This is a genomic window from Bacteroides sp. AM37-9 (genome assembly GCF_003603455.1).
In the GTDB taxonomy this organism is placed as follows: Bacteria; Bacteroidota; Bacteroidia; order Bacteroidales; family Bacteroidaceae; genus Bacteroides; species Bacteroides xylanisolvens.
In genome coordinates this window covers 1-57,671 of the sequence record NZ_QTNF01000020.1, presented here as the reverse complement: position 1 = coordinate 57,671, position 57,671 = coordinate 1, and the positions used below count along the sequence as shown (strand labels likewise).

The window sequence follows — 57,671 nt, the reverse complement described above, 5'->3', positions numbered from 1 at the left end:
CCTTCCTGATAGAAATATCCCATACCTATATAATATTGGGTTCTTTCATTTCCTCCTGAGATGCTGATATCGTGTTGAGTTTGAGGAGAGTGATCTGAAAATATTAATGAATTCCAATCTGTAGCTCGGCGGGAACCATTGCGGAAAGCTTCGAACTGATCTTCACCGTATATAATATTCCCACCATCTACTTTATTCATCGCCTTTTCATTATATAAAGTCATTGTTCCATACGGATCGGCCAGTTTAGGCATGTCAGATGGCTGTTGGATGGTAAAGGAACCATTGTATGAGACTTTTGTTTTTCCCTCTTTTGAGCCTTTTTTAGTAGTTACTAATATAACACCATTGGCAGAACGTACCCCATAAATAGCAGCCGAGGCATCTTTCAGTACAGATATATCATCAATGTCATTAGCATTCAAACGCTGGAAGTCTTGCACGTCACGAGGAACACCGTCAATGATGACCAATGGAGCATCATATCCACGAATATCAAAGTTATTACTATAAGACCCGGGTTCGGCACTTTTTTGCCATACGCGTACTCCGGAGATTTTACCGGTAAGCATATTCTGCGGATTCTCATTTTTTGTTTTCAATAGGTCGGTACTTCTCACTCCTGCTATTGCACCAGTAAGGCTTACTTTTTTTTGTACACCATATCCCACAACCACTACATCACTAAGAGTGATGTCATTGGATTTCATAGAAACATTGATTTGTGTACGCCCATTCACTTTTTCTTCTATAGAATTATAACCTATAAAAGAGAATACTAAAGTAGCATTATCTGGAGCTTCAATACGATATTGACCATCTATACCGGTTATCGTACCTACGGTTGTGTTCTTGATTACAACATTAGCCCCGATTACAGGTTCATTGGTTTCATCTGTAACAATACCTGATATGGTTCTTTTCTGCGCCCATGATGGTGAGCTCAAAGTCAGAAGAAACACCATAAGAATGCAAGAATACAGATATTGCATTTTTTTTGCACGTTGTGTTTTCATCATAATGATAATTATTAAAATTTAGTTATGTTTTTATTCAGTATGAACTGGTTGCTACTCGAATCTTTAGCCTGAATAGGCAAACAAGCAAAAGATTCGAGTAAGAACAGTGTCTTTTTTAGTTTAATTCGACGCTGTGGAATACCAGCTTATTTTCATTGCTGCTCTTTTCTCCATTAAATACACCTATGGCTAACACTACATTACTGCCGTTAAATTGAGCTAGGTCGTATACGAATGTAGCATAGGTATTCGGGTTGTCCGGACCTCCTGCATCATGTTTGAACTTCCAACAACCATTTTCTGCAGCAGCTGCTTCTTTGGCCGTATTAGATATTGGATTTAGATTGACGAATGTTCCGTCTTCTTTGATAGCAGTAAGTTTAAAGAATGTCCATTGATCACCAAACGTGCGGGTTTTCAACGTTAATTTATTATTTCCTTCTGCAATTGCAAATTTAGCATAGAAGTAGGCCTCGGGTTTATTGGTATTAGCGGCTCCGTTCCCTGTTGTTTTTATCAGATAACCTTCACTGGGGAATACTTCTGGGTCTTTTACTGTCGGCATAAATGCCCAACAATAGGCTATATGATTTACATTTCGCCACTCACGGTATGCTGCATAATAATCGCCGCTACCACCGCGAATGGGGCTTATTCCAGTGAATGATTTAGTTGTTTGAACCATTGTTGAACGGACCATTTCTGCAGTTAACTTCCATTCTTCCAAACCTGTGATAGCGGTGCCGGGCAACCAGTTCCATCCTTCAACTTTTTGTGGAGCGAAGCGTATAGCGCGAAGAACCAATTGTTTCCAATAATCACCTGTTGCGGTACGATAGATTCCGATAGCTATAATAACTTCTTTTCCAACATAGTCACTTAAGTCAAAATCATAATCTGTATAACTTTGCGAACCACAGGTTTTGGTTTCTCCCACTTTCACAGCTACAGGTTCTGCAGCAGAAAGATCTACTACTTGCACTCCAAAATACGCCGGTGCTTTGTCATCTGCATTATGGGTGCGGATTCTTAATGACAAAATCTTATTATCTTCCGTGATTTTCTTGCTACCATAAGTATAAGAATCAAATGCGTCCAGATTAGCCGGATTTTTTTGTTCGTCACCTGTATTTCTGATCCTTAAAGTGCTTCCTTCATTCTGTTCTTCCATATTACCCCAGAAACTCAAAGTACACATATAATCGGTTGACCAATCCCAATGAGGATAGCTATCAGCATTTTTTCCGCCTCTGTATTCATTATAAAGCCATTTATCAGCCTCTTTCAAATCATCAGCTGTTAAACCTGGTAATACTTCTACTCCACCCAGACGAATATCGAGAGTGGTTATCTTATCTATAAACTGGGCTTTCTTGATATCCCTTGAAACTGCTACATAACCGGTTTTACTAAATGTAATAGAATAATCATCAATAATGAGACTTTCAAATAAGTATGTACCATCATTGGCGGTAGTTGTAGTCAATGAACCCAGTTTTACTGTTACCCCTGCAAGAGGAGCATTGTTGTTCTTAGCATCAGTTACAGTACCCATCACCTTTGCTGCTGCACTTAGCATCTGAATACTTATAGATGCTACTTTATTAGCATCGAACTTGCTGGCTAAAACAGTTGCGCTGGTAGTCAGATAATCTTTTTTGGTGAATGTAATGGTACGTTTATCCATAGGTGCATTGGAGAAAGAGTACTTTCCATCGGCACCAGTAGCTGTAGAACCTTCGACATCAGAAATAGTAACTGCAACACCACTGATAGGCGTGTTGTTTTCGTCAGTTACCATACCTGTTACAGTACCATAGTCAGACTTGGTCGAATCATCGTCATCGCTACACGAACTAGTTGTGAAAGCGATAGCTCCCACTAACATAAAGAACGTAAACGTTCGTAAGTTTTTCATTAGTTTCATACGCAATTCAAAATAAAGTTTTTTGTTTTTCATAATTAAATATCTATGTATTGTAAGTTTACCGGAATTGTCAAATGTGTTTTTCTTTTTTTCGATTTTTATATGCATTATAATTCGTTGTGTAATTTTTGGCAAAAAAAGAGTATGACGGTTAATTTATAGGTTAAAAAGCGGTTATTTATCTAGGAAATACATTAATCTTTGCCATTTAAAGTCAATATTTTGATATATCAATAATGTTGAGAGTTCATTGTTTTTCATTAATGTAAACATATACAGAAGTTTTTTTCTATAAATATGATACCTGGATATATCTCTGTGGAACTAAGCGCTTCTTTAATAGTGGTTTATTTAAAAATAGGAGAGATGCTAGTTATGATTATTTCTTCTTGGAGAATAATTTTGAAAAAAAAATGAATATTAAAGGTGTTAAGCTTATTGTAATTTGATATTTTATTTTAAATTTGCATTCAATTCTTTGATTAGAAACACACAAATAAAATATTATGAAGTTGTCATCTTGCCATATCATAGCTATAATAAGTATACTTTTCTTATCATCGACCTTATACGGGCAAGGATTAGAATTTAAAGGGAATGATTATCCCATTGATGAGCGTACATCTTATAATGTTTTTAATGATACACCTATTCAGTTTTCGGATAAGTTTAATATAAGTTTTGAAATGTCATTAACGCGTCCTTCTCGTTTAGGTTATATCGTTAGGATAAAGAATGAAAATAATAAGATTTATAATTTATCTTATTATAACGATGGTATATTCTCTGTGTTTAAACTAAACGAAGAAGGAAAGAATAGTCTTATTGCTGCCAAGTTTGAGACTAAGGATTTAGTAGCATCTCGTTGGTTTCAAGTATCGATGGAATTTGATTTACAAAAAGATTCTTTATGTCTTGCAATCAAACAACAAAAATTTTTTGTACACAACCTTGAGTTACCTTCTAAATGGACTCCAGACATATATTTTGGAAAGAGTGATTATATGATTGATGTGCCAGTTTTCTCAATAAGACAACTTATAATTTCTGATGATAAACAACAGTACAATTTTCCCTTAGATGAAAGTGAAGGAGAGGAGGTTTACTCTATTGAGGGAAAAGTATTCGGACAAGTTAGTAATCCGAAATGGCTTATAAATGAGTCTTATAATTGGGTACAGAAGTATAAGTTTACATCTTCTAGTGTAGCAGGCTATAATTTTGATGATCTTACGGATAATATCTACATATTTAATAAAGATACTCTTATTACCTATAATTTGTACTCGGGTGACGTAATATGTAATAGTCTTGCAAATAAGTGTCCTATCGATATTTTTCTGGGAACAAATTTTTGGAATAGTGGGGCTAATAAACTTTATGTATATGAAGTTCATGTAGATGATGCTGGCAAACCAACAGTTGCAACTTTGGATTTGCGAGCGAAAGAATGGACTGTAGTGAGTAATGAAAACTTACCCATGCAACTTCATCACCATAGTGTTGCTTATGATCGGGAGAATGAACGGCATTTCATATTTGGCGGTTTTGGAGACATATACTATAGTAAAGAATTGTATGTGTATAATTATAACAAAAACAGACTGGACTCGGTCGTTTTGAAAGGAGACCGGATAGAACCACGCTATTTTTCATCAATGGGATACCGTAAGGATGACAATTCTCTCTATATATATGGAGGTATGGGTAATGAATCAGGCGAACAAATAGTGGGACGTCAATATTTTTATGATTTACATAAAGTAGACTTGAACAATAACACGGTTTCCAAGCTGTGGGAAATACCATGGAATAGAGAAAACATAGTTCCTGTAAGAGAAATGGTTATTCAGGATGATTCTTATTTTTATACGCTTTGTTATCCGGAACATTGTTCTAATACTTATCTCAAATTATATCGTTTTGCATTCAAAGACGGAACTTTCCAAATATTGGGTGACTCTATACCTATACGTTCCGAAAAGATAAAAACGAAAGCTAATTTGTATTATAGTGACAAACTCAATAAACTCTTTGCGGTGGTTCAGGAATTTGACGACGATGATATATCTTCCAGTGTGGGTGTGTATTCATTGGCTTTTCCTCCGATAAGTCATGCGTCATTGAGTGCATACATACCTCACAGTAGAAATAGTGAATTTACTTTCCAAATATTGATAGCATTACTTATATTATTAGTTATAGTAATTATATCTGCTTTGATCTTTTTTATCAGACGTCGTTCCCATGAGAAACAAGGAGCAAATGATAAAAAAACTGTTATAAATCCAGTAAATGTAAAATGTTCCACTTCCTTGGAACAAAATTTAGTAAAAGCTAATAGCGTTTATTTGTTTGGGGAGTTTATGGTACGTGACAGGCAAAATAAGGATATAACCTATATGTTTAGTACCAAATTAAAACAGGTATTCTTATCAATTCTTCAATATAGCCCTAAAGGAGGTATCTCATCACAGAGGTTAAGTGAATTGTTTTGGCCCGGTAAATCTGAAGATAAGGTGAAAAATTCACGTGGGGTTGCCATTAATCATGTAAGAGGAATCTTAAAAGAAATTGATGGAATTGAACTTGTATATGATAAAGGTTTGTTCAGGATTGAATACACGGATGAATTTTATTGTGATTATCTTGCTTGCGTCAAACTTTTGATGATAAATAATACTGGAGGAAATGCGACAGAACTAATTGGAATTGTATCTCGCGGGAAGTTTCTTCGGTCAATTGATATGCCAGAGTTCGATTCTTTCAAAGGAAATCTTGAGCAAAAATTAGAACCGGTATTATTGATTGAGATCGAAAATTGTTTTAAAAAAGAAGCGTATAAGATAGTTGTTGCACTTTGTGAGAGTTTATTTTATATTGATCCTATAAATGATGAGGCTCTTTGTTATGCAATTCAGTCTCTGACAAAAATGAATATGGTAAATGAGGCAAAAGTGCAATATTTAAAATTCAGTGTCGAATATATGAATACGATGAATACAGAATATCCTTACTCATTTACCGATATACAAAAAAGAGTATGATGTTGTCCCCTTCATCTTTTGTTGTAAAGGCTGATAAATAGGTATATACAAGGTGAAGGATAGCTGATTCACCCGCCCTTTCCCCGTGTACTTGTTTGGTGAATATAAAGCTATGCTTTAGAGTATGCAAAGCATAGCTTTAGCCTACTTAAAGCGATGCTTTACAAAAATCAAAGAGTTTGTTTCAATCATTTAGCGTATTTAAAATAAATATCCCAATGTTTGTTTCAACTATCAGGAAGAAAAATAAATGCTATGAGCATACTGCATTTAGCTATAAGCATATTCCGATTTGCTATAATGAAATCGGGAGTGAACTCTTGGTGAAGGGCTGCCCTTCACCCGCAAACACCGATGAACAGGGAAAGGTGAAGGGGTGAAGGGATAAATGGCTTTTGCTTCATATCTCTATTTGTTCTTTATGCACTTTGGGTTTGTTAACTGAAAATATAAACAATAATTCCGGTAATCGCCACATACACCAACGCATAAGGAATAGCTGCTTTCAGTATTTCACCTTCTTTTCCTTGTTGGTTTCCCGCAGAAGTAGCAATGGCAATACTTTGTGGAGAAATAATCTTACCACCTGTAGCACCTACTGTATTTGCAGCGGACAGCCAATCCGGACTGACATGAATTTGCCCTGCAACACTTGCTTGCAACTTTCCGAAAAGAATATTGGAAGAGGTGTCGCTTCCGGTGATAAACGTTCCCAGACAACCGATGACCGGAGCAAACAGTGGATACAAACTTCCCGTAGCCGTAGCCAGTGCCGTGGCAATTACAGCAATCATTCCGGCACTATCCATAATTGTGGATAATCCCACAAGGCAGATCACGGTGATGAATGTTTTCTTTAATTGCTTCACTGTATTCCAAAGAACGATGAACAGGTCTTTTACTTTAGCTCCTTGAATCAATCCACCGATAAAAGTTCCGATGAAAAGCAATACTCCGGCATGAGTCAGCCAGGAAATGGTATAATTGACGGTGGAAGCATTGATGGGCAAACTGATTCGGGTTATCCAGTTATTCTCTAATGTATGACGCAATTCCGGGAAGAGGGGACTGGTCAGAATGATTAAAAATAGAATCAGCAAATAGATGCTCCATGCATTCAGTATATCTTTTGTTTTCAGATGGCTTTTCCGTGCTTTCTCTTTTTTAGAGGCAGTCAGTTTTCCATAAAGAACAATCACGATAATCGAAAGAATACTGCCGATAATGGCCGGAGATTCAGCACCCATATACTTGGCAGCCAGATACTGGCTGACTAAAGAAACTCCGCCTACTAATAAGGCAAGAAATATATTTTTGGGAAGCGATTTAAGTTTGGAGTCAGTAAGGAAAAGCAAAACCAGCGGAATCAGGAACATCAAAACGGATAACTGCAATACGACATTCGTGCTAAGATGCAATACATCCAAATTCGTTTCTTTGGCTAATACCAACACCGGAGTTCCGATCGCTCCGAAAGCGGTGGCTACACTGTTGGCAATCAAACTTACAGTTGCCGAAAAGATAGGCTTAAATCCCAGACTGATAAGAATGGCTGCCGGAATGGCAACTGCTGTCCCGAAGCCGGCCATCGCTTCCAGTAGTCCGCCGAATCCCCAAGTCAGTAATAACACCTGAATACTTTTATCGGTAGAAATGGAAGCGAATTGCTGTTTGATAATCTCCATCTTTTCTGTTTTCAACAATACGTTGTAACTGAAAATAGCCATCAGGATAATGATTAAGATAGGAGAGACGGCTTTTAACGCCCCATATAAAAAGGAGTAAAACAGATTGTCTACTGAAAAAGCGAAGCCGAAAATAGCAATCAGCATCGTCACGATCAGAGAAATGATACTACTTTTGTCACCCGGCATTTTAAAGAATGCCATTAATATAATCAACAGTAACACCGGAATAATAGCAAGGATCAAGGTCATAATTATCAGATTTAAAAAGTGGAACGTCGTTTATTATTGATATAACAAACAAACGTCCCACTTTGGTCGGTTGAATAAAAAGATTTTTCTATTTATTTCATCTTCACGCTAAGAATTTGTTGTAATTGTTTTAAGTTGGCCAGCGCAGCTTCGTTACCTAGCTTTGCTGCCTTTCGGATAGCTGTTGGCTACCTGATACATTTCGTTCAGACTAAGGTATTTCGGATTTTCCCGTATAATGATGCGACCTTGTTCAACATCGAAGTTGACAACGGTATAGGTTTTATTAAAAATGATAAGCGATAAACAGAAAAGCGGGGAAGTTTGTTGTCGCAACCTGCAAAAAAAGCTCCCTAAATAAATGGATAAAGATGTTTTAAGGCATAAATGCTAACATTTTCCACACATGAGGCGTTCATTATATAAAAGTACTTTGTGTAATCAATATGACAATGATTTCATATATTACTGTTTATTTTTACACACACATACAACTTTAATAACTACAGCCTATGAAAGAGCTTATTAACAACCTGGAAGAACTGAACAGGAAAGCAGAAAAAGGCGGCGGAGACGCTCGCATTGAAAAACAACATTCTGTGGGCAAACTGACCGCCCGTGAACGCATCGATTTATTATTGGAGAAAGGTTCGTTTATCGAACTGGATAAGTTGGTAACCCATCGGTGTACCGATTTCGGTATGGAAAAGCAGAAATTTGCCGGAGACGGGGTAGTGACGGGATATGGTATGATTGGCAAGCGCCTGGTTTATGTCTTTGCACAGGATTTCACCGTATTTGGTGGAGCTCTTTCGGAAACGCACGCTAAGAAAATTTGTAAAGTGATGGACATGGCTATGCAAATGGGAGCGCCTATCATCGGACTGAATGATTCGGGAGGTGCACGAATTCAGGAAGGGGTACGTTCTTTGGCCGGATATGCCGAGATATTCTTGCGCAACTCTATGGCATCCGGAGTGATTCCGCAGATTAGCGCGATCATGGGCCCATGTGCCGGAGGTGCGGTTTATTCTCCTGCATTGACAGATTTTATCCTGATGGTGAAAAACTCCGGTTATATGTTTATTACAGGACCGGATGTGGTGAGAAGTGTGACACAGGAAGAAGTCACTAAAGAGGAACTCGGCGGAGTAGGCGTACACATGACAAAGTCCGGTGTAGCCCATCTTTCTGCGGAGAATGATATTGAGTGTATTAATTATATTCGTGAATTGATTTCCTATCTGCCGGGAAATAATATGGAAGAGCCTCCGTTTGTAGCTACAAACGATTCGCCGACCCGCCTGACTCCGGAACTGGCTAATTTGATTCCAACCAATCCGAATCAGCCGTATAATATAAAAGAAATGATTGAAGCAGTGGCTGATGATAATAGTTTCTTCGAACTTCAGGCAGAATATGCAGCGAATATTGTGACCGGCTATATCCGGCTGAATGGAAAAACAGTGGGAGTGGTGGCTAATCAGCCATTGGTACTTGCTGGTACACTGGATATTAACGCATCTGTCAAAGCTGCCCGTTTTGTCCGCTTCTGCGATGCTTTCAATATCCCCTTGTTGACACTGGTAGATGTGCCGGGATTCCTTCCGGGAATCGATCAGGAATATGGCGGAATTATCCGCAATGGGGCAAAATTGCTTTATGCTTATTGTGAGGCTACAGTGCCGAAAGTTACGGTTATTACCCGCAAAGCATACGGTGGCGCTTATGATGTGATGAGCTCCAAGCATATCCGCGGAGATGTCAATCTTGCTTTTCCTACTGCCGAAATAGCTGTGATGGGACCGGATGGAGCTGTGAATATTCTTTTCCGTAAGGATATAGATAAGGCCGGAAACCCCGAAGAAAAACGGAAAGAACTTCAGGATGATTATCGCGGGAAGTTTGCCAATCCTTACCGGGCGGCGGAATTGGGATATGTGGATGAAGTGATTGATCCGGCAGTAACCCGTTTGCGATTGATTCGAAGTTTCGAGATGCTTGCCAACAAACGGCAGTCTAATCCTCCTAAGAAACATTCGAATCTTCCGCTTTAATAAGTTGAGAGTGGAGAGTTGAGAATGGAGAGTGTTCATTAAAAGAATAAAAAGATTATGATAAAGAAAATATTAGTAGCCAACCGCGGTGAAATAGCGATGCGAATCTTCCGTACCTGTCGGGTGATGAATATCTCGACGGTGGCTGTTTATACCCATGTAGACCGCGGAGCTTTGCACGTGCGTTATGCGGAAGAAGCCTATTGCATCTCTGAATCGCCTGAAGATACTTCCTATCTGAAGCCGGAATTGATATTATCCATTGCCAAAAAGACCGGAGCTGCTATTCATCCGGGATATGGTTTCTTGTCGGAGAATGCGGATTTTGCCCGTCGTTGTGAAGAAGAAGGAGTGATTTTTATCGGACCGAGTGCGGACATTATTTCCAAAATGGGAATCAAGACAGAAGCCCGTAAGATTATGCGTGAAGCAGGATTACCCATTGTTCCCGGAACCGAGACACCTGTGCAGGGGATTGATGAAGTGAAGAAAGTGGCCAATGAAGTAGGTTATCCCATTATGCTGAAAGCACTTGCCGGAGGTGGAGGAAAAGGAATGCGCTTGGTACGCACGGAAGAAGAAGTGGAAACGGCTCTTCGTTTGTCGCAATCCGAAGCAGGGACTTCCTTTGGCAATGATGCGGTATATATTGAGAAATACATCGAGAATCCCCATCATATCGAAGTTCAGATCATGGGAGATAAATATGGCAATGTGGTCCATCTTTACGAACGTGAATGTTCCATTCAGCGTCGTAACCAAAAAGTGATAGAGGAAAGTCCTTCTCCTTTTGTGAAAGAAGAGACGAGAAAGAAGATGTTGAAGGTTGCTGTGGAAGCCTGTAAGAAAATAGGATATTACAGTGCCGGGACATTGGAGTTTATGATGGATAAAGACCAAAACTTCTACTTCCTCGAGATGAATACCCGTTTGCAGGTAGAACATCCTGTGACGGAGGAATGTACGGGAGTTGACCTGGTTCGGGATATGATAACAGTTGCTGCCGGAAATCCGTTACCTTATAAACAGGATGATATTCAGTTTAGCGGAGCAGCTATCGAATGTCGTATTTATGCGGAAGATCCGGAGAATAACTTCATGCCTTCTCCCGGGGTGATTACTGTTCGTGAAGCTCCCGAAGGGCGTAACCTGCGTCTTGACAGTGCCGCTTATGCCGGATTTGAAGTCTCTCTGCATTATGACCCGATGATTGCCAAGCTATGTTGTTGGGGACGTACCCGTGCTTCTGCCATTTCCAATATGGCACGTGCTTTGCGCGAGTATAAGATTCTGGGAATTAAAACAACAATTCCTTTCCATCAACGTGTATTGAAGAATGCAGCTTTCCTGAAAGGCGAATATGATACAACGTTTATTGATACGCGCTTTGATAAGGAAGATCTGAAACGCCGTCAGAATACCGATCCGACGGTGGCTGTCATTGCTGCCGCAGTGAGACACTACGAACGGGAGAAAGAAGCGGCTTCCCGTGCCACAACGCTTCCGGTGGTAGGCGAATCGCTCTGGAAGTATTATGGTAAGTTGCAGATGACTGCTAATAATTATTGATGTAAGACTAAAAAATAACAGAACAGATTATGGGTACAACATTAGCTACATATTACGCCAAGCTCCAGGACATGCCGGATAGTGAATATAAGGTGGAAATACTGGAGGACGGACCAATCAAGAAGATTGCAGTCAATGGCAAAATATATGAGGTCGATTATAACATGGGTGGCGACTCTATCCATTCAATTATCATCGATCACCACTCGCATGGAGTGCAGATTTCTCCCTCTTCCAATAATTCATATACAATCATGAATAAAGGGGAGCTTTATCAGATTGAATTGCAGGGAGAAATGGAGAAGATACATAATGCCCGCACTGCTGCCGAGTCTGTGGGACGTCAGGTAGTACAGGCACCGATGCCGGGAGTAATACTGAAGACGTATGTAAAGAAAGGAGACAATGTGAAACGTGGCGATCCGCTTTGCGTATTGGTGGCAATGAAGATGGAGAATGAGATACGTTCGGTGACGGATGGAGTAGTCAAAGAGGTGTTTGTGGAAGATGGCATGAAGGTGGCATTGAACGACCGGATCATGGTAATTGAATGATTTTCAAAAAAAAACTGGCTTTTGCGTACTTATCTTCAAAAAAATATTTACTTTTGGCAGATAAGTACGCATTTATTCTGATATATCATGAACACCGAACAAAACCAAAAAGCACTATTAGAACAGCTGGAAGCGCTAAAGAAAGAAAATGAGCAGCTCAAAAAGGAGCTTTCTATTCTTAGGAATGAGAATATAAGTAATCGTCCCGTTAGTTTCAAAGAAAAATATGCTGTCAGGATTCTGGACTCTTTGCCGGATATGCTGACTGTCTTCAATCAGAACGAAGTAGGCATTGAAGTTGTTTCCAATGAAGAAACCAATCATGTCGGGATATCAAACAAAGATTTTAAGGGAATGTATATGCGGGAAATGGTTCCACCGGAAGCATATCAGAATATTCACTCCAATATGCGTCAGGCTGTCAGCACGGGAGCTGTTTCAACTGCCCATCATGAATTGGATTTTAATGGTGAACATCATCATTACGAAAATCGTATCTTTCCGTTGGATGAGGAGTATGTATTGATTATGTGTCGTGATATAACGGAGCGGGTGACCACGCAAAGGCAACTGGAGGTTTTCAAGAGTGTACTCGATAAAGTGAGTGACAGCATTCTTGCCGTATCGGAAGACGGGACATTGGTTTATGCAAATAAGCAATTTATAGAAGAATACGGAGTTACTCAACAGATGGGTACCCAAAAGATATATGATCTGCCCGTCTCTATGACAACAAAGGAGGCGTGGGAAAGACGTCTTCAGGAAATACGTGACAATGATGGCACTTTTGCTTATCGTGCTGCCTATATGCGGAAAGGTGAAGATAAAGAGCGGATGCATCAAGTATCTACATTTCTGATTCGTGAGAATAATGAAGAACTGACTTGGTTCTTTACACAGGATATTACTGATGTTATAAAGAAACAGGATGAACTTCGCGAACTAAATCTATTGCTGGATGGTATTTTGAATAATATCCCAGTCTATCTGTTTGTGAAAGACCCGGAAAATGATTTTAGGTATTTGTATTGGAACAAAGCATTTGCCGACCATTCAGGTATCTCGGCGTCTAAAGCGATCGGACATACGGACTATGAAGTATTTCCGAGTCATGGAGACGCAGAGAAATTCCGTAAGGATGATTTGGAATTACTTCAGACCCATAAGCGTATTGATATGCAAGAAACATATCTTTCCGCCAACGGGGAAGCGCGTATTGTACAGACGTTAAAGGCGCTTGTGCCGATGGAAGGACGCAAACCGTTGCTGATTGGTATCTCTTGGGATATTACTAATCTTCAGAATATTGAGCAGGAACTGATAAAGGCAAGGATTAAGGCAGAGCAATCCGACCGATTGAAAAGTGCTTTCCTTGCTAATATGAGTCATGAGATCCGGACACCCCTGAATGCAATTGTAGGATTCTCTCAATTATTGCCTGCTGCCGAAACTGCTGAAGAGAAAAAGCTCTATTCGGGTATTATCAATCAGAATTCGGATATTTTGTTGCAACTGATTAATGATATTCTGGATTTATCGAAGATAGAAGCCGGGACACTGGAATATATCAAGCGTCCAATGAATCTGGGAGAAGTTTGCCGGACAATTTATGCTGTTCATAAAGAACGTGTGAAAGAAGGGGTAACTCTTGTTTTTGATAATGAGGATGAGAATTTATTCATTGAGGGAGATCAGAACCGTATCATGCAGGTGATAACGAATTTCCTGACTAATGCGAGTAAATTTACGTATGAAGGAGAGATTCGTTTGGGTTTTGAGCGGACGGATAAAAATATTCGTGTATATGTGAAGGATACAGGAATAGGAATAGAACCGGAAAAGGTAGACCATGTCTTCGAGCGTTTTGTCAAACTGAACTCTTTTGCGCAAGGCACAGGATTAGGGCTATCTATCTGTCAGATGATTATCGAAAAGATTGGTGGAGAAATAGGGGTGACTTCTGAATTGGGTAAAGGCTCTACGTTCTATTTCACGATTCCTTATGAAGAAGCCGGAGAACTCGGCGAAATCTTTAAAATGTCAAAGACGGAATCTAAAGGAAATACTGTAAATCGTGTGCAACAGATCAAAAAGATTTTGGTAGCGGAAGATGTAGAAAGTAATTTCATCCTGCTGAAGAATCTGATCGGCAGGGAATATACATTGCTTTGGGCTAAGGATGGGGTGGAAGCCATTGAAATGTATAAGCAGTATCAACCGGACTTAATTCTGATGGATATAAAAATGCCACGCATGGATGGATTGGAAGCAACGCATATCATTCGTTCTTATTCCAAAGAGGTTCCTATTATTGCTTTGACGGCTTATGCTTTTGAAACGGATAAAGAATTGGCTTTGGAGATGGGATGCAATGATTTTGTGACTAAACCGGTTTCAAAAGAAGCATTGGAAAAAGCATTAGAGAAATTCTCTGTGTGATTGATTCGAATCTAAATATATGATGGAAGCAGTAGAATTTCAGATTTCGAATTCTACTGCTTTTTGTTTATACAGAGATAGGATAAGTTTACTATTTCTCCTCTTTTACAACTTTCCTTCTTCTTTTTCAATGGCTATTATACTCGGTCATCGTTTGGCATTCGTAAACCTTCTGCTTGGTGTAGCTGTTTGCTGGTAATACGTTTAATGCGGAAATAAAAATCAGAGTATTATGGATGAAAAAGAAAAAATTACAGAAGTGACCAAAGTCGTGGAGATGCCTGATTTGGTGTCTTATATGCAGTTGGTAATTGAACAATTGGAAAATGCCAGGAAGCGTCCGGCGGCACATACGTATACCTATGCGCTGCGATCCTTCACGTTGTTTTGGGGTGAGGGTATGCCGATACCGGTGGATAAAGTTTTCACTTCCGGCAAATTGAAGGAGTATGAGGAATGGATGAGGCGGGAAGGGAGGAAAAGGAAAGACGGAGAACCGAAAGGTTTAAGTCTGAACAGCATCTCTACCTACCTGCGGAATCTGAAAGCAGTGTACAACCGCCTTGTTGATGAAAAGCTGCTACCTTATGACTCCAAACTTTTCGATGATGTGTACACGAAAGTAGAATCACAGATCAAACGTGCCCTGGATACGGAGCAGATGAATGTGTTGCTGTATACCGATTTTGAGCAATTGCCGAAAGGGTTACAGAGTCCGTTGGTTCATTTCCGGTTGATGTTCTTGTTCCGTGGAATGCCGTTTATTGACCTCGCTCATCTTCGCAAGCAGGATGTGATAGGAAATTATATTATCTATAGCCGCCATAAAACAGGGCGTCAGATGACAGTTCGCATTCCCCAGGAAGCGGCATGGCTGATGGAAAAGTTTAAAAATACGAATCCTGGTTCCATCTACCTATTCCCGATCCTGGACGGACAAAGCAGCTATCTATCTGCACTTCGCAATTTCAACAGAAAGTTGGAGAAGATAGCAGCATTGTTGCTGCCGGACGTTAAGTTGAGTTCATACACACCACGGCATACGTGGGCTACCCTGGCATTCTACTCCGGTGTAAGTGTCGGCATTATTTGCAAGGCATTGGGGCATTCTTCTATTAAGGTAACAGAAACTTACCTGAAACCTTTTGAGAATGAACGGGTAGACGTAGCAAATGATGAACTGATAACCTCTGTTGCAAAATGTGGAAAGAAGAAAAAAGTAGCATCGAAAATACCTTGTAACAGGTTTGGACAGTGGTTGTTACTTACCAAGTAACGGATTTGTTACGCTGGCAAAGTTCAATATATTTTCTTATAAAACCAAACAAAAGTTATAAAATCTTCGGTTAACCATTAAATTATATCTATTTTCAAACACAATATCCCCATAACTTCATACCATATTATACTTCTGTTCGCTAACGGACACGAAACCTCTTTCCATCTTTGAACTGTCAAAAATGGACTGTACGGCTCTACACAAGAAATATAAAGTGATTTTTATCTGCCACCTGCCACGAAACGGCTGTAACTATCCGGTATAGAGTAAATTGCGCCGTTGCAGATAGCGTTGCAGATAGGTGGCAGATGCGGGTATCTGCCACCTGTCCGGAGCGTATCTTATTATCTGTATCTTCTTCTATGCCACCTTCCTTTCGGTTTCCGGCTTTGAAACTTTGGTTTCCTCGTTGGAAATTGTAGTTTCCACAGTAGGATACTGTAGTTTCCACGGTTGGATACTGGAGTTTCCATGGTAGGATACTAGAGTATCTTCATAGGGATACTGGATTCCCCATAGTAGTGGACCCGGCGTTCAACAGCTCTCCCCTGACTGTTTGCCTTATTGACACACTTCTAAACTCCTGTCGGACGCAAGTGTGGCAGATACCTGCATCTGCCACCTATCTGCCACACTATCTGCAACGCTCCAATTTGTTTTATATCAGATAGTTGCGACCGTTTTGTGGCAGATGGCAGATAAAATACACTTTTTATTTCTTGTGTAGAGAAAATAAATTCCGGAAACAGGCTTTCTGTTACTTGGTAAGTAATAAACTTCTTTTTCAATCCGTTACTTGGTAAGTAACGGTCTAAACAAAACAATTATGGTATTAACACAACTCACACAAACAGCTATCGCCATATTAAATGACATTACTTTACAGTCCGACACGCAATCGGCGAATATCTCTTTATCGTCGGAGGTGTGGAAAGAACTATTCCGAAAACTGGAATCCGGGGGATTAGTTCGTCGGTTACCGGGTAAAGAAGAATTTGTTCTTTCCTCCTACGAGATATGCCGCTCTATTCAGAAACTATCCTTACTTGAACTTCTGGCAATTATTGATGAACCTCTCCATTTTGAACGGCAGGTTTCTGAAACATCTTATTTTCATCACGGAGAGGGAGCCAAGAAACTGGGAATCCTTACCGAGGTGGTGCGTATATTCCTATCCGAAATAAAAATATCCGACTGGTAATTCAGCAAATCTCTTTCTTATGAAATCTTTGTTCTTATGAATAAGTTAATTGTATATATCAAACGTTTTACTGTCTGTTGCGGGCTATTATTCATTTTTCTGCTTAATAGTTACGCCCAACGTGATACCATTGGAGACAAATGTAGTCAGTCGATGGTGCTCTATTTTCGTTTTGACAGGGCGATAGTGGATAAGGGATATATGGGCAACAGCGAAACGCTCCATCATTTGGATGAAGTGCTTTCGGACAGTGCGTTAACCCACCGTATCGATTCTATCCGTATCCTGTCTTTTTCTTCACCGGAAGGTGACAGGAGCTATAACGAACGCCTGACCCGGAAGCGTTCTGTTGCCGTAAAAGGCTATCTGGTGTGGAAGTACCCGCATCTCGATCAACACCGCATCCATCTCCGCCCACAGGGAGAAAACTGGCAGGAACTCCGCCGTATGATAGCGGCTGATGAGAAACTGCCTAATCGGGACAAGGTGCTGCAAATAATGGACCATACCCCTGATGTGGACCGCTGCAAGAAGTTATTGCGGCAATTAGATGGTGGAAACTCTTATCGCTATATCCGCGACCATCTGCTGCGGTATCTGCGTAATGCTGCCGTATGTATGGTGTGGCTGCAACCGGATAGGCCGGATACATTGTCGACATCTGTTACTGAAAAAGACCGGTTGGTAAAGCAGGCCGAACAGGAACAAAGACGGCAGGAACAATTGCGACAGCAAGAGCAGGAACAACAAGAGCAGGAACAGTTACATCGGCAGGAACAGTTACAAGAACAACAAGAACAGTTGCAAGAACAACAAAAACAACAGCAACAGCAGCAATCAAACGCCCCGTTACTTAAAGAAAAACGTCCGTTTTTTGCTTTAAAGACCAACCTGTTGTTCGATGCCGCCCTGATGCCCAACATAGAACTTGAAATACCGATAGGCAAACGCTGGTCAGTGAACGCCGAATATATGTTCCCGTGGTGGCTATTCGACGGTGACAAATATTCCATGCAAATCCTTATGGGAGGTCTGGAAGGCCGCTATTGGTTGGGAAGCCATAAGAAACGCGAAAATAGTGAAGTGCTGACCGGGCATTTTCTCGGACTATATGCCGGAGGTGGCAAGTATGATCTGCAATGGAAGTACAACGGCTATCAAGGTGAATTCTTCATAGCTGCGGGTATCAGCTATGGCTGGGCGACACGCATAGCCCGTAATCTGCATTTGGAACTGAATATCGGTATCGGTTTATTGCGGACCGATTACCGTCATTATCACGTCCGCGACAATTACCAGACCTTGCTTTGGCAGGAGAACGGTAAATATACCTGGTTCGGACCGACCAAAGCGAAAATCTCGTTCGTCTGGTTGCTGAACCGTAAAGTGAAAGCAGGGAAAGGAGGTGTACGATGAACAGTGAACGATTCATACCTGGTGATGAACGGACCTCACTATTATTTGTCCGGATATGCGACAGGATAAATAATGGTATATATAAAAGGCCGGACGATAGGAGATGGATGATGTTTCTATGTTTGGTACTTCTTTGCCTAGTAGTTCTTTTTACGGGTTGCGAACGTCGCGCCCTCACCTATTACGAAGTGACGGAGCTTCATATCCTTGTCGATTGGAGCCAGTCCGGCCTGGCTGCCGAAGAAGAGAACTATGGTTCGACTATCCTCTTTTATCCGCGGGACGGTGGTGCTCCACACATTTTTCAGATGGGGGAACGCACTGGGGAAACCGTACGGTTGCCGATGGGGACTTATGATGCCATCATCTTCAACCGCTCTTTCAATGACTTTAGCAATATCGCCTTCCGTGGAGACAGTTATGAAACGCTGGAAGCGTATGCCCGGAAAGTGGAAACCCGCGTGGACGAAGTGACTCGTGTGGAAACACGTACCATCATCTCCTCGCCCGACGAACTGGCCGTCGCCACCCTCGAAGGCTTCATCGTGACGGAGGATATGCTAGGTAATTATAGCCAGACCACTTACGGGAGAACTGCTGCTTCCCGCACGGTGGAAGAGGAAACGGATGAAATTTATACCCTTCGCTTTGTCCCGAAAAAGTTGACTCGCAAGGTGGCTGCCGTGCTCCATATCGAAGGATTGAACAACATACGTTCGGCAACCTGCCGTTTGAGTGGAGTGGCAGAATCTATTTTCCTTGCCACCGGAAGGACGTCTGCCAACACTGTGACGCAGGAGTTTGAACCGTCGAATCCTGAATTTTATCCCGGTTCCCCTTTCAACGGTACACTAAGCTGTCACTTTGAGGTGTTTGGTCTCAATTACGCAGACAATAACAACCTGTATCTGGAAGCATTGCTCGTGGATGGGAAAACTGAATTCACCGGCGATTGTACCAATGTGAAGATCACAGAAAATGAAGATGGGACAGGAGTTATCACACTTATCCTGAAAGCCGATGCTACCGAAAAAGTACCGGATGTGAAGCCCGAAGGAGGTTCCGACTCCGGCTTCGATGTGGATGTGGACGGATGGGGAGACGACATCCATACCGATATTCCCATCAACTGATAAATGGAACAAATACGCAATAAACTTATATATGTATAATCACTTAAAAAAACAGAGACAATGAAAAGAATGAATGTTATGCTGTCAGCGTTGGTGCTATTGCTGCTGTCAGCCTGTTCGCAGAATGAAGTGACGGAAGTCAGTCCGGACGCCCACCCGCAGGTAGGATTCGGAGTGTATACGGGAGTGCCTACCAGAGGAGTGGACATGACTACGGAAAGTATGAAGGATGATCCGACAGATCCAAACAAGTACGGCGGTTTCGGTATCATGGGGTATTTTACGGGACAGGACGACTTTGAAACCGTAAAAAACAACGTGACCCCCAGCTTCATGCACAACCAGATGGTGGAATATAAGAATGGTGCCTGGACCTATTCTCCGGTGAAATATTGGCCGAACAGGGAACATGATAAGATTTCCTTCTTTGCTTATGCGCCTTACGAGGACGACTGGCGGAACGGTACGAAAGCGGGAGTTACAGTTTCCGAAGCTACTGTTAAGGGGATTCCTTACATCAGTTTCCAGTTAAAGCCGGAAGACAAGCTCGACAGAATGGTGGACCTTGTAGTTGCCGACCAGCGTGACAAGGAATATACTTCCTCAAATGCCGGCAAAGTAAGTTTTACTTTTGAACATACTCTTTCACGTATTTCCTTCAGGGCACAGTTGGGAGCCGGAGATTTCGCAGGTATGGACGGCACGAACAGTTTCGTCTATATCACCCACATGTGGATTGTAGGTACGGACCACAGTGCTGCCGGCAGTAATCTTTCGCTGATAGATCCGGCTTCACCCGCCAATGCAAAATCTAAATTCTACACGAAAGCCAAATGGGCGGAATTGCACTGGAACTACGGTTCGGATGCTGTCATTGCCGGACCTGACTTTAGCCTCGACAAAATGCTGGACGTGGAAAACCCGGGCATCGAAATTTCGAATCCTACTACCGGACATAATGCGGCTACAAAAGGGATCAGAATTTCCAGTAGTTCGCAAGGGACGGTGGACAAGGCCATTCCTCTTTTCAAGGATAAAACTTATCTTTACCTGATTCCGGTGGGAGAGACAAGCGGTACGGACTTGGTCCAGAACAAGGGATGCGCCCAAGGAGATATCAAAATAGGTTTCCATTACGACATTGCTACCAAAGACCAATCGAATCCCGGCAAGTTTATTGTAAGCCATGCAGAAGCTTTCATCAACCTGCCTGCCGGACACATGAAGCGTAAAGAATCTTATTTGTACACGCTGAAAATCAACCTGCGTAAGATTGAAATCAGTGATGCTGTAGTTACTCCGTGGACCGACATCAAGAACGAGGTTACAGTTGAGTAATCAAGTAAGAGATGACGGTTGAGTAACCGGTTCGTCCGGGTTCCACTCAAGGACCGGGCAGAGCTACAAGGCCGGGCGGGGTTGAATGTCCCTTTCCGGTCACTATGGAACAATTGAAAAAAGAAAGTTGAAAATGAATGGAACAAGTATGATGAACGGTATGAAATTTTTTCCGGTTATTGCTTTGAGCCTGTTGTTTGCCGCAGGTTGCGCTCCGGAGGGTGACGAAGTGGAATCGCTTCCCGTACCACTTACATTCTCCACTTCGGTAAGCGCGCAGACTCGCGCAGAAGAAATCACCACGGACAACCTGACCGCTGTGGGAATATTCGCCAGCCTCACACAAGGAGGATTTAATGCAATTACCGCCACACCCAATTTCATGTACAACCAGAAGCTGGAGAAAAGCGGCGGTGCGTGGACGTACTCTCCCATGAAATATTGGCCTGACAATAAAAAGGATTGCGTCAGTTTCTTCGCTTACGCCCCATACGTGGACGAGAAAGTGACAAGCGGCAGAAACCCGACATTTTCGGGCAGTACGGCAAAAGGGTATCCGACACTTACCTACTCTGTTTCCAATTCGACGAAAGACCATAAGGACCTGCTTGCCTCCGTTCCGTTACTGGACCGGACGTATGAAAATACGGCAGGAGGCCGCATCGGGTTCACGATGAAACATGCCTTGAGCAGGGTGAAGATCAGCATTAAAAGTGAGATGGCGATTAAAATAGTTACTTTGGGCATAATCAACGTCCCGATGACGGCAACACTGACATTTAATGACAGTGGCTTCAGTTGGGGAAAGTATACGAATACGACGTCCTGCATGGCAACTCTTAGTGGCAGTGTATCGGTGCCGGCCAATGCCGCCCAGGCGAAGGATTTGGCCACATATTTTCTCTTTCCCAACAAGGCTTCCGCTATCATTTCCCTCACCTACAGGCAGGAGGGGGAATCCAGTAATGTTTCGAGACAGACCGACTTTCCCACCGACCTGGTACAAGGCGAGGGGATGAGTATCCAGCTCAATGTGAAAAAAGGCGGCCTCTCGGTGACTGCTACCGCGGATACGGAATGGGGCAATGGCGGAGAACAGGCGGTGGTAAGTGATGTTGCCATCCCCGGTTATAGAGCCGACGACCTGAAGATAGGCGATTACTATTACAGCGACGGCACCACCTCCGATGGCGGTTACCGCAAATATTACGACGGTACCACCGAACTGCTCGAAGTCACGCCCGTGTTGACAGATGCAAGCGGTACCTCACGTACCGTTGTCGGCATTGTATTCCACGTGGGAAGGCATAAAACGGATACGGACTCCTATCTTAATACGGGACTCAAGTATGGAAGGGTTCGTGGTTATGTGCTGGCATTGAAGGATGCGCCGGGTAAGTATCTATGGGAAGACAAAGGCGGGTCTCCGCAATTTCCGGTCACGGGCATATCGGCTAATGAGAGTGACTGGCAGGGATTTTATAATCAGCAACAGGCGGAAACATTCGTAGCGAAGGCTGAGGAATGGGAAGGCTGGCAGATGAACAATTTTCCCGCATTTTACGCTTGCAAGAACTACACTCCGGCAGCTCCCGCAAGGAGTAGCGGTTGGTTCCTCCCTTCTCAAGGTCAATTGAAAGCTATTGGTGAAATTGCATATACACAGAGTCTGACGAATCAGGCAAATATAGCACCCAATATTTTGAGAGCAGGAGGAGAGGACTATGATAAAGAGGGTGGCTATTACTGGTCGAGTTCCGAGACTGAGAATGGCAATCGTGATTTTGCTTACAGTTATAACGTTTATGCGGCACAACGTCCCGGATTTTTCCACACCAGAGATGTGCCAAACTATGTCAGGCCCATTCTGGCTTTTTAGCAACTAATTTATTTTTAAAGATGAAACAACATATTCCATTCCCATCCTTATTTTTCGGTCTGCTTCTTATAGGTATATGGGGCTGCACCGATGAGACGGACCTGCCTGGCGCAGGCAGTGACAACGACGGACGAGGCACCATCACCGTGAGCGTCACCGACGACGGCTATCTCGCCTCCGCGGAAGAAGATACCCCTGCTACACGTGCCCAGGAGCTAGGTTATAAAACCGTTTTCACCGCAGGCGACCAGATAGGATTGTATGTCGTGAAGAACAATGCTGTCATAACGGGTTATGACAATCTCTGCCTCACTCTGGAGGCTGACGGCACATGGACACCTCCCGCAGACGTCACTCTGACCTACGAAGGCAAGGATATAGCCCGCTACTATGCCTATTATCCCTACCAGGCGGAAATGACAGGCAAAGTGACCGCTACCGCCACCAATGCTGACGGTTTCTTCAAACCGCTGGTGGATGGCTGGACTCCCGCCACCGACCAAGGTAACTATACCAAATATACCTCACAGGACCTCATGACCGGCATGGGCACGATAAGCGGCTATGCTGACAAGAAATGGAAGCTTACCTTCAGTCTCTCGCACCGCATGACACTGGCATTTATCAAAACCTCCTGTACGATCTATGAGTTCACAAATGCCTCATTACCAAACTACATTGTCCCCCCTATGAATTTAGCATTCGACGGATTCGCTCCTTTCCTCTCGGTAGATAAAGGCCTGTACCGCTTTCTCGTAAAGCCGGGTTCCACGACATCACTCGGAGGTGGCTACACGGATGCAACAACAGGCAGAAAAAGAGGATTTACATTTACACCCACTATTCCCGATGCCGGAAATTACAAAATTTATGATGTGGATAATGCAGTGATCACATGGAAAACGCACACGCTGCAAGTAGGGGATTTCTTTATGCAGGACGGTTTGCTAGTGGCAAAAGACCAGACGTTAACCGCTGAAGAACAGGGCAAATGCATTGGTATTGTTTATCGGATAGGAACAGGCAGCGGTGATGCGGTGGAGAATTACGAAGATAAGTTGACGGCCATCCACGGTTATGTGTTGGCGTTGCAGCAGTCATCGCAAAAGTGGGGAGACGCTTCCCGCGTGTTCGGTACAGGTACCAGTGGCGGTGCTGAACTTGGATATAAGAGTACCCGGATGATTATGGCTGTTGCTGCCAGTGAATCGAAGAGTTTTCCAGCATGTTCCTACTGTGTGAATTATACACCCGCGTCTGCCGGAATTACAAGCGGCTGGTATTATCCCACAACAGGGCAGGTACGAAATTTTGCGATTAGTGCCAACAGTAATGGGATTAACACCCAATTGGGTAAAATATCGGGCGCTACAACCTTCTCGGGGACGTACTCCTCAAGTTCCGAGCCTAGTGCAAGTCAATGTTGGGGAGTGCAGGTAGGAAGCAGTTCTTATTACTATGTCGGCAAAAGTTCCAGCAGGTATGCGCGTCCGGTGCTCACCTTTTAGCCTTACACTTTCTACTTTCAGAATATAAAGTAACTCGTTATCCGTCCCAGCGGATTTATAATCCGCTGGTCTTTCGTATCAGGATTTATAATCCACCTGTCTTCTCCGAACGTTTAAAATCTTTTGTCTCTTTCGATTTAAATCGTACATTTATCCTCTCTAATCAAATTAGTATACCAATGGATACTGCGAATCGAGTTTTAGATGAATTATATTTTGTTACTTCTACCGTTGTTGATTGGATAGATATCTTTACCCGTCCTAAATACAAGCATATAATTCTGGAGTCACTAGCCTATTGTCAGGAGAAAAAAGGCTTAAGAATTTATGCCTGGGTATTAATGAGTAACCATTTGCATATGATTGTCAGTTCCGGAACAGAAGCATCTGTTTCGGATATTCTTCGAGATTTTAAAAAGTTCACTAGTAAACGTATTATGGCAGAACTCGAAACCGATCCTCAAGAAAGTCGTCGCGAATGGATGCTGGATCGTTTTCGCTTTGCCGGAGCTAATGACAAAAAAATATCTAAGTATCGTTTTTGGCAAGAAGGTAATCATCCCGAATTAATTTATTTGCATGACTTCTTTCTGCAAAAATTGAATTATATTCATAATAATCCGGTGAAGCAGGAGATTGTTGCACGGCAGGAAGATTATTTATATAGTTCGGCGGTGAGTTATGCGGGTGATAAAGGACTGCTAGAGGTGATTGTAGTTTAGGAAGGCAAGAGGTTAAGGAGCGGATTACAAATCCTGATACTCAAGCAATCGGATTGCAAATCCGATTGAATGGAGCAGATTGAACAGAGAACGGAAACCTACTTTAAATGATTTTATGGCGAACTTTCATGTAAGATGTGATGTTGTTTAGATAGAAAAATGTATCTTTGTAATGTAGTAAGTTTGATTCATTCATGCATTTAGAAAGAGTAAGAAATGAAGAGACCGGAGATTATAGAAGCTATTCGTGAAACATTAAAACGTGTTGCTCCCAATGCGCAGGTTATTTTATATGGCTCTGAGGCGCGTGGGGATGCCAGGCATGATAGTGATGTTGATTTACTCATTTTAGTGGAAGGTGATAAAATGACATTGGCTAAAGAAGAAGCTATCACATTACCTTTATATGAATTGGAATTGAAAACAGGTGTTAGTATTAGCCCGATAGTTGTTTTGAAGAAATTTTGGGAGAACCGGCCTTTTAAAACACCTTTTTATGTAAATGTGATAAACGAAGGTATTGTCTTATGAAAGAAATTCTAGATAAGGAAAGTAAGAAAGCACTGGTCGCTTATCGGATACAACGTGCTTATGAAACATTGAGAGAGGCTGAGGTTATGATACGTGAGTCATTCTATAATGCTGCTATTAACAGGCTGTATTATGCATGCTATTATGCAACTGTAGCTCTTCTTTTAAAATATGATATTCAAACGCAGACTCATAATGGGGTGAAGACGATGCTTGGTCTGCACTTTATTTCGACAGGAAAACTTCCTGTAAAAGTAGGAAAAACTTTTTCTACATTATTTGAGAAAAGGCATAGTGGAGATTATGATGACTTTGTATATTGTGACGAAGAAATGGTAAACAACTTATATCCACAAGCGGAGACTTTCATAAATAGTATTCAAGAATTAATAAGAGATAAAGAGTAGGAATCTATACAAAGAAGGTGATCCGTCCCAGTGGATTTTGAATCCGCTTGCTTCACTTATGTGTTGTTGGTTTTTAAAAGAAGAGATTATGAGCAATAAAATTTATCCTATCGGTATTCAGAATTTTGAAAGCCTTCGTCAGGATGGTTATTTTTATATTGATAAAACGGCATTGATGTATCAAATGGTAAAAACCGGGCGTTATTACTTTTTGAGTCGTCCGCGCCGTTTCGGAAAGAGTCTGCTCATTTCTACTTTAGAGGCTTACTTTCAAGGAAAAAAAGAACTGTTTACCGGCTTGGCAGTAGAAAAGTTGGAAAAGGATTGGATTAAATATCCTATATTGCATCTCGACCTGAATATCGAGAAGTATGACACTCCGGAAAGTCTGGATAAGATATTGAATGATAATCTGGAATATTGGGAAAGCCAATACGGCACCCGTCCATCCGAGACATCTTTTTCCTTGCGTTTTGCAGGTATCATTCAGCGTGCTTGTGAGAAGACCGGACAACGTGTCGTTATTCTGGTAGATGAGTATGACAAACCTATGTTACAAGCTATCGGCAATGAAGAACTTCAAAAGCAATTCCGAAATACCCTGAAGCCATTTTATGGCGCTTTGAAAACGAAGGACGGGTATATAAAGTTCGCTCTGCTCACTGGCGTGACAAAGTTTGGCAAAGTCAGTGTATTCAGTGACTTGAACAATTTGGATGATATTTCAATGTGGAATGAGTACGTCGAAATTTGTGGTGTCAGCGAGCGTGAAATCCATGAAAATCTGGAAGCGGAACTACATGAATTTGCAGCAGCACGTGGAATAACGTATGATAAACTTTGTGAAGATTTGAGAGAATGTTATGATGGCTATCATTTTACGCACAATTCAATCGGCATGTACAATCCGTTCAGTCTGCTGAACGCTTTCAAGCGTAAAGAGTTTGGTAGTTATTGGTTTGAAACGGGCACGCCTACCTATTTGGTGAAATTGCTAAAAAAACATCATTATGACCTGGAGCGGATGGCACATGAAGAGACCGATGTCCAAGTGTTGAACAGTATAGATTCTGAATCCACCAATCCCATCCCGGTAATTTATCAGAGTGGATACCTAACCATTAAGGGGTATGATGAACGTTTTGGCATGTATCGCTTAGGTTTTCCCAACCGTGAAGTAGAAGAAGGATTTGTTCGTTTTTTGCTTCCTTATTATGCAAATGTAAATAAGGTCGAGTCCCCGTTTGAAATTCAGAAGTTTGTCCGTGAAGTGGAGGCGGGTGATTATAACTCTTTCTTCCACCGCCTGCAAAGCTTCTTTGCAGACACTACTTACGAAGTGATTCGGGATCAGGAACTACATTACGAAAATGTTCTTTTTATCGTTTTTAAACTGTTAGGCTTCTACACCAAGGTAGAGTATCATACGAGTGAAGGGCGCATTGATCTTGTCTTGCAGACTGATAAATTTATTTATATCATGGAATTTAAGCTGAACGGTACGGCAGAAGATGCTTTACAGCAGATTAACGACAAGAATTATGCTCTTCCTTTCGAAATGGACGGACGTAAACTCTTTAAAATAGGAGTAAATTTCAGTGCGGAAACCCGTAATATTGAAAAGTGGATTGTAGAAACAAAAAACTAGCCCGGCAAATAGTGAGGCTAGTCTTTTGAAGTCATAAGTCTTTTTATTCTTTTATTTCCGGAACTAATATAAATTTCGTATCCGGGAAATACTTCTTCAGCCAGTTTTGAATGAAGTTCATCGTATCATTCTGAATCGTTTTATCTTTTACGGTAGGATACATATTATAAAGTACTGTATCCAGTACAATACCGTGTTTTTGTATGGCTTCAAGGCTAAGCAAAGTATGATTGATGCTTCCCAATTTACCGGAAGTAACAAAGATAAGCGGATAATTCTCTTGGGCAATGTAGTCTATTGTCAGAAGCTCTGTTGTTAGCGGAACCATTAAGCCACCTGCGCCTTCGAGCAGAACAAAATCATAGCGTTCGCTCAACTCTTCCGTAGCACGTTTGATTTTGCCGAAGTCAATGGGACGGTTATCCAGTTGGGAAGCTAGATGCGGAGAGGCGGGATAAGAGAAAATTTCCGGCATAGTCAGTCCTTTTTTGTCTTCTTCTGTAAAGGAGATTCCCATGATACGACGATGCAAATCAATATCCTCGGAGTGACCAATGTTTCCTGTTTGGATAAACTTTTGAGTGATGGTACGCTGTCCGTTCTTGTTCCATTCACGAGCTAGAAATCCGGTGGCGTAGCTCTTGCCGGCATCGGTGTCGATACCGCTTACGAAATATACATTCTGTTTCATACTTTTTTCTTTTTTGCGATGATATAAATAGGGTGATAGGTCAGGGACACTGAAGTGCCTTGGGTAAATTCTTGTGTGTAACGTTCACTGAATAACTGCAAGTCACGACGTGTCCGCAGTTGTTGGGAAGAGGTGCCGGATATTCCGGTTACTCCTGTCTGCTTCAAATGATAAAGTACTTTTATGGGGTTATCAAACGAAAGAGAAATAAGTTCTTCTTCCGAATGGAGTATGTCAAAGTGGGATGACAAGGCTGTTACAAGCTCTTCCCGTGAACGATAAGGGAGCCCGTTTCCTGTTAACTCTCGTATCTCTTTCATATTCTCTTTACCGAAAGTGCTGAAAGCGAAATAGCCTTGGCTATTAAGCAGGGCGTTGCACCTTTTGAAAAAGTTTTCAGGAGATTCGAACCATTGCAGAGCCGAGCAGGAAGTAATTAATGTACTTTCAGCGGGGAAAGGAACTGTTTCTGCATCTCCCGGAAGAAAGGAAACTTGTTCTTTTCTTAATATATCCTCACAACAATACTTCATTTCCGGGCAAAGGTCGTTTAGTAATAATTCTTCCGGCCGAAGAGCCTGAAGTAGCATACGGGAATAAATACCTGTACCGCATCCGAACTCAATCACTTTTGAACAAGGAAAAGAGATGTGTTCTGTAAGCAGGTGAATCATTTTATCTGCTATCTGCCGCTGTACGTTTGCTTCCTGGGGATAAGTAGCAATGGCTTTAGAGAAACGTTCGGCGATTAGTTGTTTATCCATAAATCGATCATTAGTTGATTTGCATGATTACATTATCAAAAAGGTCTTGTTGATAATGAGCGGCTTCTGTATATTCAAGGGAATCCACTTTGTTTCTCCATGCCAACCATTGGCTATCCGGCAGGAAGATACGGTCGCTCTTTCCTATGATGGCTCTTTGCCATGCAAAATCCGACGGTGGCAATGATAAGTATTGCTTTTGTATGGCAGCAAGCTCTTCTTTGAGCTCTTCAACGGGACGTTGGGGAGCTACTGTCTGAAAAGCCTTGTAATCGGCTGCTGAACCGCACATTCTTCTTTGAAACTTTTGCAGGGATTGTTCATTCAGTCCTTGCAGGGTTCCTTCAAAAATGGTAGGAGTAATCCCTTTCGTTTCATGTATAGGAGAAAGAGTCCCATTGATAGCGATACTTTGGGAAAGGGGCAGGGATGGATATTGTTTCATTATCTGTGAGGCTGCCCATACTCCCATTGACCAGGCAATGAGGGTGATTTCGGAATATTCTTGCAAAATGTCGGCATCGAACTCTAATGAACGATAATCATAGCAAATCATCCAGTCCTTATCGGTCGGGTGAATTTGCAGGAATGGAGTTTCATCCATTCCCCAGCCTGCGAAGAAAAGCAATAGATGCTTTTGATTATTCTTTATGATAAAATACTGTTTCATCCGTTTATCAGTTTAATGAGTTGGTCGATTTCATGTTCAGTGATGTCCGCTGTCAGTGAGAAGCGGATGCGTGAAGTCCCTTCGGGAACCGTAGGCGGACGTACCGGCAATGCGTAAAATCCTTTGCGTTGGAGTTCTTCTGCTTTCAATATGGTATCTTCACTTGCTCCGACAATCATAGGGACAATGTGGCTTACCGAGGGGCAATTGTATCCTTTGGTTGTAAGGGCTTCCTTTAGCTTTTCACTGATTTGTAGCAGGTGAGTTCTCTTATGTTGTAAAGCTGGAAGACGTTCTAACACCCATGAAGTCCACTGAATATTGATAGGAGGAAGTGCAGTGGTGAATATAAACGTGCGCATTTTATTGATTAGATATTCCCGAATCAGTTTCCGGCAGACAATATACGCTCCTGCCGAGGCAATGGCTTTCCCGAATGTACCTATTAGAAAGTCTATATCGTTGATACATTCTTGTTCTTCAGCACATCCTAATCCTTTTTTCCCTCGTACACCAAAAGCATGAGCCTCATCTATATAAAGAAGAATATTGGAATAGCTCTTTTTGAGTTGAATGAGAGCGGGAAGATCAGCTTCATCGCCATCCATGCTGAAGATACTTTCGGTAACAATAATAATCTGCTCATAAGCGTTATGATTTTCAGCAATCAGTCGCTGCAACTGGGAAATATCATTGTGACGATACCGTATACATTTAGCTGATGATAATTTAATCCCGTCTATCAGGCTTGCATGCACCAGCTTGTCAGCAAGAATCAGGGTGTGAGTATTGCAAATGGCAGGAAGTATTCCTGTATTGGCATGATAACCACTATTGAATATGAGTGCACTTTCGGTTCCGAACATGGTGGCTAGCTGTTGCTCCAACTTCTGATAGTCACTAAAATTACCGGTCAATAACCGGGAAGAAGAGGAGGTGGGCAGGAAAGTTTCGGGAGTGAGCGTCCTTAAGAATTCTTCCCTCAATGAAATGTCATTAGCCAGTCCGAGATAATCATTAGAAGATAGGTTCAACATTCGTTGTCCGTTCAGCAGAACATCTCGCCCCTCGTGGATTAGCGGTGGGAGAGAACGGTAGTTCTTTTTCTCTTTCAAGGTCTGGAGTTCCTGGTTTATATACTCTAATGTCATGAATTATAGGTTGTTTTTTTGAATAACTTTAAGTAACCCGGAAGTCAGTTTGCTTAATTGTTCCGAAGTAATGATGAAAGGTGGCATCAGATATACCAGTTTGCCAAAGGGACGTACCCAGATTCTTTCTTCCACAAATCGTCGTTGCATATAGGCCATATTTACCGGACGCTTCATCTCAATGACTCCGATAGCTCCGAGTATTCGTACATCAGCTACTTCCGGAAATTCCCGTGCAGGTGCCAGTTCTTCTTTCAGTTGAGTTTCGATTCGCTTCACATTCTCTTGCCAATCGGATTCGAGTAATAGGCGAACGGAAGCGCAAGCCACTGCACACGCAAGTGGATTACCCATAAATGTAGGCCCGTGCATAAAAGCTCCCGGTGCATGGTTGGAGATGGTATCTGCTATCCGGTTACTGGCTAATACGGCAGAAAGTGTCATATATCCTCCGGTCAGTGCTTTGCCGATGCACATGATATCCGGTTCTACTCCGGCGTGTTCCCACGCAAAGAGTTTGCCGGTACGTCCGAATCCCGTTGCTATTTCGTCGAAGATTAGAAGAATATCGTGCTTCCGGCAAAGTTTTTCTGCTTCACGCAGATACTGCGGATGATAAAACCACATTCCACCTGCTCCTTGTACCACCGGTTCCAGGATAAGCGCCGCCAACTCTTTTGAATGTTTTTCAATCATCTCTTGCAGAGGTAGTATATCTTCCGGATTCCATTCTCCGTCGAACCGGGAAGTGGGGGACGGGACAAAATAACGTACAGGCAATGCCGAACCGAAAAGACTGTGCATACCCGTCACCGGATCACATACAGACATGGCATTCCACGTATCACCGTGATAGCCGGAACGGATAGTCACGAAATTGTTCTTTTCCGGTTCTCCTGCTGCATACCAATATTGTACAGCCATTTTCAGTGCCACTTCTACGGCTACCGAACCGGAGTCTGCATAGAATATTTTCTGCATGGAGGGAGGAACCAAAGGCAATAATAGTTTCCCCAATTCAATGGCCGGTTCATGCGTCAGTCCCCCGAACATGACATGAGACATTTTATCTAATTGTTCTTTTGCCGCCTGATTCAATACCGGATGATTATATCCATGCACTGCACACCACCAGGAAGACATTCCGTCAATGAGTGTCCGTCCGTCTTCGAGGGTAATAGTGGCGCCGTCTGCCCGTTTCACTTTGTAGACAGGAAGCGGATCGGTGGTAGAAGTGTACGGATGCCAGATATGTTCGCGGTCAAATTGGGAATCGGCGAAATGATAACCTTCTTCCTGAATCATCTTTTTGTCTTCCGATACTTTGGAACCGAGAGTTGTCAGCAGGTCGCCTACGATAGCCGAGTTGATTCCGATATATAATGCTTTGTGCATGGCTTCGGAAGATAGTTGTGAACGTCCTCCGGCAAATCTAAGAAAAGCTGTCGGATTAATAAAACGAAAGATAGCGATGGTTTTAAGTATTTCTTCTTCACTTAAAGGCCGCTCGTTTTCCAGTGGAGTTCCCGGAATCGGACTAAGCAGGTTGATAGGTATGGACTGAACATTCAGTTCTTTTAGAGTGAAAGCAAATTCAATCCGTTGCTCCATCGTTTCTCCCATACCGATGATACCTCCGCAGCAGATATCCATGCCTACACGACGGGCTGCATCAAGAGTAGCTCGTTTTTGTTCTTGTGTATGCGTAGTGCAGAGTTTGGAAAAATAAGACGGAGCCGTTTCCAGGTTACAGTGATAACGGGTGATTCCGGCTTCGTATAGGGAACGTAGCTCTTCTTCGTTAAGTAACCCCAAAGAAGCACAGAGCTGAATAGACGAGTGACGTCGCATTTGGCGAACGGTATCGCAAAGTTGGGTGATTTGTTTGGAAGATGGTTTTCGTCCGCTGGTAACGAGAGAGAAACGGTTGACGTCCTGGGCTTCATTGTATTTCGCCTGTCGGAGACATTCTTCAGCGGGAAGGAGATCGTAAATCTCGGCTTTAGTCTTGTAGTGAGAGGATTGTGCACACCATTTACAGTTTTCCGGGCATCGGCCGGACTTGGCGTTGATGATGGAACACATGTCGAATTCGTGCGAAGCACGTGCGACGGTAATCTCATGCGCGGCGGCATATAGCGCCTCGCTGTCAGCCATGTTGGCTAGCCAAGCGGCTTGGTCGGGCGAAATATCAATGCCTGCCAACACTTGGTCTTTGATTTCCTGAAGTGTCATAAATGTATGATAAGGGATAGTAATTTTAGCATTCTGCTTACGAAGGGCAACGTCCACAACATTGATGTGCAGATGACCGATTTGGAATTCACGTCCCATACTCGCAAAAGCGGCATAGTTCTTTCTGCCCCAATAACGGAAGCGGGAAAGAAGGATACGTGTGGTCTGTATGTGGCGTTGTTGCTTCATTGATTTTTTACTTTTGTTCGTTAGAACGTGGCAAATGTACAAAGATTCTTTGGATAAGCAAGCAAGTTTACGATTTCTGATATCCGTACTTTTATTTCTTTTTCCTGTATTCTTTGCGCAAGTTGAAATTGAATCCGGCATATATCTGAAGAGTGCCGAAACCATTGTCTACAGAGAAATTATTCCGGTGGTAATTATAGTTTTTCCCAACGAAAGAAGTACCTACAAAGTATTTTCCGTTATTATAAACAACCCCTGCACGGAGTAGAAAATCCAGATTAAATTTGCCGTACCATGCTTTTCCTTCGTGAGTTTCCGCATCTACATCAGAGGCTTTATAGGCAATGGCAGGGGTGAGAGACAAACATGCCAGGCAGTTGCGGGCAAAGACCCAGTTGTAGGCATATCCGAAACTGATATTGGCATTGGTATATTTTATATCCTTGACTTTCATGCCGGGATTCATTGTCTGCTGTAGAAAATCAGGAAGTTCTGTGTAGTCGAAGTCGAGATGATGCTTTGAAATAGAAAAACCGGCAATAAATGTTCCCGCGTTGCGTCGTTGGTTGGTGGACTGGCTGAAGGCGGCCGGATAAGAGAATTTTCTGTTATTGAAGATATAATATAAGTTCAGCCCTTTTATATCCACCTTTATTCCACTGAAATCCTCGGAATAGTTGGAGGGAATATCTTCAGAAAATCCTCTGATCTTATGTATCTTGTAATTGTTTCCGGTACGGCGGTAGAATATATCTACACCAAGTTTGGAACTATATAAGCTAAGGTCAAATTCTGTACCTCTATTCTTCCGGTTGGTTTTCCGATAGATATCATCCACATCTACGGACCATCCCAGGAAAATCCATCGCCAGCCGAAATACAATCCTATTTTATTATGCGGGTTGGGAGAGAAACTAAGTTTTTGTGGTTGAGGCTGTTCGCTGGTGACAGAGTAATATTCGAAGTTGCTGAAATGAGTAGCCATCAACGCATAATTATAACGGTTCGGGCTGATATAGAGCGTATCGAAATCACTGAAATTCATAAATTTCTTGATTGCTCTTTTGAAAGGACTGGGCTGGGTGACCGTTGTGGAATCTATTCTTGTACTATCATTTGTAGAAAGGGCTTTCTTTTCACTTTGCGCCTGTAAGGACAGTGAAAATAACAGAAAAAGATATAGAATAACCCGTTTCCCCATGTGGTTCTTTGTTGTTTTAGCTATTTTTCGTTTCACGAATGTACTACCTTTCGTTGATTTATGCTAGCAATCTTCTAAAAAATGTTTCGTTTCCTAAACAAAAAAGTTCAATATACTGTTAGTTACAACAAGCAAATAAATCTTAAGCCACAAAATTATGAGAATCTATTTACGTTTATTAGTCGTGTCTCTTCTGCTTTTTGCAGGAAATATAGTATATGCAGAAGCACAGCAGGAGAAACGCGTGACGGGTACGGTGACTTCTGAAGGGGAGCCCTTGCCTGGTGTCTCCGTACAATTGAAAGGAGCATCCTCCGGCACCATCACCGATATTGATGGAAATTATTCAATTGAAGTTCCTGCTACCGGCACTTTAGTGTTCCGCTTTGTAGGAATGAGATCGGTAGAACAACCGGTGAATAACCGAAGTGTGATTAATGTCACGTTGGAATCGGAAAGTAAAGAACTGGAAGAAGTAATGGTAGTAGCTTATGCTACCGCTAAGAAGTATAGTTTTACCGGAGCAGCTTCGACGATGAAAGCGGGTGAGATTGAAAAGCTACAGACCTCGAGCGTATCGCGTGTATTAGAAGGGACGGTGTCCGGAGTACAGGCTAGTGCGGCAAGCGGGCAGCCGGGTACGGATGCGGAAATCCGTATTCGTGGTATCGGATCTATCAATGCATCCAGCGCTCCGCTTTATGTGGTGGACGGAGTTCCGTTCGACGGTAGTGTGAACTCTATCAATCCTGATGATATATCTTCGATGACAGTATTGAAAGATGCGGCTTCTGCTGCTTTATACGGTTCACGTGGCGCAAATGGGGTGATTATTATCACAACCAAGCAAGGAGATCAAAATACCAAAGCGACCGTAAAGGTAAAAGCCTCTTTAGGAGGTTCCAATCGTGCCGTGCGTGATTATGATCGTGTCAGTACCGATCAATACTTTGAATTGTATTGGGAAGCACTTCGCAATCAGTACGCCAAGAGCGCGGATTATACTCCGGCAACTGCTGCGGCACAAGCATCCAAAGACCTGGTTACGAAATTGATGGGAGGTGGACCGAATCCATACGGTCCCCAATATACGCAACCGGTCGGTGCAGATGGAAAATTGGTGGCAGGTGCCCGTCCATTATGGAATTCAGATTGGAGTGACGCCATGGAACAACAGGCACTTCGCACAGAGTTGAATCTAAGTGTTTCCGGAGGCGGAAAAGCAAATCAGTATTTCTTTTCAGCCGGCTACCTGAATGATAAAGGTATTGCGCTTGAATCCGGTTATCAGCGTTTTAATCTTCGTTCCAATATCACCAGCGAAATGACTTCCTGGTTGAAGGGAGGAGTCAATTTGAGTTTTGCACATTCTATGCAGAACTATCCGGTTTCTTCTGACTCCAAAACCAGTAATGTGATTACCGCAGGACGTACCATGCCGGGATTTTATCCGATTTATGAAATGAATACCGACGGTAGCTACAAATTGGATGAGAATGGAGACCGCATTTATGACTTTGGCTCTTATCGTCCTTCCGGTTCGATGGCAAACTGGAATCTGCCGGCTACTTTGCCTTTGGATAAATCAGAACGAATGAAAGATGAAGTTTCCGGTCGTACTTTCCTGGAAGCTACGATTGTTGAGGGATTGAAATTCAAGACAAGTTTCAATTTTGACTTGATTAATTATAATACGTTGGATTATACGAACCCTAAATTGGGTCCGGCTAAAGAAAACGGCGGCGGCGTCAGCCGAATGAATACCCGTACTTTCTCTTGGACATGGAATAATATTGCTACGTATGACAAGACAATCGGTGAACATCATTTTAATGTCCTTGCCGGTGTGGAAGCCTATTCTTACCGTTATGATGAACTGACAGCATCACGTTCCAAAATGGCGCAGCCTGATATGCCGGAACTGGTAGTCGGTTCACAGTTGACCGGAGGTTCGGGGTATCGCATCGACTATGCGTTGGTGGGTTATCTGACTCAAGCATTATACGATTATCAAAATAAATATTTCTTCTCGGCATCCTATCGTCGCGACGGTTCTTCACGTTTTGCGCCGGAGACCCGCTGGGGAAATTTCTGGTCGTTGGGTACTTCCTGGCGTATCGACCGGGAAGAGTTTATGGCAAGTACTTCCGACTGGTTGTCTGCCTTGACTCTGAAAATGAGCTATGGTGCGCAGGGAAATGATAACCTGGGTACTTATTATGCAAGTAAAGGACTTTATACCATTGTTTCCAATTTGGGAGAAAATGCGTTAGTGTCCGACCGTATGGCAACTCCGAATCTGAAATGGGAAACAAACCTCAACTTTAATGTAGGTATCGACTTCTCCCTGTTTAATAACCGTTTTTCCGGTTCATTTGATTTCTTTACACGTCGTTCGAAAGACCTGCTTTATTCACGTCCGATAGCTCCTTCCTTGGGATATGGTTCTATTGACGAAAATGTAGGAGCCTTGAAGAATACAGGTATAGAAATGGTACTTAACGGAACGATTATCAATCAGAATGGTTGGGTATGGAAACTGGGTATGAACTTGACGCATTATAAGAATAAGGTGACAGACCTCCCATTGAAAGATATGCCGCGAAGTGGTGTGAACAAGTTGCAGGTAGGTCGTTCGGTGTATGATTTCTATATGATAGAGTGGGCAGGAGTAGATCCGGAAAATGGAGATCCGCTGTGGTATAAGGATGAGAAAGATGCAAATGAGAATCCGACCGGAAGACGTATTACAACAAATGATTATGGTTCGGCTGACTATTATTATGTCAACAAATCGTCTCTTCCGAAGGTGTATGGCGGATTTAATACGTCTCTTTCCTGGAAAGGATTCGATCTTTCGGCTATCTTTGCTTATAGTATCGGTGGATATATCTACAATCGTGATGTCACAATGATTCTGCACAATGGAAGTTTGGAAGGTCGCGACTGGTCGACGGAGATTCTAAGAAGATGGACTCCCGACAATCGCTATACCGATGTTCCTGCTTTGAGCACTACTTCTAATAACTGGAACTCGGCTTCCACTCGCTTCTTGCAGAATAATTCGTATATGCGATTGAAAAACCTGACGCTTTCCTATAACTTACCCAAACAATGGATTAGTAAGTTGTCATTGAGCAGTGTGCAGGTATATGTACAAGGAGATAATCTGTTTACCATTCACCGGAATCAGGGACTAGACCCTGAACAGGGAATTACCGGTATCACTTATTACCGTTATCCGGCTATGCGAACCATCTCCGGAGGTATCAATGTTTCTTTCTAAATTCAGACTAAATTATGAGAAAAATAAAAATTCAATCCATTCTTGCGGCAGTTGCCGGACTTTTCCTGGCAACGAGTTGTAGCAGCAGTTTTTTGGATACGGACCCCACAGATGCGGTAAGTTCGGATAAGGTATCTGTACCCGAAAATGCGGAGGCACTTGTGAATGGTGCCTGGTATAATCTGTTTGATTATTCAAGTACCTATGCCAATATCGGTTATCGGGCACTTCAGTGTCTGGATGATATGATGGCAAGTGATATTGTTTCCCGTCCGAAATATGGTTTTAACTCTTCGTATCAGTTTAATGATATAGCGCAATCCTCAAATGGTAGAACAGAGTTTGCCTGGTATCTGATATATAAAACGATAGATAATTGTAACACTGCCATTTCTATCAAGGGGGATTCGGAAGAACTCCGTCAGGCACAGGGACAAGCATTGGCATTACGCGCCTTTTGTTATTTGCACTTGGTACAGCATTATCAATTCACCTACTTGAAAGATAAAGATGCTCCGTGTGTTCCTATATATACCGAACCTAGCAATAGTTCCACTGTACCGAAAGGAAAATCAACAGTGGCACAGGTTTATCAGCTTATTTTCGACGACCTCACTCTGGCGAAGGACTATTTGAAAAACTATGTCCGCAGCGGTGATAATCAAAAGTTCAAACCAAATGTAGCAGTAGTCAACGGTCTTTTGGCTCGCGCTTACTTGCTGACAGGACAGTGGGAAGAAGCTGCGAAAGCTGCTGAAGCAGCACGTGCAGGATATACGTTGATGACAACTACAGCCGAGTACGAAGGTTTTAATAATATTTCCAATAAAGAATGGATATGGGGATTTCCTCAAATTCCTTCCCAATCGGATGCCAGCTATAATTTCTATTATTTGGATGCAACATACGTAGGAGCATATAGCAGCTTTATGGCTGATCCCCATCTGAAAGATACATTTACCGAAGGTGATATTCGTTTACCTTTGTTTCAGTGGATGCGTGAAGGATATTTGGGATATAAGAAATTTCACATGCGTGCAGATGATACGGCTGATTTGGTCTTGATGCGTGCTGCTGAAATGTATTTGATAGAAGCGGAGGCGAAAGTTCGTGACGGCGTAGCGTTGGCACAGGCTGTAGCTCCATTGAATACATTGCGTAATACCCGTGGAGTAGGGGATTATGAGGTGACAGGAAAATCACAGGAAGATGTAATCAATGAGATTCTGATGGAACGTCGCCGTGAACTTTGGGGAGAAGGATTTGGTATTACCGATATACTTCGTACACAAAAGGCAGTAGAACGTGCTGCTTTATCGGATGAGATGCAAAAGACAGAAGTCGATTGCTGGCAGGAGGGTGGTAGCTTTGAAAAACGAAATCCTCTGGGACATTGGTTCCTCAACTTCCCGAACGGTAAACCGTTTACAGTAAATAGCACCTATTATTTATATGCTATTCCACAGAAAGAAATTAACGCTAACCCTAACATATAAATAGCTCTCTTAATTTTTTGACTTTGACCTTAACTTGTAGACCGGTATACGTCGTGACGATGCATACCGGTCGTTTTCTTTGGAAAAGAGGGAGCGCAAAATGTGACACACCCCATTTTATTTAATCTAATCTTATTCTATTTTTTTCTTCTTCAAATTCGGTAAAAAGAATGTGACCAATCCTAGTAGCGGCATATAAGCACAGATATTATATACATATTCAATGCTCGTTTTATCCGCTAAATTACCGAGTACGGCAGATGCTACACCAGCCACCCCGAATGCAAATCCAAAGAATAACCCTGATATTAATCCGAGCTTGGTAGGAAGCAATTCCTGTGCATAAAGCAATATGGCGGGAAAAGCGGAAGAAAGCATCAATCCCACACAGAAGCTAAGGATAATAGTCCACATCAAATTAGCATGTGGCATTAGTAAACTGAATGGGGCAGCTCCTAAAATAGAAGCCCAGATTACATACTTCCGACCAATTCGGTCACCGACAGGTCCACCAATTAATGTTCCGATAGCAGTAGCAACAAGGAAGATAAATAAATATAGTTGCGATTCTTGTACGCTTACATTAAATTTATGGATCAAATAGAAGGTATAATAACTGGTAAGACTTGCCATATAAATGTACTTGGAGAAAATCAAGATCAGCAATATCGCGATTGAAAGGGCTGTCTTATCCATAGGCAAAGGAAGATGAACAGGTTTTCTGACACTGACGGTCTGTGCTTTCATCCGGTTTAGATATGATTTATACCATTTGCAAATTGGGTACATCACTCCGATAGCAGCTAAAGCCACAAATGCAAATACGATGAGATGTTGTCTGCCATAAGGAGCCACCAACAGAGCAACCAGTAAAGGACCTAATGAACCTCCGAAGTTACCACCTACTTGGAAGAGTGATTGTGCCAGTCCACGTTTCCCGCCAGAGGCAAGGAATGTGATACGGGAGGCTTCCGGATGCAGTACGGAAGAGCCAATTCCGATTAAGAATACGGAGGCTAATATCCAGTATAGATTATCAGAGAATGCTAAGTTTATCAAACCAATCAGTGTAAAGCTCATTCCGATAGGCAACGACCATGCAACGGGATATTTATCAAAAATGATTCCGGTAATCGGTTGAAAGACCGAAGCCGAAAGCTGATAAACCAGTGTGATAAGGCCGATTTGCGCAAAACTTAATCCTAAATCATCTTTGAATAGCGGATAAGCTGCTGAAACAACGGACTGTAAAAGATCATTGAGACAGTGTGAAAGACTTAATGCGATTAAGATGGAAAATGTAATTTTTCCTACGGGTTGTTCCTGATTTTGTACCATGATACCTATTGCTTTAGAAGTGTTCCTGAAAAATTGGCTGCAAAGGTACGCAAACTTTCCCGTTTCTCTAAGACTAAGGATTCTAAATTGTCGTTAATTCAGTTTTGACTAACCGAACTATTCTCCGTACCTGCTGTTGTTAAATAAAAAAGGAGGATTATATGGGCTTTATATGGTATATCATTATTGGTATTGTGGCTGGATTCCTCGCAGGTAAAGTAATGCGCGGCGGAGGTTTTGGTCTTATTATAAATTTATTACTTGGTATTCTTGGAGGTGTACTGGGCGGTTGGGTATTTGCCCTTTTCGGACTGTCAGCTTCAGGATTGATCGGAAGTTTGATAACTTCCACTGTAGGGGCTATCCTTGTATTATGGATTGCTTCCTTATTCTCGAAATCTAAATAGATATTTATATAATTTATTTTTAATCCTAAAAACAGAACTTAATTATGGAATGTAGACATGGAAATTTCTGGATTGGACTCGGAATTGGGTCAATCCTCGGCGCAGTAGCTTATCGTCTTTCACGTACAGCAAAAGCAAAACAGTTGGAAAGCGAAATTTATAATGCTATCCATCGCATAGGTCGCGATGCTGAAATAGCAGCTGCTCATGCTGAAAGAAAAGCAATGGATCTTGGACTTAAAGCAGTAGAAACCGGTGCGGAAATTGCTGATAAAGTAGCGGCAGAAGCCGACAAAGTGGCCGGAAAAGCAAAAGATAAGTGGGAAAAGTAAGAATCCCAAAATGGGTAATCGATTTAAATAGAATCGGTTACCTGTTTTATTTTTTGTATATTTAATCTTTTATCTCTAGCTTTATTTAGTCATTGTATCAATGTGTGTGCGAACACATTTAGGCTAATCTTCTTTATTATTCTCGTTTCCTTCAAGAATCAGGAGTTACTTTCTCTCTAACTTTTCATCTGAAAAGAGTCTTTTTCTCCATACTATCTTTACTTTTTCTTATGTTTAACAACATGTATGTTTTTTGTGTATTAGAGTTAATTCTTTGATTATTAGTTATATGTGTTTGTTTTAGTGTAATGTGTGTGCGCACACACTATTGCTTAATTCAATAATTCATTTTACTTTTGCCGATGAAAAACAAGATACTTATCAATATATGGATAAAGAGTTTTCAAATATTCGGATTGTAGACATTGCCAAGATGGCAGGTGTCTCTGTTGGCACGGTAGACCGTGTAATCCATAATCGTGGAAGAGTATCTGAAGAAAACAGGAAAAAAGTACAGGCTATCCTGGAAATGGTACATTACCAACCAAATCTGATGGCACGTTCATTGGCAGCCTCCAAAAAACAATATCATATCCTTGCAATAACTCCTTCTTTTGTGCAGGGGGAGTATTGGGAAGCTATTTCGGAAGGTATAGATAAAGCTGCGGCGGAAATGGAATCATATAATATCACCATTACCAAACTCTTTTTCGATCAATATAATAACAAGACTTTTGATGATATCATCCGAAATCTGCTGAATGAGAAAGTGGATGGGGTATTGATTGCGACTTTGTTTACAGATTCTGTTATCCGGCTTTCGCAGGAGCTTGACAGGAATGAAATACCATACGTGTATGTTGACTCCAACATTGGAGGGCAACATCAACTGGCTTATTTTGGAACGGAATCTTATGATGCCGGAGTGATTGCTGCCAGATTATTGATGGACAAGCTTCCTTCTTCTTCCGATATATTAATGGCACGGATTATTCATAGTGGGAAGAATGATTCTAACCAGGGAAAGAACAGGCGCGAAGGTTTCTGTCATTATCTCACTGAAACAGCGTTTAACGGAAATCTGCATGAAGTAGAGCTGAAAATAAATGATTCAGTGTATAACTTCATGAAACTGGATGAAATCTTTGAAGCTAATCCGAATATTAAAGGCGCTATTATCTTTAATTCAACTTGCTATATTTTAGGAAATTACCTGAAAGCAAGAGGAATGCAGGCTGTCAAACTGGTTGGTTATGATCTTATCGGCAGAAATACGCAATTACTTTCCGAAGGTGTGATAACCGCATTGATTGCGCAGCGCCCCGAGCGTCAGGGGTACGATGGTGTTAAATCATTGTGTAATCATTTGCTGTTCAAGCAGAATAGTGAGAAAGTGAATTTGATGCCTATCGATATTCTCCTTAAAGAGAATCTGAAATATTATCTGAACAATAAATTATAAACATATAAATTTATAAGAACCATGAATGAATTATTTAACGTAAAAGGCAAAGTAGTTGTTATCACCGGCGGAGCTGGTATTTTAGGTAAAGGTATTGCTGCGTATCTCGCAAAGGAAGGCGCAAAAGTGGTTGTACTCGACAGAAGTGAAGAAGCTGGAAAAGCATTGGTAGACAGTATCAAAGCAGAAGGAAATGAAGCAATGTTCCTTTACACTGATGTGATGGATAAGGAAGTGCTGGAAGGCAACAAAGTGGAAATTATGAAAGCTTATGGCCGTATTGATGTTTTGTTGAACGCTGCTGGAGGTAACATGGCAGGTGCAACTATCGCTCCGGATAAAACTTTTTTCGATTTACAGATTGACGCATTTAAGAAAGTGGTGGATTTGAACCTTTTCGGTACAGTATTGCCTACAATGGTATTTGCTGAAATTATGGTAGAACAGAAGAAAGGTTCTATTGTAAACTTCTGCTCTGAATCAGCTCTTCGTCCATTGACTCGTGTCGTTGGTTATGGTGCAGCTAAAGCCGCTATTGCTAACTTTACTAAATACATGGCTGGCGAACTGGCATTGAAATTCGGTAACGGTCTGCGTGTAAATGCGATCGCTCCGGGATTCTTCCTGACCGATCAGAACCGTGCGTTATTGACTAATCCGGATGGCTCTCTGACTGATCGTTCAAAAACAATTCTCGCTCATACTCCATTCAACCGTTTCGGTGAACCGGAAGATCTTTATGGAACCATCCATTATTTGATTAGCGATGCTTCCAACTTCGTAACAGGTACAGTAGCTGTAATCGATGGTGGATTTGATGCATTCTCAATTTAATAAATGGAGAATTGAGAATTAAAAATTGAGAATTGGCTGCGTAGCATCCGTATGCCGACTCTCAACTTTTAATTTTCAACTTTGATTTCTTAATTCTCAATTTTCAATTCTTAATTTAATAACAATATGTATTTATGTGAACAAACTTGGCGCTGGTATGGTCCTAACGACCCCGTTAGCTTGTGGGATATTAAGCAGGCAGGCGCTACCGGTATAGTAAATGCTCTTCATCACATTCCGAATGGTGAAGTGTGGACAGTAGAAGAGATCATGAAACGTAAACAAATGATTGAAGAAGTAGGTCTGACATGGTCTGTGGTAGAAAGTGTACCTGTACACGAACATATCAAGACACAGACTGGTGACTTCATGAAATACATTGAAAACTATAAGGAAAGTATCCGTAATCTGGCGAAGTGTGGCGTAATGGTAGTTACTTATAACTTTATGCCCGTACTGGACTGGACACGTACTGACCTTGCCTATACAATGCCTGATGGCTCTAAAGCTCTTCGTTTCGAAAAGGCGGCTTTTGTAGCCTTTGATCTTTTCATCCTGAAACGTCCGAACGCAGAAAAAGATTATACTCCTGAAGAAATAGCTAAAGCAAAAGCTCGTTTCGAACAAATGAGTGAAGATGATAAGAAACTGTTGGTTCGCAATATGATTGCCGGACTTCCAGGTTCGGAAGAAAGTTTCACAGTAGAGCAATTCCAGCAGGCATTAGACCGTTATAACGATATTGACGCTGAAAAGCTCCGTTCCAACTTGATTTTCTTCTTAAAAGAAATTGCGCCTGTTGCCGATGAAGTAGGCGTGAAGCTGGTGATTCACCCGGATGATCCTCCTTACACTATTTTAGGTTTGCCACGTATTTTGAGTACGGAAGAAGATTTCAAAAAACTGATTGAAGCCGTGCCTAACGAATCCAATGGCCTTTGCTTATGTACAGGTTCTTTCGGAGTGCGTGCCGACAATGACCTTGCAGGCATGATGGAACGTTTCGGTGATCGTGTAAACTTTGTTCACCTGCGCAGCACACAACGTGACGAAGAAGGAAACTTCTATGAAGCGAATCATCTGGAAGGGAATGTAGATATGTACAATGTGATGAAGAGCCTGATTCTTCTGCAACAACGTCGTAAATGCTCTATCGCTATGCGTCCCGACCACGGACATCAAATGATTGATGACTTGAAAAAGAAAACGAATCCGGGATATTCCTGCTTAGGCCGTCTTCGCGGATTGGCAGAACTTCGCGGCTTGGAAATGGGTATCGCTAAGTCTATCCTTTAGTTGAAGTTTTAATTAGCACTTTATTATAAAAACACTATGACTATTATTGATCGTGATAATAGTTGTAGTGTTTTTTATTTATTCTTTTTCACTTGTTGAGGGATAAGTGAGGCGAATAAGTCTCCAACATGCGTATCTTTATCGGCTTTTTTTGCTTTCTTCGGTTTGGGAGGATCGGGGATAATAAGCAAAGCTATTTGTGCACAAGCTTCTGCGTCAGCAAGTGCGTGGTGGTGATTCTCTAAATTATATCCGCACCGTTCTGCTACCGTATGCAATTGATGATTGGGCAGATCTTTTCCGAAAACTTTTCTGGAAGTACGGCAGGTACAATAAAATTTGTAATTAGGATAAGTCATGTCATACAATTCGTGAACTGCCCGAAGACAACCTTCATCAAAAGGACTATTGTGTGCAACAAGTGGCAATCCATCTATCAATGGTTTGATTTCAGCCCATACATCAGGAAAATCTTCGGCTTCCATCGTATCGTCGTAAGTTAATCCGTGGATAGCCGTTGTCCATTGCGTATAATAATTAGGAGCAGGACGAATGAGACGATAGATTTTATTCACGATCTTACCGTCTTTTACAATGACAACACCTACACTACAAACACTTGTACGTTTACCATTGGCTGTTTCAAAGTCGATGGCTGCAAAGTTCCTCATTTATTTCCTTGTTTTAGAGAAACAAAGATAATACAAAAAAGGGTCATGCAAAATATAGAAATAGGATTGATAACCGGGAAATTTATTGATTTTAATAAAAATGGATGTTTTCAGTGAAATACCTTTCTTGTTTGGGGTTACAGATAATGTACCGCTTCCGGATATCACAACGAAAGAAAAAGCACAGCAATATATTGGTTTGGATATGGCTGTTGAAAAGGCGGACAAAGATAAATTTCTCAAAGAAATTGTCCCTGAATGGCTTCAAAAGGCAAAGGCAAACGGGCGTATTGTGAATTAGAATTTATTTTCACTATATTTGTCCGCAAAACAAATCAATGTACACAGAATATCAGCCCTCCCATTTGCTTGCTCCCTATGTTGATAATTACTGGGAATTGAAAGGTACTCCGGAATATGGTATGCGTATCCATATCCTGCCGGATGGGTGTACTGATTTTATTTTTACGCTGGGAGAAGTAGCTGAAGCAGTGGAGAAGGAGAGCCTGATTATGCAGCCGTATCGTTCTTACTTTGTAGGGCCGATGACAAAATTCTCCGAATTGGTCACTTACGCCGAATCCATTCATATGTTTGGTATCCGCTTTCTGCCTTGCGGGTTGTCCTGCTTCACAAAGTTGCCTTTGCATGAATTTGTGAACAGCAGAATCAGTACAAGGGAGATGAGGGCTGTTTTTGATGATACTTTTGTTGAAAGACTATGCGAACAGGAGCATATAGAAGGAAGGATACAACTGGTGGAAGGATACCTGCTGGCGTATTTGGCCCGTCATTATCAATCTGCCGATTCCCATGTCGCTATGGCGGTAAATATGATTAACCAGTCCGGTGGCAAACGTTCTGTCCGCAGCCTGATGGACGAAGTTTGTTTGTGCCAGCGCCATTTCGAACGGAAGTTCAAGCATTACACCGGATACACTCCTAAAGAGTACAGTCGCATTATCAAATTCAAGAATGCTGTAGAATTGTTAAGGAATACCGCACCTTCCAATCTGTTGACTACGGCGATTAATGCGGGATATTACGATTTAGCGCATTTCTCGAAAGAAGTGAAATCATTGTCGGGCAGTACTCCTACGTCATTTCTTTCACTTACTGTGCCGGAAGATACGACACTGACCTATATCGAACCTGGAAAGTAGGCTGGTAAAAGTCGATTTTTTACAATAGAAAAGAACTTCATGCCGTTATCTTTGCAATTGTAATATAAATCCAATAAGATTATGTCAACAAAAACAATGAAAGAGAAAGCAACCGAGTTGTTGCAGAGGTGTGAAGTGGTAGTGCTTGCTTCTGTAAATAAAGAGGGATATCCCCGTCCTGTGCCGATGAGTAAGATTGCAACAGACGGAATTTCTACTATTTGGATGTCTACCGGAGCGGACTCATTAAAGACTATCGACTTTCGTAAGAACCCGAAAGCCGGATTATGCTTTCAGGATAAGGGAGACAGCGTAGCCTTGACGGGAACGGTGGAAGTGGTAACCGACGAGAAGATGAAACAAGAACTTTGGCAGGACTGGTTTATCGAACATTTTCCTGGAGGTCCTACCGATCCGGGCTATGTGCTGCTGAAATTTGAATCGAATCACGCAACTTATTGGATTGAAGGGACATTTATTCATAAGAAGCTGGACTAATCACTTTATACAGTCCTATTCCCGTGCGATCTGGAAATAATAAGAGAGAAACATTCTTTCCTTTCGAAGAAGAATGTCTCTCTCTTTTTGATGATAGTTGGATAGATAGTATATCTATTTTTCGTGTTTCATTTAGAATTCGAACTTCTCCAGTTTCATTTCAGCTAATTCCTGAATGATACCTACGTACTTGCTGAAATGAGAAGATTTCTCGTGAGCTGCCAATACTTCAGCATTCTGCCATGTTTCACAAATCATGAAAACGTCGTGACGGGTACTGCTTTCGAAAGTATCATAAGCAATGCATCCTTCTTCCTTCAAAGAACAAGCAGTCAGTTCTTTAGCTGCCTCAATCGCTTTTTCGCGGTTTGTCTCGCTTACGCGGACGAAAACATTTAATCTAATCATAGTCTTTATTATTAAATGATTAAAAATAGCTTTATCACATCTTTGTGAATAAATCGCAGGCAAAGATACTATTTTTGTGCTTTTTCGGATACCTTGTTCTTTAAATTTCACCAAAACGTCATATAATCATAAAAAACGATTATATTTGCCTTTGAAATCAAAAAGTAACTATTTTGGGCGCAACTCTTAAATTTGTTCTGGCTTAATATTAGCCTCACGAACCACAGGCTAATTTCTTTCGTTTGAGTAATTCCACTCGAACCGGTTTTTCATTTTGTTATTTTTATTATTTACTGCATGGTTTCTCGAAACGTATGCGATATGAAAACGAATGGAAAATTTCGTAAGAAATAGTAAGCAGAATATAGAAAAAGAGATTGAAAGAATTGAGCGACAGCCGATTGCCCCACTAGATAAGATTAAGCAGATTATTGATGTCATACAGATGTCTCTTATTCTGTTGAAATCCGCCGTTGCCGAATACCAATTCCCGAATCCGAAAGAAGAAATTCTTTTCTTTAAGACCTGGAAACCACAGATTTCCGGGCTGTTGATGTTTTATGTCCGCTTGTATCAGATTGAAAAGAAGCGTATCGGCGAATCTCCGTCTTCCCAATGCAAATATCTGAAGTCGGAACTGGAGAACTTGAAAAAATACTTCCTGAATAATTCTTTCTATGATTATTACCGTACCGGCAGGACGGAACTCGACGAACAATATTTTGTCAGAGGAAACTATGATATTCTGGCAGACACCCGTTTCGGGTTGCTGGACAGGGATTCTTCTTTCACTACCCTGCATGATTCAAGTGTGGCTGAAATCATAGCCAACAATCGTTTAGCGGAATACCTGTCTGCTCAAATAGAGATATTATCAGAGGAACTTCATTTGAAATTCACTTCAATGGTAGAAAACCGGCTATTGCAGTGGACGGACAGCAAGGTCGCTTTGGTTGAGTTTATCTATGCCCTGTATGCGGGCAAATGCTTTAACAATGGAAATACCAGTTTAAAAGACATAGCCTTCTGCTGCGAGACTCTTTTCAATATTGAGATTGGAGACTTTTATCGCATATTCCTGGAAATCAGAAACCGGAAGAAGAGTCGGACGCAGTTTCTTGATAAGTTGAAAGATAAAATTATAAAGATGATGGATGAGCTGGACAAATAAATTTCATGTCGTCTTGTGACATCTTGTGAATTATACAAATGGCTAATATCCAACTTTGCGGTGAAAAAGATTTGATTCACAAAGAAAGATAATAGCTTTTGTATAATTATGGAAACAACATTTACATGGGAGATAAAGGTGAAGAATACTCCTTTATTGATTAAGAAATGCAGCCACTGTGAGAGTGACCGCTTTTATTGCAGTGATAAGTTCAGGATGAATGCACAGAAAAAGAACATTGATGTCTGGCTGATTTACAGGTGCGTGAAGTGCGATAACACTTGTAATATAACTTTGCTGTCACGCACCAAACCGGACTTGATTGATAAAAAACTGTTTCATAGCTTTTCTATGAATGATAGAGAAGTGGCCTGGCAGTATGCTTTTTCAGCCGGAATGGCAAGTAAGAACAAGCTTCAAATAGACTACGATAGCGTTGAATATGAGGTGATAAGTAATATCTCCTTCGAAGATATTATGAATATGAACAACGCGATAATAAGTATTCGGATCGAATGTGATTTTGAATTGAACCTGAAATTATTATCATTGATAAAAAGGTGTTTTTCTCTTTCCACTACCCGGTTGAAGCATTTGTTTGAAGAAGGAAATATTTCTTTGCTTTCTGGTAAGACGTCTCCAAAGTGTAAGGTAAAGAATGGAGATATAATTTTGATAGATCGAAAAAGCTTGATTGATATTTGGGGATAAGATCGATTTTACAGTTTTTTTTAATAGCTTTGTGATATAATCATTCGGATGCTGTAAATGAGGTTGTACTATAAAATCAAAGATATGAAAAAGGTATTTTTATTAGCTTTTGTTTTGTTTGCATGGAGTATGGTTGTCAATGCTCAAGAAAGTGATGGGAAATATATTGAAGTGACAGGTTCTTCGGAGATTGAAGTCGTTCCGGATGAAATACATTTTCTGATTCAGATTAAGGAGTATTGGCAGGAAGAGTACACAGGTAAATCTAATAAAGAAGAAGATTTTCGGACGAAAGTGCCATTGGCTATGATTGAAAAGGATTTGCGTCGGAGTTTGCGCAAAATCGGAATAGCGGATGATGCTATCCGTACACAGGAAATAGGGGATTATTGGCGCCAGAGAGGAAAGGAATTTCTGATAGGTAAGCAATTGGATATCCAGTTGACCGATTTTGAGCAGATTAATTCCATTATCCGTTCTGTTAACACATGGGGAATTGAGTCCATGCGCATCGGAGAATTGAAGCATAAGGATTTGCCAATGTATCGGAAGCAAGGTAAGATTGAAGCATTGAAAGCTGCCCGTGAAAAAGCATCTTACTTGGTGGAAGCGATGGGACAGGAATTGGGTGAAGTGATCCGTATTGTAGAACCTGTTGATAATAATATAAGCCGTTATCTTCCTTTTCAGGCACAGAGCAATGTCAGCATGGGGACGGCTGCTACCGAACAGTACCGTGTCATCAAGTTGAGATATGAAATGACTGCCCGTTTTGCCATCAAATAAAAAATGCCTATCTTTGTGGCATGACTAAAAATAATAAATCGGATTTGGTTTGATAAACAATCTGTGTTTCTGACACAGGTTGTCCTTTCGTTTGCTCTCGGATGATTCCATTCGAGGGTGTTTTCTATGTTTTTATAAATTCAATTTTTAACTTGTGTACAATGGTGTGAAAAGCATTGTTATGCTTTTCAACGTGTGCGCTCTATATATTAAGATCATGAATAACGAAAATCAAACAATTCACAAATCCGACGATAACCTAACTATTTATGGTTGGAATGAGAAACTCAATCAGCTAAAACAAGAATCAATATATAGTACCCTTGCTCATGGGCGTGTCTCTATTGTACATCGTACTTGCTACGAGGTAATTTCCGGAAACGGATTGTTTCAGTGTGAACTCACGGGAAATATGATGTATGGAAAATCGGATGATGAATTACCTTGTACAGGTGATTGGGTCATTTTTCAACCGTTCGATGAACATAAAGGGATTATAGTTGATAGGTTGCCTCGTGAGCGGACATTGTATCGCAAGAAAAGTGGCACGGTTGCTGATAAGCAGGCCATTGCTTCTTATGTCGATAAGGCATTTATTGTGCAGAGCCTTGATGATAATTTCAATGTTCGCAGGGTAGAACGCTTTATGGTTCAGATAATGGAGGAAAATATCAGCTCTGTATTGGTTCTTAATAAAGCCGATTTAGATTTTGACAGACAGAGTGTTGAGGAACAAATAAAACATATCTCCAGTCAGATACCCGTATTTTTCACGAGTATTCATCAGCTCGAAACAATTGTCCGGTTACGGAAGTCCATATCGGAAGGCGAAACGGTTGTGTTTGTCGGTTCTTCGGGTGTCGGGAAAAGCTCTTTGGTGAATGCTCTTTGTGAAAAGCCGGTATTGCTCACATCTGATATAAGCCTGTCCACAGGAAAAGGCCGTCATACTTCGACCCGTCGTGAAATGGTATTGATGGACAGTTCGGGTGTTTTAATCGACACTCCGGGCGTCCGTGAATTTGGCTTGGCCATTGACAATCCCGATTCTCTTGCCGAAGTGTTGGAAATCTCTGACTATGCTGAATTGTGTCGCTTTAAAGATTGCAAACATATCAACGAACCGGGCTGTGCTGTTTTAGAAGCAGTCAACAGTGGTGTATTAGATTATAAAGTTTATGCGAGCTATCTGAAACTTCGCCGGGAAGCGTGGCACTTTTCTGCTTCCGAACATGAGAAACGCAAAAAAGAAAAATCATTTACCAAACTCGTGGAAGAAGTGAAGAACCGCAAGGCAAATCGTTGATCTCTATTGAGACGATGCAGGTATCTCCGGATGCCTGCATCGTGTTATACTAACTTAAGCTTATATCTATTGGGGATTTACATTTATGAAGAGTTTTTTTATTACTTATTGTCGTATCTGCCTGTAAAAAGCAGTTTCCCTTTCTGTGTATATTGTTTTACGAAATCACCTTTGTGGGAAGTGTACATATTTCTGTCATGTTCATATTGTTTCCATAAATCAAGTTTAAGCCGTTCATATTCTTTCGCAATAGCTGTATTTGCTTGAAGATAATCTCTGAAATACAATTCATCATTATCTCCCTCATAACATAAGTGTAGATGAAATACCCGTTCAGCAAATCCTTGTAATGTATAACCTTTATTGAAATCAATGCGACTGTCGTTCTCTGCCATGCAGATATAGCCGCATCTTTCAATTGTACCTTTCAAATTGACGACTTTTTCTTCTCTTGGGATTTCCACAAGTATATCTATGGTAGGCTTTGCCCAAATTTCTTTAATTGCTGTGCTACCTATATGGCTAATACGTTCAATACAGGGAAGTCTCTCTTTCAGCAACTCCGCTTCTTCCTTATACCAATCTGTCCAATAGTCTTGGTGTGCAGTCAGGGTTATGGGGAATAATTGCCAAAGCTCGTCTAATGATAATTCAGTTAATTTCTTTTGTTCCATATCATGTGGCAATTGTTATTAATAATAGGTGACATAGCTATATAGATAAATTACAGCCAAAAATCAATTAATTCTTTTATTTCCTATTTCATTATCAACATTCTTTTTTGTATTAATGTTTTATGCTGATAATGGTTTGCAGCTTGCCGCCGTTAGGCAGGACAGGTGTATGTTGTAAGCTAAATTTCGTATTCAATCTTGTAATCTTCATATACATTGAATACCGTTTCACAATCTGATAAAATACTTTCAAGCAAAGGTTTGACCTCACTATTCCAATCTAACTTACCCAGCCCTGCACCTATTTTCGGTAGCGACACGGTTTTGATACCTCTGCTTTCGCACACTTTTTTCAAGCGTTTCAAACCTTTATTCAGATATGTGAGTTCCGCATGATACATATCGGGTTGTGTAGCGATGTAGATTATACCCGGAGAGAAACCTTTGATTTCTCCTATAAACACATTGCCAGCCTGGAACTTAGTGTTTCGTGTGTACTTCTTAAAGAGTTTTTGGATTTCAGGGAATTGACTTGACAGCTTAAAGGCAAGCCCAGTTCCTAATCCTTCTTGTGAGCCAACAGCTACACCTTGTGCTATGTACTCATCTTTACTCTGTAATATATCTCCCGAAATGTATTTTATCATATTGTTTCCGTTTTTCTATTGCTTATAATGGTTAGAAAGGAGCATCGTCAGATGCTATCTTTCGTTGTTAGCAACCTATTTGAAATAATTAATCAATTTATCGTTATTAGGAATATTCCCAGTATGCCACAAATGGATTTGTGACTTTATTACCTTCAATTTTTCCATAAACATATATACAGCCAGCCATGAAAACAGAAATATCTTTTATGCAAATTTCGTTGATTTGAAAAATGAAGCTATTTCCATCTTTAACCACTTTACCATCATTATCTAATCCCCATTGAATAGGCATTACATTACCCCCAAATTTGATTGCACAATTTTTTTCAGGCATATCTTTTTCTGTACTCATTTCGTATATTGAATAAATTTCATCTATTTCGGGGTGTTTATATCTATCACTTTTGCTTTGACTACTTAATTCATGTTCAACCAACAACAATTTACAATCGGGATATGTGTTATATTCCAATGCAACATCAAATTCCGGAGTGAAAATAGATATTTGCTTGTTGGGATTTAAAGGGTTTTGAAATGTTAGATAAAAATAGAGATTATCTTTGTCCGATAAATACTTATCATCAAAACAAGCTGGAGCATTTCCACCAACCCAACCAAAGCAGTCTTTTTGGTATTCACCAATGCCGTAGTATATTGCATTTTCTCTTGTTTTAAGTATTCTTTCTATATCCATAATAACGATAATGATTTGATTGTTGCTAATGCGTTAATAACCACACCTCATAGTGTAGTTCCTAATCTCTATTATTCTCATATATTTACTACCTATTAGTTTCATATTATCAGTCCTTATCAATAGGAAATGAAAGTAAGTCATCAATCATTCTGCTTTGAATCTCGGTCACCCCATTTCCCCAAAGTAAAGCTAATCTTTTGATAGCTTTAACTCCCTGTTCTTGTAATTTGGGTGAGAGACGCCCAGTGATTTTTATTTGTCCAAAGGCAGTAGCGTAAGTCACCATGTCGCTTTGTGTCATATCCATTTCTTTCTTTGAAGCTAGTTTTTTAACCACTTCGGGGTCAAGACTTTCAACAGGAATATATTCCATGCCCCAGTCGTGTTCTATCAGATACTTGGGAAAATCAAGAAAGTTGAGTTTGGGATTTTTTCTGATCGTTTCTTCAAGAGAATCTAACGTATCACTTCCCTCATCGCTACCAAAAGGTGCTTCTTCGTCTACGCAATCATAATAGAGTTCTTCCGTGAAGTGTTCGGTAAATCGGGGATGAGAAGTTTTGGGGTGCAAACCATATTCTTCGGAATCAATATAAAATCTGTGCATGAAGTCGAAGTTGGCGTCTTCTACATATCCTTTTTTCTTTTTCGAGTGAATAAGTTTCTCTGCTTGTTTCAGGCATTCTTCTTCTGTATCGAAGTCTTTGATTTCAAATTTACCGATACTGTCGAACTTATCATAATTTACAGCAAAATCACAGCCACTATAATCAATCCACCAAAATTTATGAGATTTCTCATCTTTATAAATAAATGCTCTTTTCATAATATTGTGTGTTTATTGTTGGGAGAGAGTAATGTCTCTACTATACACAAAAGTAGGAAAACTGTTGAGTTATCACCTATATGTCTTCGTATTTCTTCTGTATTTTTACAAAATAAGTCTTGTTTATTCATTTTTTACTGTTTTTTCGAGAAAACAGCAAAAAAGTTTGAGTTACGCAAAAAGGTTGCGCACCACTACGCCTATCTTTGTCGAAGAAATAAGAAAACAGGTCAAGTACGGGTTACTTCAACACACTCTTTAAGGTAGAACATTACCAGTACGATTATCTGTTTTCCTGTTTCGTAAAGAGGCAGTAGCTCAGTGGGTAGAGACGGTCGTCGGTTCGACTCCGGCCTGCTCCCCAAAAAACAAATATAGAGGTAGGACAGTAGCTTCGGGATTATCTGAAATGAGGTCAACCGGGGCTTACTTCTTAACGGTGGATATTGCTGGTTCGAATCCGGCCTGTTCTACCTCTTTTTATCAACTTAAGGTCAAGGAAGACTTACTTCAACACTGCAGGAATGCTCCATTGATTCACAGTCTTCCGATTACCTTACTTAAAACACAATGTATGAAAAAAGATTAGTTGAAAGTACCTATCAGTCTAATTGTTGATCTCTATTGAAACGATACAGGTATCTCCGGATGCTTGCTTTGTAGATTGAAGTGCTGTTTGTTATTGTTATCAATATCGTATATCCGCGTGTTTATTATCTTTTCTTGATTTAAATTTGCCTTTTTCCTGTCATATCCGTAACTTTGTAAACTAAAGAATCCTATATGAATCAGGAGTTATTAGTAACAAAGCCGATACAATTCTATTCTTCGTAGATGCGCTTTCGGTGGTAAGAATTAGGATAGCCGGGAAACGAATTGTCAGGCTATTGAGAAAGAATGTACGATTAAGAATACAAACTAAAAATAGTGGCATAAATGATAACTTCCTGTATAGCAATAATATTCGGTTTTCGCTTTTTCGGCAGAGGATTGCATGAAATCTCCGGGGAAGAAATGGTAATTATTGCATTTTTCATGTTGTTTCTGTTTGTTCCGTGCCTGTGGCTTGTCAGGTATTTAAAAGATGACGAAATAGATTCAAACAGACAGGATAAGCTGGTGGAGATACATATTGCCCTGACCATCGTTCTGACTGTTGCGGGTGGTGTCTTTTCCCGGATGTCCGTACTTGTCAATAAGTGGATAGACGAACAACCGTTCATTGTTGCAGCTTACATAGCGTTGGCACTTAGTGTTTTTGGTGTCGTTATCGGCAAAGCTATTGATTTATGGGTATATTATTTGAAGAAAAGAATATTCTAAAACAGTATGATAGAGTACATGAATATTCCGGTTTTGGTTTGTGTCTCCCTGTTAGGGGTGGGGGCTTTTGTTATGATAGTAGGCTCGCTATTGAAAAAGCAGTGGGCTACGGATGGGAAAAAGACTTCGTTATCCATTTACCTTTTATATCTTTTCGCAATGTCAGGTTCCGGCTGGACATGGTACAATAGCATACATAAAGCCCGTGCGTTGGCAGAAGGCAATCGATACACTTTAGCCACTTATGAAAAAGTGTCGGGTGTCATTAAAGGGGGACATAAGGTACGCCAGTTCGGTTTTTATGTGGATGGGGTGAAATATAATACTACAACGACATATCCCAAATTTTTGGGTGTCAGCAATCCTTTGCGCATCATAGTGAGGTATGCCGTCAGCAACCCTGAATACAATAAGGCTTTGGGGGACGAGTTTGTCCCCACATGGGTACTGTCCCCACCGGAAAGAGGTTGGAAACAATACCCGCCTGCTATTCATTGGGAAGGTGCTGTGCTGGATTCTGTTTATATGCAATCATTACAGGGTAATAATTAAACCGATGACGGTAAGTGCCGTATATACGCAGTTGATATAAAATGCAGCCATCAACAGCCAGGGGATATATTCCGACTTTTTGAATAAAGATGCAGGTTGGATGATTAGCAAAGTAAGAAAAAGAACAATGCTAAAACCGACCTGACTCATCAGCAACCATTGCGGATATTCCGTAATGACAGCCGCAGACCATGCTTGGAGCAAGGGAGTTATATTTTGCAGAAATACGTGAGCCGCAAAATATCCTAGAGAAGAAATGGCTTCTTTCCTCTGCCGTAGGAGCACATTGATAGTATAAACGCCTATTCCGGCTTGTCCCAGCAGTATGGATAACTGAAAAAAGTCGAAAATCCAATAGATGGGATTGCTGGTAGTGCCATCGTTGGCAAAATAATCATAGAAACAGAGTGAGGACACGCAACTTGCTGCGACCAATCCTGCACAGATAAATGAAATGATTCTTATATTCATTGTATTCAGCATAATAAATCGGAACTAAAGCCCTGTACTTACTTTCTTTTTACACCTTTCCCGATAATTGAATCCGCAGCTACGCATCCTTGCGAACGGCTGTCAATCGAGCCGCCCCTGTAATCCCCCGCAACGAAGTAGCTGCCCGCCGGGACGACAACCGCAGTCGTGGTAGCCGTTGCCGAATCTATGGGTACAACGCTTTTACAGATGTTCACCTTCATGCCATTGGGCAGACTTTCGCAATACTCTTCACATTCATCTTCTTCATAGAAAAGTTTCCGTATGAATACCCATTCACACTTTTTGCCGTTCACGATACATTGCTGATCCTGAAAGCGGACAGTATCGCCCGGTAGTCCGACAATTCGTTTAAATGCCCTTTCCTGAAAGCCGGGAATGTATGAATGATATGCGATTACGTCCCCATAAGTCAGAGAATCCACCGGAATAAGATTTACTATTTCACCCACTTGATAGTTCGGGTACATTCCGGCACTGGTCAATTCAACTTTTGGGTTACATGCCGCCAATATCAATAGCATGACAAGCAAATACAATAACTTTTTCATAAGATTGATTTCATTCATCCAGAAAATCATCATTACTTAGATAATACTCAATAGCCTTTATACAATCTTTGTATAATGTTTTGGGATTCAATTTATATTGAAAGCTCAATATATCCTTAAATGTTTCAACATCGACCAACGAACTCATGCCCAAATCGTATGCTTGTTTGGGGACTTGTAACCATACTATTTTCCGCCACGCCAATTTTATCGGCTGTCTTTCAGCCGA

Annotated in this window: 51 protein-coding genes, 1 tRNA gene and 2 pseudogenes (1 of these 54 running past the window's edge); 33 read left to right on the top strand and 21 right to left on the bottom strand. The window is 41.3% G+C overall.

The features are described 5' to 3' along the window. Both DW862_RS14860 and DW862_RS14855 read right to left on the bottom strand, forming a co-directional pair. Positions 1-1,019, bottom strand: partial view of a TonB-dependent receptor gene (locus DW862_RS14860; protein ID WP_008025639.1) — the 5' portion only. Its footprint begins 2,161 nt before the window's first position; only the first 1,019 of its 3,180 coding nucleotides appear in the window; the start codon lies at positions 1,017-1,019; its stop codon lies beyond the left edge, outside the window. 115 nt (positions 1,020-1,134) lie between these two features. Further along, the gene (locus DW862_RS14855; protein ID WP_232313588.1) at positions 1,135-2,979 is read right to left on the bottom strand and encodes a carboxypeptidase-like regulatory domain-containing protein; all 1,845 of its coding nucleotides are present in this window, start codon (positions 2,977-2,979) and stop codon (positions 1,135-1,137) included. A gap of 473 nt (positions 2,980-3,452) precedes the next feature. Here DW862_RS14855 and DW862_RS14850 point away from each other — a divergent pair, with 473 nt between their 5' ends. Further along, positions 3,453-5,993: a hypothetical protein gene (locus DW862_RS14850; protein WP_049702462.1), complete on the top strand. Its 2,541-nt coding sequence runs from the start codon at positions 3,453-3,455 to the stop codon at positions 5,991-5,993. Positions 5,994-6,430: 437 nt separating this feature from the next. Here DW862_RS14850 and DW862_RS14845 read toward each other — a convergent pair whose 3' ends face one another. Further along, entirely contained in the window at positions 6,431-7,930 is a 1,500-nt protein-coding gene (locus DW862_RS14845; RefSeq protein WP_008025629.1) for an L-lactate permease, read from the bottom strand. Positions 7,931-8,442: 512 nt separating this feature from the next. On the opposite strand from DW862_RS14845, the gene DW862_RS14835 reads away from it, so the two are divergent. The 5 genes from DW862_RS14835 to DW862_RS14815 all read left to right on the top strand — a co-directional run bounded on the left by DW862_RS14835 (position 8,443) and on the right by DW862_RS14815 (position 15,825). Then, positions 8,443-9,987 carry an acyl-CoA carboxylase subunit beta gene (locus DW862_RS14835; RefSeq protein ID WP_004314805.1) on the top strand — a complete coding sequence of 515 codons (1,545 nt, stop codon included), beginning with the start codon at positions 8,443-8,445 and terminating at the stop codon, positions 9,985-9,987. Positions 9,988-10,044: 57 nt separating this feature from the next. Further along, the gene (gene accC / locus DW862_RS14830; RefSeq protein WP_008643568.1) at positions 10,045-11,556 is read left to right on the top strand and encodes an acetyl-CoA carboxylase biotin carboxylase subunit; all 1,512 of its coding nucleotides are present in this window, start codon (positions 10,045-10,047) and stop codon (positions 11,554-11,556) included. Positions 11,557-11,585: 29 nt separating this feature from the next. Then, entirely contained in the window at positions 11,586-12,110 is a 525-nt protein-coding gene (locus tag DW862_RS14825) for a biotin/lipoyl-containing protein (protein ID WP_008025626.1), read from the top strand. Between the two features lie 87 nt (positions 12,111-12,197). Further along, on the top strand, positions 12,198-14,549 hold the full coding sequence (locus tag DW862_RS14820) for a PAS domain-containing protein (protein WP_120069036.1): 2,352 nt from the start codon (positions 12,198-12,200) through the stop codon (positions 14,547-14,549). 232 nt (positions 14,550-14,781) lie between these two features. Then, entirely contained in the window at positions 14,782-15,825 is a 1,044-nt protein-coding gene (locus tag DW862_RS14815; RefSeq protein WP_120069032.1) for a site-specific integrase, read from the top strand. A 199-nt stretch (positions 15,826-16,024) separates the two neighbouring features. Here the strand turns inward: DW862_RS14815 and DW862_RS14810 are convergent, their stop codons facing one another. Both DW862_RS14810 and DW862_RS26180 read right to left on the bottom strand, forming a co-directional pair. After that, positions 16,025-16,279: a hypothetical protein gene (locus DW862_RS14810; RefSeq protein WP_120069029.1), complete on the bottom strand. Its 255-nt coding sequence runs from the start codon at positions 16,277-16,279 to the stop codon at positions 16,025-16,027. A gap of 124 nt (positions 16,280-16,403) precedes the next feature. Continuing rightward, on the bottom strand, positions 16,404-16,616 hold the full coding sequence (locus tag DW862_RS26180; protein WP_133304328.1) for a hypothetical protein: 213 nt from the start codon (positions 16,614-16,616) through the stop codon (positions 16,404-16,406). A gap of 38 nt (positions 16,617-16,654) precedes the next feature. On the opposite strand from DW862_RS26180, the gene DW862_RS14805 reads away from it, so the two are divergent. From DW862_RS14805 to DW862_RS14760, 10 genes are all read left to right on the top strand, one after another. Then, positions 16,655-17,029 (top strand): hypothetical protein, encoded by a 375-nt coding sequence (locus tag DW862_RS14805; protein WP_120069026.1) that lies wholly within the window; start codon positions 16,655-16,657, stop codon positions 17,027-17,029. A 36-nt stretch (positions 17,030-17,065) separates the two neighbouring features. Next, positions 17,066-18,445: a DUF3575 domain-containing protein gene (locus tag DW862_RS14800; RefSeq protein WP_120069022.1), complete on the top strand. Its 1,380-nt coding sequence runs from the start codon at positions 17,066-17,068 to the stop codon at positions 18,443-18,445. Then, positions 18,442-19,578, top strand: a complete 1,137-nt coding sequence (locus DW862_RS14795; protein ID WP_243636495.1) for a DUF5119 domain-containing protein — start codon at positions 18,442-18,444, stop codon at positions 19,576-19,578. The genes DW862_RS14800 and DW862_RS14795 overlap by 4 nt, the downstream gene beginning before the upstream one ends. 60 nt (positions 19,579-19,638) lie before the next feature. Further along, the gene (locus DW862_RS14790) at positions 19,639-20,916 is read left to right on the top strand and encodes a fimbrillin family protein (RefSeq protein WP_243636494.1); all 1,278 of its coding nucleotides are present in this window, start codon (positions 19,639-19,641) and stop codon (positions 20,914-20,916) included. A gap of 133 nt (positions 20,917-21,049) precedes the next feature. Beyond that, positions 21,050-22,795, top strand: coding sequence for a fimbrillin family protein (locus DW862_RS14785; protein ID WP_165861929.1), 1,746 nt, complete (start codon positions 21,050-21,052; stop codon positions 22,793-22,795). A 146-nt stretch (positions 22,796-22,941) separates the two neighbouring features. Next, positions 22,942-24,303 (top strand): fimbrillin family protein, encoded by a 1,362-nt coding sequence (locus DW862_RS14780; protein ID WP_165861928.1) that lies wholly within the window; start codon positions 22,942-22,944, stop codon positions 24,301-24,303. Positions 24,304-24,482: 179 nt separating this feature from the next. Beyond that, positions 24,483-25,025 carry a transposase gene (locus tag DW862_RS14775; protein WP_008771222.1) on the top strand — a complete coding sequence of 181 codons (543 nt, stop codon included), beginning with the start codon at positions 24,483-24,485 and terminating at the stop codon, positions 25,023-25,025. Between the two features lie 216 nt (positions 25,026-25,241). Continuing rightward, a complete protein-coding gene (locus DW862_RS14770; RefSeq protein ID WP_015532942.1) occupies positions 25,242-25,556 on the top strand; it encodes a nucleotidyltransferase domain-containing protein in 315 nt (104 codons plus the stop codon). Beyond that, positions 25,553-25,963 carry a HEPN domain-containing protein gene (locus DW862_RS14765; protein WP_049702466.1) on the top strand — a complete coding sequence of 137 codons (411 nt, stop codon included), beginning with the start codon at positions 25,553-25,555 and terminating at the stop codon, positions 25,961-25,963. The genes DW862_RS14770 and DW862_RS14765 overlap by 4 nt, the downstream gene beginning before the upstream one ends. An 88-nt stretch (positions 25,964-26,051) precedes the next feature. Next, positions 26,052-27,611, top strand: coding sequence for an ATP-binding protein (locus tag DW862_RS14760; protein WP_120069010.1), 1,560 nt, complete (start codon positions 26,052-26,054; stop codon positions 27,609-27,611). A gap of 43 nt (positions 27,612-27,654) precedes the next feature. Here DW862_RS14760 and bioD read toward each other — a convergent pair whose 3' ends face one another. The 6 genes from bioD to DW862_RS14730 form a co-directional block, all read right to left on the bottom strand. Next, a complete protein-coding gene (gene bioD / locus DW862_RS14755; RefSeq protein ID WP_004316902.1) occupies positions 27,655-28,302 on the bottom strand; it encodes a dethiobiotin synthase in 648 nt (215 codons plus the stop codon). Then, positions 28,299-29,066: a malonyl-ACP O-methyltransferase BioC gene (gene bioC, locus DW862_RS14750; RefSeq protein WP_004316903.1), complete on the bottom strand. Its 768-nt coding sequence runs from the start codon at positions 29,064-29,066 to the stop codon at positions 28,299-28,301. The genes bioD and bioC overlap by 4 nt, the downstream gene beginning before the upstream one ends. A gap of 10 nt (positions 29,067-29,076) precedes the next feature. Beyond that, a complete protein-coding gene (locus DW862_RS14745; RefSeq protein WP_004316904.1) occupies positions 29,077-29,736 on the bottom strand; it encodes a DUF452 family protein in 660 nt (219 codons plus the stop codon). Beyond that, positions 29,733-30,887: an 8-amino-7-oxononanoate synthase gene (locus DW862_RS14740; protein ID WP_120069007.1), complete on the bottom strand. Its 1,155-nt coding sequence runs from the start codon at positions 30,885-30,887 to the stop codon at positions 29,733-29,735. The genes DW862_RS14745 and DW862_RS14740 overlap by 4 nt, the downstream gene beginning before the upstream one ends. A gap of 3 nt (positions 30,888-30,890) precedes the next feature. After that, positions 30,891-33,311, bottom strand: a complete 2,421-nt coding sequence (gene bioA / locus DW862_RS14735) for an adenosylmethionine--8-amino-7-oxononanoate transaminase (RefSeq protein WP_120069003.1) — start codon at positions 33,309-33,311, stop codon at positions 30,891-30,893. Between the two features lie 91 nt (positions 33,312-33,402). After that, a complete protein-coding gene (locus DW862_RS14730) occupies positions 33,403-34,512 on the bottom strand; it encodes a DUF4421 domain-containing protein (RefSeq protein ID WP_008025620.1) in 1,110 nt (369 codons plus the stop codon). Between the two features lie 157 nt (positions 34,513-34,669). Here DW862_RS14730 and DW862_RS14725 point away from each other — a divergent pair, with 157 nt between their 5' ends. After that, positions 34,670-37,798 carry a TonB-dependent receptor gene (locus tag DW862_RS14725; RefSeq protein ID WP_008025619.1) on the top strand — a complete coding sequence of 1,043 codons (3,129 nt, stop codon included), beginning with the start codon at positions 34,670-34,672 and terminating at the stop codon, positions 37,796-37,798. A gap of 14 nt (positions 37,799-37,812) precedes the next feature. Next, positions 37,813-39,294: a RagB/SusD family nutrient uptake outer membrane protein gene (locus DW862_RS14720; RefSeq protein WP_008025618.1), complete on the top strand. Its 1,482-nt coding sequence runs from the start codon at positions 37,813-37,815 to the stop codon at positions 39,292-39,294. Between the two features lie 132 nt (positions 39,295-39,426). Here the strand turns inward: DW862_RS14720 and DW862_RS14715 are convergent, their stop codons facing one another. Then, positions 39,427-40,632, bottom strand: a complete 1,206-nt coding sequence (locus DW862_RS14715) for an MFS transporter (RefSeq protein ID WP_008025617.1) — start codon at positions 40,630-40,632, stop codon at positions 39,427-39,429. Between the two features lie 161 nt (positions 40,633-40,793). Here DW862_RS14715 and DW862_RS14710 point away from each other — a divergent pair, with 161 nt between their 5' ends. The 5 genes from DW862_RS14710 (at position 40,794) to uxuA (ending at position 44,963) form a co-directional block, all read left to right on the top strand. Then, entirely contained in the window at positions 40,794-41,039 is a 246-nt protein-coding gene (locus DW862_RS14710) for a GlsB/YeaQ/YmgE family stress response membrane protein (protein ID WP_004313353.1), read from the top strand. Positions 41,040-41,083: 44 nt separating this feature from the next. Continuing rightward, positions 41,084-41,371: a YtxH domain-containing protein gene (locus DW862_RS14705; RefSeq protein ID WP_004313352.1), complete on the top strand. Its 288-nt coding sequence runs from the start codon at positions 41,084-41,086 to the stop codon at positions 41,369-41,371. 388 nt (positions 41,372-41,759) lie between these two features. After that, positions 41,760-42,833, top strand: coding sequence for a substrate-binding domain-containing protein (locus DW862_RS14700; RefSeq protein WP_120069000.1), 1,074 nt, complete (start codon positions 41,760-41,762; stop codon positions 42,831-42,833). Between the two features lie 21 nt (positions 42,834-42,854). Then, complete coding sequence (locus DW862_RS14695; protein WP_004304110.1) at positions 42,855-43,667, top strand: SDR family oxidoreductase; 813 nt, start codon at positions 42,855-42,857, stop codon at positions 43,665-43,667. 126 nt (positions 43,668-43,793) lie between these two features. Beyond that, complete coding sequence (gene uxuA, locus DW862_RS14690) at positions 43,794-44,963, top strand: mannonate dehydratase (protein WP_049702477.1); 1,170 nt, start codon at positions 43,794-43,796, stop codon at positions 44,961-44,963. Positions 44,964-45,037: 74 nt separating this feature from the next. On the opposite strand, the gene DW862_RS14685 is transcribed toward uxuA, so the two are convergent. Further along, the gene (locus tag DW862_RS14685) at positions 45,038-45,634 is read right to left on the bottom strand and encodes a 3'-5' exonuclease (RefSeq protein WP_004313349.1); all 597 of its coding nucleotides are present in this window, start codon (positions 45,632-45,634) and stop codon (positions 45,038-45,040) included. A 133-nt stretch (positions 45,635-45,767) separates the two neighbouring features. On the opposite strand from DW862_RS14685, the pseudogene DW862_RS14680 reads away from it, so the two are divergent. The 3 genes and pseudogenes from DW862_RS14680 to DW862_RS14670 all read left to right on the top strand — a co-directional run. Then, a pseudogene (locus tag DW862_RS14680) lies at positions 45,768-45,935 on the top strand (ammonia-forming cytochrome c nitrite reductase subunit c552); the annotation flags it as partial. A gap of 37 nt (positions 45,936-45,972) precedes the next feature. After that, positions 45,973-46,797 carry a helix-turn-helix transcriptional regulator gene (locus tag DW862_RS14675; protein WP_008019640.1) on the top strand — a complete coding sequence of 275 codons (825 nt, stop codon included), beginning with the start codon at positions 45,973-45,975 and terminating at the stop codon, positions 46,795-46,797. Positions 46,798-46,878: 81 nt separating this feature from the next. Beyond that, on the top strand, positions 46,879-47,295 hold the full coding sequence (locus tag DW862_RS14670) for a pyridoxamine 5'-phosphate oxidase family protein (protein WP_008025611.1): 417 nt from the start codon (positions 46,879-46,881) through the stop codon (positions 47,293-47,295). A 132-nt stretch (positions 47,296-47,427) separates the two neighbouring features. Here DW862_RS14670 and DW862_RS14665 read toward each other — a convergent pair whose 3' ends face one another. Continuing rightward, a complete protein-coding gene (locus DW862_RS14665; RefSeq protein ID WP_004313343.1) occupies positions 47,428-47,703 on the bottom strand; it encodes a putative quinol monooxygenase in 276 nt (91 codons plus the stop codon). A 331-nt stretch (positions 47,704-48,034) separates the two neighbouring features. Here DW862_RS14665 and DW862_RS14660 point away from each other — a divergent pair, with 331 nt between their 5' ends. The 4 genes from DW862_RS14660 to rsgA all read left to right on the top strand — a co-directional run bounded on the left by DW862_RS14660 (position 48,035) and on the right by rsgA (position 51,677). Further along, positions 48,035-48,874 (top strand): RteC domain-containing protein, encoded by an 840-nt coding sequence (locus DW862_RS14660; protein ID WP_004313342.1) that lies wholly within the window; start codon positions 48,035-48,037, stop codon positions 48,872-48,874. Positions 48,875-48,982: 108 nt separating this feature from the next. After that, complete coding sequence (locus DW862_RS14655; protein WP_120068996.1) at positions 48,983-49,585, top strand: DUF1062 domain-containing protein; 603 nt, start codon at positions 48,983-48,985, stop codon at positions 49,583-49,585. Between the two features lie 84 nt (positions 49,586-49,669). Further along, positions 49,670-50,371, top strand: a complete 702-nt coding sequence (locus tag DW862_RS14650) for an SIMPL domain-containing protein (protein ID WP_008025605.1) — start codon at positions 49,670-49,672, stop codon at positions 50,369-50,371. 217 nt (positions 50,372-50,588) lie between these two features. Beyond that, complete coding sequence (rsgA, locus tag DW862_RS14645) at positions 50,589-51,677, top strand: ribosome small subunit-dependent GTPase A (RefSeq protein ID WP_015532927.1); 1,089 nt, start codon at positions 50,589-50,591, stop codon at positions 51,675-51,677. Positions 51,678-51,778: 101 nt separating this feature from the next. Here the strand turns inward: rsgA and DW862_RS14640 are convergent, their stop codons facing one another. From DW862_RS14640 to DW862_RS14625, 4 genes are all read right to left on the bottom strand, one after another. Then, the gene (locus DW862_RS14640; protein ID WP_009039877.1) at positions 51,779-52,351 is read right to left on the bottom strand and encodes a GrpB family protein; all 573 of its coding nucleotides are present in this window, start codon (positions 52,349-52,351) and stop codon (positions 51,779-51,781) included. 179 nt (positions 52,352-52,530) lie between these two features. After that, positions 52,531-52,998 (bottom strand): macro domain-containing protein, encoded by a 468-nt coding sequence (locus DW862_RS14635; RefSeq protein WP_008025599.1) that lies wholly within the window; start codon positions 52,996-52,998, stop codon positions 52,531-52,533. Between the two features lie 106 nt (positions 52,999-53,104). Continuing rightward, a complete protein-coding gene (locus tag DW862_RS14630; protein ID WP_008025597.1) occupies positions 53,105-53,695 on the bottom strand; it encodes a hypothetical protein in 591 nt (196 codons plus the stop codon). 109 nt (positions 53,696-53,804) lie between these two features. Further along, complete coding sequence (locus DW862_RS14625; protein ID WP_120068992.1) at positions 53,805-54,524, bottom strand: WGR domain-containing protein; 720 nt, start codon at positions 54,522-54,524, stop codon at positions 53,805-53,807. Positions 54,525-54,831: 307 nt separating this feature from the next. On the opposite strand from DW862_RS14625, the gene DW862_RS25965 reads away from it, so the two are divergent. The 3 genes from DW862_RS25965 (at position 54,832) to DW862_RS14610 (ending at position 56,399) form a co-directional block, all read left to right on the top strand. Then, positions 54,832-54,888 (top strand) — tRNA-OTHER (locus tag DW862_RS25965). A 572-nt stretch (positions 54,889-55,460) separates the two neighbouring features. After that, the gene (locus DW862_RS14615; protein ID WP_008643529.1) at positions 55,461-55,847 is read left to right on the top strand and encodes a hypothetical protein; all 387 of its coding nucleotides are present in this window, start codon (positions 55,461-55,463) and stop codon (positions 55,845-55,847) included. 6 nt (positions 55,848-55,853) lie between these two features. Then, positions 55,854-56,399 (top strand): hypothetical protein, encoded by a 546-nt coding sequence (locus DW862_RS14610; RefSeq protein WP_049702482.1) that lies wholly within the window; start codon positions 55,854-55,856, stop codon positions 56,397-56,399. Here DW862_RS14610 and DW862_RS14605 read toward each other — a convergent pair. From DW862_RS14605 to DW862_RS14595, 3 genes and pseudogenes are all read right to left on the bottom strand, one after another. Then, positions 56,382-56,870, bottom strand: a complete 489-nt coding sequence (locus DW862_RS14605) for a hypothetical protein (protein ID WP_049703321.1) — start codon at positions 56,868-56,870, stop codon at positions 56,382-56,384. The two genes, DW862_RS14610 and DW862_RS14605, sit on opposite strands and share 18 nt — an antisense overlap. 38 nt (positions 56,871-56,908) lie before the next feature. Further along, entirely contained in the window at positions 56,909-57,442 is a 534-nt protein-coding gene (lepB, locus tag DW862_RS14600; RefSeq protein ID WP_049703322.1) for a signal peptidase I, read from the bottom strand. Positions 57,443-57,452: 10 nt separating this feature from the next. Next, positions 57,453-57,671 (bottom strand): annotated as a pseudogene (locus DW862_RS14595) (hypothetical protein); the annotation flags it as partial.

Bases quoted from the DNA above. Each gene is read 5' to 3' on its own strand.
- DW862_RS14855 (WP_232313588.1), bottom strand. From the start codon at position 2,979: ATGAAAAACAAAAAACTTTATTTTGAATTGCGTATGAAACTAATGAAA.
- DW862_RS14850 (WP_049702462.1), top strand. From the start codon at position 3,453: ATGAAGTTGTCATCTTGCCATATCATAGCTATAATAAGTATACTTTTC.
- DW862_RS14845 (WP_008025629.1), bottom strand. From the start codon at position 7,930: ATGACCTTGATCCTTGCTATTATTCCGGTGTTACTGTTGATTATATTA.
- DW862_RS14835 (WP_004314805.1), top strand. From the start codon at position 8,443: ATGAAAGAGCTTATTAACAACCTGGAAGAACTGAACAGGAAAGCAGAA.
- accC (WP_008643568.1), top strand. From the start codon at position 10,045: ATGATAAAGAAAATATTAGTAGCCAACCGCGGTGAAATAGCGATGCGA.
- DW862_RS14825 (WP_008025626.1), top strand. From the start codon at position 11,586: ATGGGTACAACATTAGCTACATATTACGCCAAGCTCCAGGACATGCCG.
- DW862_RS14820 (WP_120069036.1), top strand. From the start codon at position 12,198: ATGAACACCGAACAAAACCAAAAAGCACTATTAGAACAGCTGGAAGCG.
- DW862_RS14815 (WP_120069032.1), top strand. From the start codon at position 14,782: ATGGATGAAAAAGAAAAAATTACAGAAGTGACCAAAGTCGTGGAGATG.
- DW862_RS14805 (WP_120069026.1), top strand. From the start codon at position 16,655: ATGGTATTAACACAACTCACACAAACAGCTATCGCCATATTAAATGAC.
- DW862_RS14800 (WP_120069022.1), top strand. From the start codon at position 17,066: ATGAATAAGTTAATTGTATATATCAAACGTTTTACTGTCTGTTGCGGG.
- DW862_RS14795 (WP_243636495.1), top strand. From the start codon at position 18,442: ATGAACAGTGAACGATTCATACCTGGTGATGAACGGACCTCACTATTA.
- DW862_RS14790 (WP_243636494.1), top strand. From the start codon at position 19,639: ATGAAAAGAATGAATGTTATGCTGTCAGCGTTGGTGCTATTGCTGCTG.
- DW862_RS14785 (WP_165861929.1), top strand. From the start codon at position 21,050: ATGAATGGAACAAGTATGATGAACGGTATGAAATTTTTTCCGGTTATT.
- DW862_RS14775 (WP_008771222.1), top strand. From the start codon at position 24,483: ATGGATACTGCGAATCGAGTTTTAGATGAATTATATTTTGTTACTTCT.
- DW862_RS14770 (WP_015532942.1), top strand. From the start codon at position 25,242: ATGAAGAGACCGGAGATTATAGAAGCTATTCGTGAAACATTAAAACGT.
- DW862_RS14765 (WP_049702466.1), top strand. From the start codon at position 25,553: ATGAAAGAAATTCTAGATAAGGAAAGTAAGAAAGCACTGGTCGCTTAT.
- DW862_RS14760 (WP_120069010.1), top strand. From the start codon at position 26,052: ATGAGCAATAAAATTTATCCTATCGGTATTCAGAATTTTGAAAGCCTT.
- bioD (WP_004316902.1), bottom strand. From the start codon at position 28,302: ATGAAACAGAATGTATATTTCGTAAGCGGTATCGACACCGATGCCGGC.
- bioC (WP_004316903.1), bottom strand. From the start codon at position 29,066: ATGGATAAACAACTAATCGCCGAACGTTTCTCTAAAGCCATTGCTACT.
- DW862_RS14745 (WP_004316904.1), bottom strand. From the start codon at position 29,736: ATGAAACAGTATTTTATCATAAAGAATAATCAAAAGCATCTATTGCTT.
- DW862_RS14740 (WP_120069007.1), bottom strand. From the start codon at position 30,887: ATGACATTAGAGTATATAAACCAGGAACTCCAGACCTTGAAAGAGAAA.
- bioA (WP_120069003.1), bottom strand. From the start codon at position 33,311: ATGAAGCAACAACGCCACATACAGACCACACGTATCCTTCTTTCCCGC.
- DW862_RS14730 (WP_008025620.1), bottom strand. From the start codon at position 34,512: ATGGGGAAACGGGTTATTCTATATCTTTTTCTGTTATTTTCACTGTCC.
- DW862_RS14725 (WP_008025619.1), top strand. From the start codon at position 34,670: ATGAGAATCTATTTACGTTTATTAGTCGTGTCTCTTCTGCTTTTTGCA.
- DW862_RS14720 (WP_008025618.1), top strand. From the start codon at position 37,813: ATGAGAAAAATAAAAATTCAATCCATTCTTGCGGCAGTTGCCGGACTT.
- DW862_RS14715 (WP_008025617.1), bottom strand. From the start codon at position 40,632: ATGGTACAAAATCAGGAACAACCCGTAGGAAAAATTACATTTTCCATC.
- DW862_RS14710 (WP_004313353.1), top strand. From the start codon at position 40,794: ATGGGCTTTATATGGTATATCATTATTGGTATTGTGGCTGGATTCCTC.
- DW862_RS14705 (WP_004313352.1), top strand. From the start codon at position 41,084: ATGGAATGTAGACATGGAAATTTCTGGATTGGACTCGGAATTGGGTCA.
- DW862_RS14700 (WP_120069000.1), top strand. From the start codon at position 41,760: ATGGATAAAGAGTTTTCAAATATTCGGATTGTAGACATTGCCAAGATG.
- DW862_RS14695 (WP_004304110.1), top strand. From the start codon at position 42,855: ATGAATGAATTATTTAACGTAAAAGGCAAAGTAGTTGTTATCACCGGC.
- uxuA (WP_049702477.1), top strand. From the start codon at position 43,794: ATGTATTTATGTGAACAAACTTGGCGCTGGTATGGTCCTAACGACCCC.
- DW862_RS14685 (WP_004313349.1), bottom strand. From the start codon at position 45,634: ATGAGGAACTTTGCAGCCATCGACTTTGAAACAGCCAATGGTAAACGT.
- DW862_RS14675 (WP_008019640.1), top strand. From the start codon at position 45,973: ATGTACACAGAATATCAGCCCTCCCATTTGCTTGCTCCCTATGTTGAT.
- DW862_RS14670 (WP_008025611.1), top strand. From the start codon at position 46,879: ATGTCAACAAAAACAATGAAAGAGAAAGCAACCGAGTTGTTGCAGAGG.
- DW862_RS14665 (WP_004313343.1), bottom strand. From the start codon at position 47,703: ATGATTAGATTAAATGTTTTCGTCCGCGTAAGCGAGACAAACCGCGAA.
- DW862_RS14660 (WP_004313342.1), top strand. From the start codon at position 48,035: ATGGAAAATTTCGTAAGAAATAGTAAGCAGAATATAGAAAAAGAGATT.
- DW862_RS14655 (WP_120068996.1), top strand. From the start codon at position 48,983: ATGGAAACAACATTTACATGGGAGATAAAGGTGAAGAATACTCCTTTA.
- DW862_RS14650 (WP_008025605.1), top strand. From the start codon at position 49,670: ATGAAAAAGGTATTTTTATTAGCTTTTGTTTTGTTTGCATGGAGTATG.
- rsgA (WP_015532927.1), top strand. From the start codon at position 50,589: ATGAATAACGAAAATCAAACAATTCACAAATCCGACGATAACCTAACT.
- DW862_RS14640 (WP_009039877.1), bottom strand. From the start codon at position 52,351: ATGGAACAAAAGAAATTAACTGAATTATCATTAGACGAGCTTTGGCAA.
- DW862_RS14635 (WP_008025599.1), bottom strand. From the start codon at position 52,998: ATGATAAAATACATTTCGGGAGATATATTACAGAGTAAAGATGAGTAC.
- DW862_RS14630 (WP_008025597.1), bottom strand. From the start codon at position 53,695: ATGGATATAGAAAGAATACTTAAAACAAGAGAAAATGCAATATACTAC.
- DW862_RS14625 (WP_120068992.1), bottom strand. From the start codon at position 54,524: ATGAAAAGAGCATTTATTTATAAAGATGAGAAATCTCATAAATTTTGG.
- DW862_RS14615 (WP_008643529.1), top strand. From the start codon at position 55,461: ATGATAACTTCCTGTATAGCAATAATATTCGGTTTTCGCTTTTTCGGC.
- DW862_RS14610 (WP_049702482.1), top strand. From the start codon at position 55,854: ATGATAGAGTACATGAATATTCCGGTTTTGGTTTGTGTCTCCCTGTTA.
- DW862_RS14605 (WP_049703321.1), bottom strand. From the start codon at position 56,870: ATGAATATAAGAATCATTTCATTTATCTGTGCAGGATTGGTCGCAGCA.
- lepB (WP_049703322.1), bottom strand. From the start codon at position 57,442: ATGAAAAAGTTATTGTATTTGCTTGTCATGCTATTGATATTGGCGGCA.